The organism is Deinococcus wulumuqiensis R12 (assembly GCF_011067105.1).
In the GTDB taxonomy this organism is placed as follows: Bacteria; Deinococcota; Deinococci; order Deinococcales; family Deinococcaceae; genus Deinococcus; species Deinococcus wulumuqiensis.
Genome location: NZ_CP049357.1, coordinates 643563 through 700046, shown reverse-complemented (window position 1 = coordinate 700046; position 56484 = coordinate 643563). Strand labels below are relative to the sequence as shown.

The window sequence follows — 56484 nt, the reverse complement described above, 5'->3', positions numbered from 1 at the left end:
CCTCGCCCGCTTCCAGCGCCGCTTGCTCCAGTGCCAGGAACCGGCCTTCGAGGTTGACCGTCGTGCCGCGCTTTTCATAGTTCGTCACGGCAGGCAGCACCACGTCGGCCCGTTTCGCCGTTTCGGTCAGGTGGGTGTCGTGGACGACGGTAAAGCCGCGCGGCAGGCCCAGCCCCTGCCCCACCGGGTCCAGGCGGCTGAGGAAGGCGGCAGGCGCGTCACCCAGGCCCGCGTACCCGGCGGCTCCGTCACGTGGCAGCAGCCCCAGCGCGGCCAGCCCGGCGCTGTTGGCCCCCGCCGGAATCGCCAGCACCTTCGCCCCGGTGCGGCTCGCCAGTTCGCTGACCTGCGCGGCCAGCGCCTCCGTTCCGCTGCCCAGCACGTCGGCGCCGAGGATGACCACCGGCTGCTTGGCGCCTTCCAGCAACGCCAGCGCCGCGCGCAATTCGTCGGTGTCGGGCCGCAGCAGCCGGGCGACGGCGTTGTGACCGTTGGACGCGGCCCGAATCCCGGCGTGACGCCAGAGGCCCGACTCGCGCCCGATGACCGCCAGCTTTTCCGGCGTGCGGGCGGGACGCTCCGTGAGGCGCAGGTCGGCAATCGCCGTGCCGTGGTCGAACTCGGTGGGCAAAATGCCGCCGCGCAGGGCTTCGAGAATGCGCAACTCCACCACCGGCGCTTCTTCGCCCAGGTCGGCCCCGATGACCACCACCGCGTCGGCCTGGGCCACGTCGGTCAGCGTGGCGGTGGGCGCGGTGAGCTGCGCGGCGTAGCGCGGCCAATGGTCCACGTTGCCCGTCCCGAGCTGCGCGGCCAGCCGTTCGAGCGCCACGCCTTCTTCCAGGGTGGAATCGGCGGCGACGAACAGACCGAGGTGCGAGGGGTGAACGCCGGCCAGCCCACGGTTCATGGCCGCCATCGCCTCGTCCCAGTCGGCCTCGCGCAGCTTGCCGTCCTCCCGAATCAGCGGGCGGGTCAGGCGGCCTTCGCTGGCAAAGGAGTGCCCGAAGCGCCCGGCGTCACAAATCCACATCTCGTTCACGTCGCGGTTTTCGCGGCCCACGATGCGCTCCAGGCGTCCGTTGCGGGCGTCCACGGTAATCGCGCACCCGACGGGGCAGAGCGTGCAGGTGGTCGGCGTGTGGTCGTACTCCCAGTTGCGGCCCCGGAAGCGGGCCACGTTGTCGAGCAAGGCCCCCACCGGGCAGATGTCGGTGATGTTGCCCGAAAAGCCGGTGGGCAGCCCGCCTTCCTGGGTGTCGATGAAGGTGTGCCCGCCACGCTCGATAAAGTCGAGCACTTCCTGGCCCGGCACTTCCTCGAAGTAACGCACGCAGCGTTTGCAGTGAATGCAGCGCTCCTGGTCGAGAATCACGAAGTCCGAGAGCGGGTAGTGCTTGTCGGCGTGGCGGCGGTCGAAGCCGAAGCGACTCGCGCCGTAGCCGTACTCGAAGGCGCGGTCTTGCAACTCGCACGCGCCGCCCTTGTCGCAGGTGGGGCAGTCGAGCGGGTGGTTGATGAGCGTAAATTCCATCATGCCCGCCTGCGACTTGGCGACCACTTCACTCGTCGCGGCGGTCTTGATGTGCATCCCTTCGGTGGCCTGCATGGTGCAAGACGCCATCGGCTTGGGGAAGTAGAAAATCTTGACTTCGCCGTTCTCGTCCTTTTCCAGTTCGCCGTCCTTGCCCTTGCGCGGCGTTCCGGCCTCGACCAGACACATGCGGCACGCCCCGACGGGCGAGAGGTACGAGTGGGCGCAGAAATACGGCACGTCCCGCCCGGCGGCGAACACGGCGTCGATGCCGGAGGTGCCCGCCGGGAGGTCGAGGGGGATTCCGTCTACGGTAACTTTCACAGGGCCTCCCGTTGGTCGGCGCAAATGGCTGAAGGCTGAGGGCCAAAGGCCAAAGACGCTTCAGCCGCCGCGCTCTGCCCCCCGCCATCTGCCATCTGCCATCCGCCTTCTGCTCTCTGCCGCTTCATGCGTCCCTCCAGCGCCCCGCCAGCGTCCGGCGCACTTCACCGCGTTCGGCGGCGTCGTACTCCTCGCGGAAGAGCTTGATGCTGCTCAGCACCGGCCCCATGCAGGCGTCGGCCAGCGCGCAAAACGAGCGCCCGCCGATGTTGTCGGCCATGTCCAGAATCAATGCCGTGTCACCGGGTTGCCCGTGCCCGCGCACCAGTTTTTCGTACATCTTGACCATCCAGCCCGAAATTCCTTCGCGGCAGGGGGTGCATTTGCCGCACGACTCGTGCCCGTAAAAGCGCACCGCGTTCCAGGTCGTGTCCACGATGGACACCGACTCGGGAATCAGGGTCACGCCCCCGGTGCCCAGGGAGCTGCCCGCCGCCGCCAGCGATTCGTAGTCCATCGGGGTGTCCAAAATGGCCTCGGACCACTTCAGGAGCTGGCAGGAAATCCCGCCCGGAATAATCGCCTTGACGGGTTCGGCGGGGCCGCCCGCCCAGTCGTAGATCAGCTCACGAAACGGCGTGCCCAGCGGCAGTTCGTACACGCCGGGCCGAGCGACGGGGCCGGAAATCTGAAACAGCTTCATGCCCTTGCTGCGCTCGGTGCCCATGCCCGCGTGCCACTCGGCCCCGTACTTGAGGATGTGGGTCGCGGCGCAGAAGGTCTCGACGTTGTTGATGGTGGTCGGCAGGCCGTACAGCCCGGCGGCGGCGGGAAACGGCGGCTTGAGGCGGGGATTGGCCCGCAGGCCCTCCAGCGAGTTCATCAGCGCGGTTTCCTCCCCGCAGATGTACGCGCCCGCGCCCCGGTGAACCTGAATGTCGAAGTCGAAGCCGCTGCCGAGGATATTTTCCCCCAGCAGCCCCGCCGCCCTCGCTTCGTGAATGGCGGCCCAGAGGCGCTCGGCGGCCAGCACGTACTCGCCGCGAATGTAGACATAGCCCTGAGCCGCCCGCATCGCGTACCCGCCAATCATCATCCCTTCGATGAGCTGGTGGGGGTCTTCCGACATCAGGTAGCGGTCTTTGAAGGTGCCCGGCTCGGACTCGTCGGCGTTGCAGATGACGTAATGCGGTTTGCCGTCGTTCAGCGGCATGAATGACCACTTCAGCCCGGTGGCGAAGCCCGCACCGCCGCGTCCGCGCAGGCCGGACTTCTTGACTTCCTCGATGACGGCGTCGGGGCCGAGGGCAAAGGCCCGCTGCACGCCCTGGTAGCCCCCGCCCCGGCGGTAGGCGTCCAGCGTCCAGCTTTGTGGCTGCCCCACCTGCGCGTACAGCGTGGGCGCGAAGCGGTGGTCGAGCGCACTGGTAATCGGCTTTTCGGCAGTGGGCGCGGTTCCGGTGGGCGCGGTCATGGGGCGCCTCCACCGGAAGCGGCGAGCGGCGTCAGGTCACGCACCGAGCCGCCGACGGTCACGCCTTTCGCGGTACTTTGCCGTCCGCCCTCACCGATGGGCACCGGCACCGGGTGGTCGGTGGCGGGTTTGTGGTCCGTCCGCAGCGCCGCCAGCAGTTCGGCCAGCCGCGCCGGGCCGACGCGCTCGTAAAAGCCCTCGTCGTTCAGCTGCACGACGGGCGCGGTGCCGCAGCTCCCCAGGCATTCGACCTTCTGCACGCTGAAGCGTCCGTCGGGCGTTACCTCGCCGGGCTGCACGTCCAGCCGCGTGACCAGTTCGTCCCACAGCGCATCGGACCCGGCGAGCGCACACATCAGCGTGCTGCACACCTGAAGGTGATACTTGCCGGTCGGCACCGTGTGGTAGGTCGAGTAAAAGCTCATCACACTTCGGACCTCGGTGGCGGTGGTGCCGCACAGCCCAGCGATTTCGGCCATGCGCGGCGCCGACACGAAGCCCTCGGCGTCCTGCACCTCACGCAGCAGCGGCATCAGCGCCGAGCGTTTGCCCTGCGGCGTGTCGGGGTAGCGCGAAAAGATGTCGGCGACCAACTCTTGTTTGTCTGCGAAGTAACTCAAAGTGGCCTCGCTCCTTGATTTGAAAGGCACTGAGCTGACGGAAATCCGCTCACCGGTCCACATCCCCCAGCACCGGGTCGATGGTCGCCAGAATGGTGATCAGGTCGGCAAACTGCACGCCCACGCAGGCGTATTCCAGGGCTTGCAGGTTGACGAAACTCGGCGCACGAATCTTGACGCGGTAGGGCATCGAACCGCCGTCCGAAATCACGTAGTAGCCGACCTCGCCGCGTGCGGACTCGATAGGCACATACGTCTCGCCCAGCGGCGGGTGAAAGCCTTCCGTGACCAGCTTGAAGTGGTGAATGACCGCTTCCATGCTGGTTTCGAGTTCGTGGCGCGGCGGCAGGCTGATTTTGCGGTTGGGGTCTTTGACCGGCCCCGGCCTGAGCTTTTTCAGCGCCTGACGAATGATTTTGATGCTTTCGCCGAATTCCAGCAGGCGCATGTTGAAGCGGGCGAGGCTGTCGCCGTCCTGACTGGTGACCACGTTGAAGTCGTAGTCCTCGAAGCCGCAGTAGGGGTTGGCCTTGCGGTTGTCGAGCGGCACGCCCGAGGCCCGCAGGTTCGGCCCGGTCAGCCCCAGGTCGAGGGCGGCGTCCGCCGGAATGACCCCCACCCCTTTGGCCCGGTCCAGAAAAATCGGGTTGGCGGCGAAGAGGGTGGTGTACTCCTCCGCGCCGCGCTCCATTTGCACCAGGAATTTCTCGACGCGCGCAGGCCAGTCGTCGGGAATGTCGCGGGCCAGCCCCCCCACCCGGAAGTACCCCTGGTTCATGCGGTAGCCGCACACCGACTCGAACAGGTCCTGGCACGTTTCCTTCTCGCGGAAGGCATAGAAGAACGGCGTCAGCGCCCCGAGGTCGAGCAGGCCGGTCCCCACGAACACGAGGTGGCTGTGGATGCGCCCGAGTTCGTGCAGAATCACCCGGACCACGTTCGCCCGCTCGGGCACCTCGGCCCCCAGCAGTTTTTCCACGCTCAGCACGTAGGCCAGTTCGTGCGAGAACGAATGCAGGTAGTCGGTGCGCGGCGCGTAGGTGACGTTCTGCTGGTAGGTGCGGTGCTCCATCGTCTTCTCGAAGCCGGTGTGCAGGTAGCCCATGTGCGGCTCGACGCGGGTCACGTACTCGCCGTCCATGTCCACCACCAGCCGCAGCACGCCGTGGGTGGAGGGGTGCTGCGGGCCGACGTTGAGCGACATCATTTCGGTGTGCAGCAGGGTGCCCTCTGCGGGCTGAAGTTCCGCCGTCATTTCGGTCCCCCTTCCGGCATCAGCGGCGGCACGATGTCTTCACGCCTCCGCTCGCCCCGGCGCAGCTCACCCCGGTAGCCGGTCAGTCCGCGCTGCTGCCCGCTCAGGCCCGCACGGAAGGCGGCGGGGTCGAGGAAACGCCCGTCACGAAACAGCGTCGGCGTCTCGCCCAGCGGAAAATCCTTGCGCAGCGGGTGGCCTTCGAGGTCGTCGGGCGTCAGGACTTTCCGCAGGTCGGGGTGCCCGGTGAACTCGACGCCCAGCAGGTCGTACACCTCGCGCTCCAGGTAGTTGGCGGCCTTCCACACGGAAAAGAGGCTGTCCACCTCCTGACCTTCCGCCAGCCACACCCGCAGGAACAGGCGGCGGTGGTCGCCGGGGTGCGCGACGCTGTAGAGCACCGCGAGTGGCGCGGGCCGGGGAGTGGGATAGCGCGTGTAGTCCACCCCCACGATGTCGAGCAGCATGAACCCGCGTGCCCGGAGCTGCCGCGCGGTGTCGAGCAGGCGCCCCGCCTCGACCGTGGCGGTGGGTTCCAGTCCCCCCTCGGCCTGCAAGCCCAGTTCGCCCAGCAGCGGGGTCACGTCGCGGCTCTCGGCCAAGCGGCGGGTCGAGCGGGCCGCCAGGTCTTTCAGGCTCGCTTCGGGTTTGCTCTCAGGCCCGGTCATCGCAGCTCCCGGGTCCAGGCGTCCACCATCGGGAGTTGCTGCCCGAGCTGGTCGAACGCCTCACCGCGCACTTTCTTCTGAAGCTGCATCACGGCGTAGATCAGGGCTTCGGGGCGGGGCGGGCAGCCGGGCACGAAGATGTCCACCGGCACCACGCTATCCACGTTCTGCACGATGGCGTAGTTGTTGAACATGCCGCCCGAACTCGCGCACGCGCCCATGCTGATGACCCATTTGGGGTCGGGCATCTGGTCGTAGACGCGGCGCATGACCGGGGCCATCTTCTTGCTCAGGCGCCCCGCCACAATCATCACGTCGGCCTGCCGGGGAGACGCCCGGAACACCTCGGACCCGAAGCGGCTCATGTCGTTGCGGGCGTTGGTGCTGCTCATCATCTCGATGGCGCAGCACGCCAGCCCGAAGGTCGCGGGCCACAGGCTGTTGGAGCGGCCCCACGCCACCAGCTTTTCCAGACTGGAAAACAGCACGCCCTCGGACTCCAGCTCCTGCCAGTCGCGGTCGATGAGTTCCTTCAGCGGCATGGGGGGGCCTCCGGCGTGGGTTGATGGTTGATGGTTGATGGTCGATGGAGGCTGATTTCCCTATCAACCATCAACCATCGACTATCTACATTTTTCACGCCCATTCCAGCACCTTCTTTTTCAGCACGTAGACGTAGCCCACGAGCAGCAGCAGCACGAAGGTGATGGCCTCGAAAAAGGCGAACTGCGGCAGTTTCTGGTAAGCCACCGCCAGCGGGTAAAAGAACGCCGTTTCGATGTCGAAGACGATAAACAGCATGGCGACGAGGTAGAAATGCACCGGAAAGCGCTGCCCCGTGCCCACGCCGCCGCGCTCGGGGTCGTTGCCGGACTCGTAGGCCATCAACTTGGCGCGGGTGGCCTTCTTGGGACCGAGCAGGCCGCTGACCACCACGGCCAGGATGCCGATACCCAGCCCGACCAGCAGCATAATCAGGAAATTGGCGTACTGTACGATGCTTTTCCCTCCTCCTGACCCCGGCCCCCGGACGGGTGTTCGTGGGCTTGTGAAAAGAGGCACGAGGCACCGCAAAAAAAGAGGGGCGGGTGAAGTCAGCTTGATTTGTAGAACACCTCTGTTTTAGCACGGCGGCGGGGGAACTGGGCCGGAAGGGGAACTGGGCCGGAAGGCGCGGCCACGACAACGCCGCCGACCAGCGAAGGCCAGCGGCGGCAGTGAAAGCCGTACGAACTCTGTTTTTCAAAGCCGCGTCAGAAAAACCGGCTCACGTCGCGCACCACCACGAACAGGGTCAGCAGCATCACGAAGGCGAAGCCCCCGAAGTTGATGGCCTGCTCCTGCTGAAAGCTCAGCGGGCGGCCCCGGAGTGCCCCCACCAGCACGAGCAGAATGCGCCCGCCGTCCAGCCCCGGAATCGGCAGGAGGTTGAAGAAGGCGAGCGAGAGGTTGAGCAGGGTCGCCACCTGCACCAGTGCCCAGGGACTCAGGGCGGCGGCGCGGCTGATGACTTCGGCCGTCCCGATGGGGCCGCTCACGTTCTGGTCCTGCGAGATGTCGAGGGTGAAGAACTTCTTGAACAGGCCGGTAAAGGCCCCCACGAGCTGCGGCACCGCCCGCACGGTGGTGTCCACCGAGGTGGCGAACGCCTGCCCCACACCGACGCGGCGCACGTCGGGGCCGTAGCGGATGCCGAGCAGTTGCCGCTTTCCGTTCACGGTGGGCTGCCAGTCGAAAGCGACCTGACGCTGCTGCACCTGTCCGCCCGCTGCGGCCCGCTCCACGGTGAAGGTGTGGCGCCCGGCCTGCCGCAGCGCGTCGCGCACGCCCTCGTAGCCGGCCACGTCCTGACCGCTGACCCGGCGGGTTTCGGGCAGGTCCTGACCGTCGATGGCGACAATCACGTCGCCCGCCCGGAGGCCCAGCGTCTGCGCCCGTGACCCCGCCTCCACACTCTCGATGCGGGCGCGGTCCAGGGCCGGAACCCCCTGCGCGGCGAAGGTGGTCGTCATCAGCGCCAGCGCGAGCAGCAGGTTGGTCAGCGGCCCGGCGAGCAGCACCGCCACTTTGCCCCAGGCCGGCAGGGCCGCAAAGCCCCGCGTGGGCTGGCGCAACTTGCCCTGCGCGTCCTCCTCGGGCGCCATACCGTCGATTTCCACGTAACCGCCGAGTGGAAGGAGAGAAACGCGCCACTCGGTGCCTTTCCAGTGTTTCCTGAACAGCACCGGCCCCATGCCCACCGAAAACGAGTTGACCTTGACGCCCTGAACGCGGGCGAGCGCGTAGTGCGCCAGTTCGTGCAGAAAGACCGAAACCCCGAAGATGATGGCGGTCCACACCAGCCCCAGCGGAGTCAGCGCCGCCGCGATGCCCTGCACGACGTTCATGCCCGCACCCCCGCGCCGCACAGTTCCTGCGCCCGCGCCCGCGCCCAGGTGTCGGTCTGGCTCAGGCTGTCCCAGGTCAGGGCGCCGCCCGGGGTTTCGTCCAGGACTCGCTCGATCAGCCGGGGAATGTCCGTGAAGCCGATTCGCCCGTTCAGGAAGGCATCTACCGCCACCTCGTCCGCCGCGTTGAGCGCCACCGGCAGCAGCCCGCCCGCCTCGCCCGCACGGTAGGCGAGTGCCAGGCAGGGAAAACGCTCCAGGTCCGGCGCCCGGAACTCCCAGGTGCCCAGCAGCGGCCAGCCCAGGTGCGTTCCGACCTCTCCCCCACGCCGCGCCCCGCGCACGTCGCCGGGGGTGCGCATTCCGGTGGGCGCGGCGTCGATGGCGTAGGCAATCGGCAGGCGCATGTCTGCCGGGCCGAACTGGGCTTTGAGGCTGCCGTCGCGCAGGCGCACCGCCGCGTGAACGATGCTCTGCGGGTGAACGACCACGCCCACCTGCGAGAGCGGCAACCCGTAGAGGCTGGCGCACTCCATCACTTCCAGCCCCTTGTTCATCAGGGTGGCCGAGTCGATGGTGACTTTGGGTCCCATGCTCCACGAGGGATGCTTCAGCGCCTGTTCGGGCGTCACGCGGCTCAGGTCGGCGGGACCGTCGCGAAACGGCCCGCCCGACGCCGTGAGAATCAGCTCGGCCACGTCGCCGATGTCCTCACCGGTGAGGCACTGGTAGACCCCGGTGTGCTCGGAATCCACCGGAACCACCCGGCCGCCGCCCGCTGCCGCCGCGTCCCACATCAGCCAGCCTGCCGTGACCATCGCTTCCTTCGTCGCCAGCGCCACTGCCTGCCCGGCTTCCAGCGCGGCGCGGGTGGGGGGCAACCCGATCAGGCCGCTCATGGCGTTGACGACCACGTCGGCCCGCGCTACCGCCGCCTCGGACGGGTCGGCAATCACGCGAACGCCGCTCAGCCGCTCTCTGGCCTGCGCCAGCACGGAGGCGTCCACGCTGACCAGGTCGGGCCGGAACTCGCGCACCTGCTCGGCCAGCAGTTCCAGGTTGCGCCCGGCGGCCAACGTCCCCACCGCGTACCCGCGTTGCCGCGCCACCTCCAGCGTCTGTGTGCCAATGCTGCCTGTACTGCCCAGAACGGTGAGTCTCACGCCCGACATGCTACGTGGGGCCGGGGGGCGGGTCTGTGGGACAAAGGGGAAAGCTTGCCCGTCTTCCCTGCCCGCCCGCATTCGTATCCATCTGCATTCCGCATTCCATATAAAAAGTTATTTCCTCCCTTGCACAGAGAAGGCCAGCTCGCTTCGGCTGGCCCTCGTGGGTACGACCCTGAACACCCTTGCAAAGCGGTGTCGCTCAGAGCCGCGTCAATTCGTGAAAGCGCTGATGTTGAGAAACAGGTAGGTGGCCGGAACCGCGAACATCAGGCTGTCGAGGCGGTCGAGAAAGCCGCCGTGCCCCGGCAGGCTGTTGCCGCTGTCTTTGGTCCGCAGGGCGCGTTTGATCAGGCTTTCCGAGAGGTCCCCGAGTTGCGAGGCGCTCGCCACCAGAATCGAGTACAGGAACGCCTCCAGCGGGGTCCAGATGCCTGCCGACTGGCTGACCACCAGCACGACCACGAAACTGAACACCAGCCCGCCCACAGCGCCTTCCACCGTCTTGCCGGGGCTGACCTCGGGTGCCAGTTTGCGACGCCCGAAAAAGTGCCCGGCGAAAAACCCACCGATGTCGGCGGCGAAGGTCGCCAGCAGTGGCAGAGTGAAATACAGTAGGCCCTGTTCCCCGTCGGGCGAGTAGCGCAGCAGCAGGAAATAGCCCAGCAACCAGGGAATGTAGAGCAGCCCGAACAGCGAGTACACCACGCGTTCCAGCGGGCGCTCGCCGGGGCGAATCACTTCCAGCACCAGCAGGGCGCCCACGGCGATGGTGAGCACCACTTCGCGCCACGACCCGCCGGGCCAGGGGGTGAACTGCGTGAACAGCGGCAGGCTCGCCACGATCAGCGCCGTTCCGAAGATCGCCACGCTCAGGCGCCGCACGTCGAGGTCGTTGCGGTCGAGCATCCGGAAATACTCGTGCAGGCCGAAAAACGACACCGCGATCAGCGCGGGCAGCATCGCCCACCAGCCGATCCAGACGACGGCGCTCACGATCACGAAGCCGACCACACTGGTGAGCACGCGGGTGCTCAGGGTTTCCAAGGCTGCCCCCCCTCCGGGCACCGGGGCCGCGCCATCAACCTAGGATTTCCTGCTCTTTCTTCTGGAAGACCGAGTCCACCTTGGCGACGAACTCGTCGGTGATCTTCTGCACGTCGGCTTCGCCACGCTTGATCTCGTCTTCGCCCAGGCCCTCGACCTTCTTGACCTCGTCGAGCGCGTGCTTGCGCAGGTTGCGCACGGCGATGCGGGCGTCCTCGGCGTAGTTCTTGGCGTTTTTCACGAGGTCCTTGCGGCGCTCCTCGGTGAGCATCGGCAGGGAAATGAAGATGGTGTCGCCCTTGTTGTTAGGGTTCAGGCCCAGGTCCGAGTCACGGATGGCCTTTTCGATGGGGTTGAGTGCGCCCCGGTCCCAGGGCGTAATCACCAGCGTGCGGGCGTCGGGCGTGGTGATGCTGGCGACCTGATCGATGGGCATCTGCGAGCCGTAGTAGTCCACCACGATCTTTTTCAGGATGCCGGGGTTGGCGCGGCCCGTGCGGAGTACGCTGAGGTTGTTCTCGAAGGCCTCAATCGCCTTGTTCATCTTTTCGCGGGCGTCGGCCTGGATGGATTTCATGTCTGCCATGACGGATTCTCCTTGGGGGTTGAGATGGAAATCAGCCGGATTCTAAAGCAGCCAGCCCCGAGGCTCAGCTCTGACTCTGAATCAGCGTGCCGACGCGCTCGCCCCGGAACAGCCGGGCGAGGTTGCCTTCCTCGAAGATGTCGAACACCACGATGGGCAGCCCCTTGTCCATGCACAGGGTCAGCGCGGTGGCGTCCATGACTTCCAGCCGACGCTCGACCACGTCCATGTGGGTGAGCTGGTCGTACTTTTTGGCGTCCGGGTTCTTGCGCGGGTCGGAGTCGTACACGCCGTCCACCGCGTTTTTCGCCATCAAGACCACGTCGGCGCCGATTTCCAGGGCGCGGAGGGTCGAGGTCGTGTCGGTGGTGAAAAAGGGCGCGCCGTTGCCGCCACCGAAAATCACCACGCGGCCTTTTTCGAGGTGGCGCATGGCGCGGCGGCGGATGTACGGCTCGGCCACCTGCTGCATGTGAATCGCGCTCATGATGCGGGTCGGTTTGCCGGCGGCTTCCATTGCGTCTTGCAGCGCCATCGCGTTCATGACGGTGCCCAGCATCCCGATGTAGTCGGCGGTGGCGGGGTCCATGCCCTGGCCGTTGCGGGCGCCGCGCCACAGGTTGCCGCCGCCGATCACCACCGCCAGTTCGACGTCGGTGCCGTCCAGCGCCCCGATGATGCGCCGCGCCAGCCCCGCCGTCGTTTCGGGGCTGATGCCGAAACCGTTCTCGCCGGCCAGAAATTCACCCGACAGCTTGAGCAGAACTCGTTTGAACATACCTTGTCCTCTCCTTTGCGGCCTTCTGTGCCCGCCACTGCTGCGGCCTGCCCGCCTCAGCAAAACTCCGGCCAGCCCCGCAGGGGGAGCCGCCGGAGCTGCCAGGCACGCGGCCCGAAAAAAGGGGGAACCGTGTCCCCCTCCTTTCTTACGCGCCGATTTCGAAACGGATGAACTTGCTGACCGAAGCGTCGCCCAGGTACTTGGCGACGGTCAGGGAGTTGTCCTTGACGAAGGTCTGCTCGGGGAGCACGCGCTCCTGGTAGAACTTGCCGATCTGACCTTCGACGATCTTCTCGACGATCTGCTGGGGCTTGCCTTCGGCGAGGGCCTTGTTGGTCAGGATTTCGCGCTCTTTTTCGATGTCGCCCGACTCCACTTCTTCGCGGGTCAGGAACTGCGGGCGCTCGGCGGCCACGTGCAGCGCCACGTCCTTGGCCTTGGCTTCGTCACCGCCCGCGAGATCGACCAGCACGCCGATCTTGCCGTTGGAGTGGACGTAGCCCGCCACGTTGCCGCCTTCGAGGTAAGCCACGCGGTTCAGGACGATGTTTTCACCGATCTTGCCGGCGGTCGCGGCCACCATGTCGCCCACGGTTTCGCCGTCCACGGTGAAGTTCTTGAACTCTTCCACGTCGCTGGTCTTGGCCTGGAGGGCGGCCTGCGCGAGCTTCTCGACGGTGGCCTGGAAGTCGCTGTTGCGGGCCACGAAGTCGGTTTCGCTGTTCACTTCGACGATGGCGGCGCGGTTGCCTTCCACGGCGAAGCGCACGATGCCTTCCTTGGCTTCGCGGTCACCCTTTTTCACGGCCTTGGCGATGCCGCGCTCGCGCAGCAGGGCGATGGCCTTGTCCTCGTTGCCCTCGGCGTCGGCCAGGGCCTTTTTCACGTCCATCATGCCCGCGCCGGTCATTTCGCGCAGCTTCTTGATCGATTCCATCATGGTGCGTTCCTCCTGAAGTTGGACTTGAGCGACTTATAAAGGGGGGGCGTTCGCCCGGTGTCAGACGCGCCCCCCGGATCAGGTCAGATTCAGCTGCGGCCCTGGCTGCTGGTGAGCTGGACGTTTTCGCCCTCGTCACCGGCTTCGGCGGCCTGGGCTTCGTCGCTCTGCTCTTCCACGCTGCCCGCGCTCACGTCTTCCTGACCGCCACGCGCTTCGACCAGCAGGTCGCCGACGCGGTGGGTGATCAGCTGGATGGAGCGGATGGCGTCGTCGTTGCCGGGCACGATGTAGTCGATCACGTCGGGGTCACTGTCGGTGTCGGCCAGCGCGATGACGGGAATGCCCAGCTTGTTGGCTTCCTGCACGGCGATGACTTCCTTGGTAGGGTCGACGACGAAGATGGCGTCGGGCAGGCGGTTCATCTTGCGGATGCCGCCCACGAAGCGCAGCAGGCGCTCGCGCTCGGAGGCCAGCTGGATGCGCTCGGCCTTGGGACGGTCGTTGATGCGCTCGGACTCGAACAGGTCGTCGAGTTCGTTGAGGCGGTCGATGCGGGTGCGCATGGTCTTGAAGTTGGTGAGCATGCCGCCCAGCCAGCGGCTGGTCACGTAGGGCATCCCGGTGCGGCGCGCTTCGAGTTCCACGATTTCCTGCGCCTGCTTCTTGGTGCCGACGAACAGGATGACGCCGCCGCGCTCGGCGAGGTCCTTGATGTAGTCGAAGCTGCGGTCCACCTGCTTGAGGGTCTTTTGCAGGTCGATGATGAAAATGCCGTTGCGCTCGGCGAAGATGAACTTCTTGAACTTGGGGTTCCAGCGCTTGGTCTCGTGGCCGAAGTGAACTCCGGCTTCGAGAAGCTGCTTCATGCTGATGTACGACATGCTCGCTCCTGAACGTTAGGTGGGAAAAGTTTGCCTTTCGCCGTGCCAACCCCCCACACACTTCGGGGTCAGGCCGCGTGCGACGTTCCAGCGCACGGGGCGGGTCACGGGGGGCACCCAAACGGAAATTGTAGCAGATTCCTGCCGAGTTGCGGATGCCTGCCGAGTTGCGTGCCAGGTGCAACCTGGGCGCCTTTCCCCCCGGCTGTGTTCCCCCCCGGCTGTGTTCCCCCCGGCTGGGTGTTCTGGGGGGAAGTTTGCTCCTGTGCCCCCCACAACGGCTAGACTTCGGCTCCCGTTCGAGCCTGAAGCGTAGCCGTAACCCTGCCCACCTCTTCCCCCTTCACCCTCTCCCCTTCACTCTTCCCCCTGTCCCCTCTGCCCCTGGAGTCCCCCATGCCCACCTCCGCCTTCAGCATCGGTACGTCCGGCCAAGCCTCGCCTTTTAGCCGGGGACTGGTGGCCGAGTCGCTGATGAACGCGGGCACCACGACGGAGCAAGCGATTTCGCTGGCGCGGCGCATCGAGCAGGAGCTGCGGGCAGGGCGGCGCACGCTGTTTTCACCCCTTGAGGTGCAGCGGCTGATGGCCGAGGTGACGCGGGAAACGATGGGCGAGGACGTTGCCGAGCAGGTGATGAAGCAGACCCCGGCCTTCGTGGACATCATGGTGCGGGCCAAGCGCGGCGACCTGCCGTTTAGCCGGGGGGTGCTGGCCCGCACGTTGGAAGACGCCGGTCTGAGCGGGCGCGAAGCCTACTCGGTGGCGAGCGCGGTGGACCTCGAACTGCGGCGGTGCGGCCTGCGGGAAATCGGGGTGCAGGAACTCGACGACCTGACCGAGCACACCCTGGCCAAGATCCACGGCGAGCACCTGCGCCTGACCTACCGCTACCTGCAACAGAACCGGGGCAAGCTGGGGGTGGTCAGCGAGGAAGACCGCATGCCCGCGCCCTTTTCCAAGGGGTTGCTGGTGCAGTCGCTGCTCGCTGCCGGAGTCGCGCCCGACGTGGCCCGCAAGGTGGCGCGGGTCACGCAGCGCGACCTGCGCGGCTCGGAAGACCGGGTGGTGCGCCGCAGCCAGATTCGGGAAAAGGTGGAGGCACTGCTGCGCGACGAGGTGGGGCCGGATGTCAGCGCCCGTTACCGCCTGCTGCGGGTGATTCGCACCCCGCCGAGGCCCCTGATCGTCCTGCTCGGCGGGGTCAGCGGCACCGGCAAGAGCCTGCTGGCCGCCGAAATCGCTTACCGCCTGGGCATTTCGCGGGTGGTCAGCACCGATTCGATTCGGGAGGTGATGCGGGCGATGGTGCCTCCCGCGCTGCTGCCCACCCTGCACGCCAGCACCTTCAACGCCTGGGAAGCGCTGGTGCCGCCCGGCCAGACGATGCCGCCGCATCCCACGCGGGAAGAGTTGCTGGCGGGCTTTCGCGACCAGGTGCAGCAGGTCAGCGTGGGTCTGAGCGCGGTGGTGGGCCGCTCGATTCAGGAGGGCACCAGTCTGGTGCTCGAGGGCGTGCATCTGGTGCCGGGCTACCTCGAACCCGCCGCGTTTCAGGGGGCGCTGCTGGTGCCGATGCTGGTGGGCCTGCCGGACGCCGAGGAGCACCGCAGGCACTTCGAATCGCGCGACACCGAGACGGCGGCGAGCCGCCCGCTGCACCGCTACATGCGCTACTTCGACGAAATCCGCATCATGCACGACGAACTCGGGCAACTCGCCCAGCAGTACGGCGTGCCGATGCTCGACAGCCAGACGCTCGACGAGAGCGCGGACCGGGCGGTCGAGGTGGTGCTGCGTCAGGTGATGGTCTCGCTGACCCCCGAGGAACGCGAAGCCGCACTGGGCGAGGACATAGCCGCGCAACTGCTGCCCTGAGTGCCGCAGCCCCCCCTACCGGGAGCTTCAAGCGGAATCGGTTAAGAGCCTCGCCGCGTTCTCATCTGCCTTCATCTGTGGCCCCTAGCCTGAATCATGACCCGAATGACTTTTCGCTCCGCCCTCCTGTTCGCTTTGCTGCTGGCTCCGGCTGCGGCCACCTCCGTGCAGGACCCCTGGCCGACCTCGGAAGTGCTGACGCGGCTGTTCGTGGTTCGCCCGGCAGACGGCGCCCGGCTGGTGCGCGAGCTGGGGTTGACCCCCGCGCAGGCCGCCGAACTGCGGCGCATGGCGGGCAGCGAACGCCGCTACGGACAGGCCGGGCGGCAGGTGCTGGGCCGCGCCGAGGCGCAACACCTCAACGTCAAACTCGCCGAGATGCGCACCGAAAAGGACCGCAAGACCCGGCTGGCCCTCGCCGCCCGCTACCCCGCCTTCCGCGACTGGGTGCGCGGCTGGTGGGCAGGCGAGGTGAGCCGCAGCAGGCAGTGACCCTATCTAGACGCGCCGGCCCGGACGCGACGGTTGAACGCAGTACAGTAAACCCATGAGCGCTGCAATCGTGATCGTAATTCTTAGCCACGGGGGACACCGAGGCTAAGCGTTGTCGAGCCGGTTTCAGTCGCACCCCCCGCCCAAACCAAGGAGGCGGGGGGTTTTCAGTAGCCAGGAGGAACGTTGTGGAGCAGACAGGCAAGCAAGGCCAGCAGGACTGGCAACGCGGCGAGATGACCGGTGCCAAGGCGCTGTGGGCCACCCTGGCAGGACACGGCATCAGCACAGTGTTCGGCTATCCCGGCGGGGCCATCATGCCGGTGTACGACGCGCTGACCTTTTACCCGGAAGTGCGGCACGTCCTGGGACGGCACGAACAGGGCGCCATCCACGCCGCCGAGGGCTGGGCCAAGGCGACGGGCGAACTCGGCGTGTGTATCGCCACCTCCGGCCCCGGCGCGACCAACCTGGTCACGGGGCTGGCCGACGCCATGCTCGACAGCGTGCCGCTGCTGGCGATCACCGGCAACGTGGCGCAGCACCTGATGGGCACCGACGCCTTTCAGGAGGCCGACATCACCGGCATCACCATGCCCGTGACCAAGCACAACTACGTGGTGCGCGACGTGGAGGAGTTGCCCCGCGTGCTGGCCGAGGCCATTCGCATCGCCCGCTCGGGGCGGCCCGGGCCGGTGCTGGTGGACATCCCCAAGGACGTGCAGCTCGCCGCCTTCGCGGGCGACATTCCCACGCCCCACGCCCGCCCGCAGGCCCCCGACCCCAGCCCGGAAAGCATTGAGGCGGCCAGGGAGCTGCTCCGGAACGCGAAAAAGCCGGTGCTCGTGGCGGGCGGCGGTTCGCTCGACGCCTCGGAGGAAATCACGGCGCTGGCGCACGCCTGGGGCCTGCCGGTCATCACCACCCTGATGGGGCTGGGCGTCTACCCCGCGTCCGACCCGCGCTGGCTGGGGATGCCGGGGATGCACGGCTCGGTGGCGGCCAACCGCGCCATTTCCGAATGTGACGTGTTGCTCGCGGTCGGGATGCGCTTCGATGACCGGGTGACGGGCCGGGTCAGCGGCTTCGCGCCGCACGCCAAAATCATTCACGTCGAACTCGACGCCGCCGAAATCGGCAAAATCGTGCGCACCCACCTGCCCGTGCGCAGCGACGCGAAAACCGCCGCCCGCCTGCTGACGCAGGGCGCGCAGAAGCTGGAGCTGAGCGAGTGGCTGACGCAGATTGAGGAGTGGAAAGGCCGCACCGTGCCCCCGCAGCACTGGGGCGCGGCCTACGCGGTGGGGCAGGTCACGGCCCGGCTGCGTCCCGACGACATTCTGTCGAGCGACGTGGGGCAGCACCAGATGCTCGCCGCGCAGCTCGCCCGCTTCGAAAAGCCCCGCAAGTGGCTCAACTCCGGCGGGCTGGGCACCATGGGCTTCGGCTTTCCGGCGGCCATCGGCGCGGCGCTCGCCCGGCCCGACGTGGTCAGCATGGTGGTCGCGGGCGACGGCGGTTTTCAGATGACGGCGCAGGAACTCGCCACGCTGAAGATGTACGACATCCGCAACGTCAAAATCTGCATCGTCAACAACTCGTACCTCGGCATGGTGCGGCAGTGGCAGGAACTGTTTCACGAGAAGCGCTATTCCGAAGTCTGGCTGGGCGACTCCAACCCCGATTTCCTGAAGCTGGCGGGCGCCTACGACGTGCCGGGCTACCGGGCGAGCAGCGCCGAGGAACTGCCCGCCGCCATCGACGCGTGGCTGCGTGACCCCAAATCCGCCCTGCTGGAAGTCGTGGTGCCGCACGAACACGGCGTGTTCCCGATGGTTCCGGCGGGCGCGGCGCTGAGCGAGATGATGGAAACAGAGCCGGTGCGCACAGACATCAGCGCGGAGGCCGCCGAGGTCAACGAAGCCGCCTGGCAGGAGATGACCGAGCAGGAAGCCGAGGAGATGAATCAGGCATGACCGATTTCACCCAGTACGACACCCGTGACCACCTGCTGAGCATTCTGGTGCTCGACGAACCCCGCGTGTTGACCCGCATCACCGCGCTGTTCGGACGCCGGGGCTACAACATCAAGAGCCTGTCGGTGGGCCAGACCGAACACCCTGGCGTGTCGCGCATGACCATCGTGGTTCACGGTGACCGGGGCGTGGTGCAGCAGGCCACGCACCAGCTCGCCAAGCTGCACGACGTGGTCAAGGTCGTGGACCACAGCCTGGAAAAGTTCGTGGACCGCGAACTGGTCATGGTCAAGGTCGCCATCACGCCCGAGTCGCGGGTGGAGGTGCGCCAGATTGCCGAAGATTTCCGCGCCCGCATCGTGGACGTGGGCCGGCACGCCCTGACCTTCGAGGTGACGGGCGACGAGGGCAAAATCACCGCCTTCATCGAGCAGATGCGCCCCTTCGGGATTCTGGAAACCATGCGGACCGGGCGCATTGCCCTGACGCGCGGCAGCAACGCCGACATCCCGAGCCAGGTGTTCCACGGCGGCGAAAGCGAAACGCTGCGGCCCATGACCCAGGGCGTCGAGGCGCGGGAAGAGCGGGCACGGCGGGTGCCGAACCTGTTTTAGACTGACCCATGACCTCCGCCCTCAAAAAGCTGACCGAGGCCGAGTACCTCCGCACCGAGGAAAGCAGCCCGTTCAAGCGGGAGTACGTGGACGGCTTCGTTTATCCGCTGCACGCTCAGGCGGGCACCAAGGGAAAGCATGGCGTCATCGTGTCCAACTTGGTCGCTCTTTTGCATCATCCGGCACGTCGGAAAGGCTGCCAAATCTACGCCAGCGACCTGCGTGTCCGACTTCACGGGGGCCTGCGTTACTACTATCCCGACGTTCTGGTGACCTGCGAGAACGTGCCCGACGACGCCCTTTACGCCGAAGCGCCCTGCCTGCTGGTCGAAGTCCTCAGTGAGAGCACCCGCGCCACCGACCTGGGCGACAAGGTTCGCGCCTATCAGGAGTTGCCCAGTCTGCAAGGCTATCTGCTCATAGACACCGAGCACCGCGCCGTGCGGCTCCACAGGCGGGAAGCGGGCGGAGACTGGAGCGAACACTACTGGGAAGGGCAGGGCGAAGTGGAGTTGCCCTGTGTCGGCGTACAGCTTTCGCTCGACGACCTTTATGAAGGCACGCGGGTGCCCCCCCTCCCCTAGCCTGACCCACCCACCATTCTCACCGAATACAGGAGAATCCCCCCATGAGCGCAAAAATGTACTACGACAAGGACGTTGACACCTCCATCCTGGAAGGCAAGCTGGTCGCCATCATCGGCTACGGCAGCCAGGCCCACGCCCACGCCCAGAACCTGCGCGACTCGGGCTTCAACGTGGTGGTCGGCCTGCGCGAAGGCAGCGCCAGCCGCGCCAAGGCGGAGCAGGCGGGCCTGCGTGTCGCCAGCATCGAGGACGCCACCAAAGAAGCCGACGTGGTCATGCTGCTGATTCCCGACGAGCAGCAGCCCGCCACCTACGAAAAGAGCATCGCCCCCCACCTGACGGCAGGCAAGGCGCTCGCCTTCGGTCACGGCTTCAACGTGCATTTCGGGCGCATCAAGCCCCCCCAGGATGTGGACGTGTTCCTGGTCGCGCCCAAAGGCCCCGGCCACATGCTGCGCCGCGTCTATACCGACGGCGCGGGGATGCCCGGCATCTTTGCCGTGCAGCAGGACGCCAGCGGCAAGGCGCGTGACATCGCGCTGGCCTACGCACGCGGCATCGGCTGCGCCCGCGCGGGCGTGCTGGAAACGACCTTCAAGGAAGAAACCGAAACCGACCTCTTCGGCGAGCAGAGCGTGCTGTGCGGCGGCGTGACCCACCTGATTCAGGCGGGCTTCGAGACGCTGGTCGAGGCTGGCTACCAGCCCGAAATCGCCTACTTCGAGACGCTGCACGAAGTCAAGCTGATCGTTGACCTGATCTACGAAAAGGGCTTCGAGGGCATGCGCCACTCCATTTCCAACACCGCCGAGTTCGGGGACTACGTGACCGGCCCGCGCATCATCACCGCCGAGACGAAGGCCGAGATGGGCCGCGTGCTGAAAGACATTCAGGACGGCACCTTCGCCAAGCGCTTTATTCAGGATGCCGAGAGCGGCTTCCCCTACATGGAGGAGCAGCGCGGCAAGATGCGCGGCCACACCGTCGAGAAGGTCGGCAAGGAACTGCGTGACCAGATGCCCTTCATCAACAAGAAGGCGCTGGAAGTTTAAGCGGTCTTCCGCCTGCCGCTCCCTGGTGATGCGGGGGGCGGTTTTTTGCTTTAGTGAAAGCTTCGGCTTCAGCTTTCGGCCCCAACCCCAAACCCCTATCCCCAGGGGGGACAGGGGCTTTTACGCTGGCGCTATGCACATGGCGGTGAGTTCGCTGTACGGGCAGTGTTTTTCAGTTGCACGGGGACTGGACGCCACTGTTTTTCCGATTCGTGTGCGGCCCGTGCGCTTCGCGCCCGACGGCCCTGGAATTCTGCGTTTCCTAATCTTTTGAACCCTCTCCCCTCGTGGGAGAGGGCCTCGCGTAGCGAGGGGTGATACGGATTCCGCTTAATTCCTGCACAGTCGGGAAAGCGCCGCCTGTGCATCCATATCGCGGAATCCGTATTTTTTCCTACTCGCATCCGCTCGGATTGAATCTGAAACTACCAGATTCAATCGGAATCCCTATGAGGGGGCGTCCAGACCCGTCAAATGCTCTAAACCCCCGTCGCCGCTATCGCCCCCAGGAGCGCCAGGGGAGCCGTCTCGGCCCGCAGAATGCGCGGCCCCAGCGTAATAGCTTCGGCGCCGCGCCCCCGCAGCAGGGCCACTTCCGACTCCGAAAAGCCGCCTTCCGGCCCGCTGAGCAGCGTGAGGGGGGTTTGCCAGTCCAGCAGGTCGGTCACTCTGGCGGCGCTGCCGGGGTGGGCCAGGAGGCCCCGTCCTTCCCAGGTCAACTGGCCCAGCGGCACCGGCTCCAGCACCTCCGGAATCACGCGGCGTTCGGACTGCCGGGCCGCCTCGGACGCGATGCGCCGCAGCCGCACCAGCTTCTGCGCCCCGATGTCGCGGGCTTCGGCGTGGGCGGTGACGAGCAGTTGAATGTGTGAAACGCCCAGCTCGGTGGCCGCCCGCACCACGTCGGCCAGTTTGTCGCCCTTGAGCAGCGCAATCGCCAGCGTGATGGGTTGCGGTGTCTCGGCCCCGCGTGAGTGGGCCTCCGCCCCAGTGTCCAGGTGCAGCAGCGCGTGCCCCGCGTCCACTTCGGTCAGCACCGCGACGGCTTCGGCCCCGCGCCCGTCGAAGACCTGCAGGCGTTCACCGGGGCGCAGCCGCAGCACCTGCAAGTGCCGGGTTTCCTGCGGCCCCAGGCGCATCTCCGGGGCAATCTCGCTCACCTGAAGGCGGCGCACGGCTCAGTGTTCCCGGCGAGCCGTGACCAGCACCCACTCGCCGTCGGTGCGCACCTGCACGTCCTCAAAGCCTTCGCGGGCCAGCGCCGCCTGCACCAGTTCCAGTTTGCTCGTCAGGATTCCGGTCAGCACGAGCGGCGCTCCCGGCACCGTCACGGCGGCGTATTCGCCCGCCAGCAGGTCGTGCAGCTCGGCGTAGAGGTTGGCGACCAGCACGTCGTAGGCTTCCCCGAACAGCTCGGCGTCGTCGTCCAGGCCCCCATTTGCCAGGCCTAGCGTGCCTTCCTCGAAGCGGATGCCGGAGGTCAGCCCGTTGTCCCGCGCATTGTCCCGCGCAATCGGAATGGTGATGGGGTCGATGTCCACCCCCAGCGTGTAGGCCGCGCCGAGTTTGGCCGCCGCCATCGCCAGCACGCCGCTGCCGGTGCCCACGTCCAGCACCCGCTTGCCGCCCAGGTCGAGGTCGCCCAGCGCCTCCACCGCCATGCGGGTGGTCGCGTGGTGGCCGGTGCCGAAGGCCATACCGGGTTCGATGACCAGCGGAATCTGTCCGGCGGGCACCTCGTCCCGCTGCCAGGGGGCCACGATGGTGACGCGCCCCGCCTGCACGGGCCGGAGGTTCTTCTTGAACTCGGCCTGCCAGTCCTGCTCGGTTTCCTCGTGCCACTCGCCGTCCGCGACCTCGGCAGGCAGCGTCACGCGCTCGTCGAAATAGACGCGAATGCCGGGGCCGCGCTCCTCCAGGCCCGTCGCGCCCGCTTCCCAGAGCAGGTCGAGGTGGGCTTCACGGGTGTCGAAGGTGCCGGGGAGCAGGTAAACGAGCATGGCAAGAAGTGTAGCGGGCGGGCCGCCGCCGACCCTGCGGCAGACATCTGCCCCGGCACAGGGGAGGTACGCACCTATACTCGCCCCCATGCAACTTGCCATCGTCGGAGTCGGAAAACTGGGGCTGTCGCTGCTGACGGGAGTGATTGCCAGAGGGGTCATGCCCCCCCAGGACATCGGGATTCTGGACACCAACGCGGCGCGGACGAGCGACATCGCCGCGCAGACCGGCGTGCGGGTCCTTACGCCGGGCGACCTCGGGCAGGCCGGGCGCATCGTGGTGAGCGTGCAGCCGCGCGTGTTTCCCGAAATCGCGCCCTGGCTGGCGCAGGAAAACGCGGGCTACATCTCCACGATGGCCGGGGTCAGCGCCGGGACCATCGGGCGGCGGCTGGGCACCCGGCGCGTGGTGCGGGTGATGCCCAACCTCGCCGCCACCATCGGGCGTTCGCAGACCGCTGTCACCGGGCCGCGTGAGGCGCACGACGCCGGAGACATCGACTTCGCCCGGCAACTGTTCGGGGCCGTGGGGCAGGTGTACGAGCTTCCCGAGCACCTGTTCAACGCCTTTACCGGCATGAGCGCGTCGGGACCGGCCTACGTCGCCGTCGTCGCCGAAGCCCTCGCCGACGGAGCCGTGCGCATGGGCCTGCCGCGCCCCCTCGCCAACGAACTCGCGGCGCGGCTGCTCTCCTCCACCGGCGAACTGCTGCTGGAACGGGCGCATCCGGGCATGCTCAAGGACGAGGTGGCGAGTCCGGGCGGCACCACGATTGCCGGACTGGAAGAACTGGAAGCGGCAGGCGTGCGCGGCGGCGTAATGAAAGCCGTGATTGCCGCGACGCGGCGGGGGACGGAGCTGGGGAAAGACCAGGAAGATTGAGGAGGGCAGAGAGTAGAGAGTAGAGGGTTGGGGGGAGAAACCACGCTTCTCAACCCTCTACCCTCTACCCTTCACTCTCACCACAGCGCGATGTGCCCGTCCGTCCGGCTCTCCGTGCCGCCTTCCAGCACGCCCGTTTCGGGGTCGCGGCGAATCATCTGCCCGCGTCCGAACGCGCCGGAGTCGAGCTGCACGCGCACGTCATGGCCGCGTGAGGCCAGCGCACGGGTGAGCTGCTCGCCCAGACCGTGCTCGACCTCCACGGTACGGCCCTGGAGCCACTGCCAGCGCGGGGCGTCGAGCGCCTGCTGCGGGTTCATGCCGTAGCGCACGGTGTTGACGACGACCTGAAGGTGGCCCTGCGGCTGCATGAAGCCTCCCATGACGCCGAACGGCCCGACCGGGGTGCCGTCGGCGCGGCCCAGAAAGCCGGGGATGATGGTGTGGTAAGGCCGCTTGCCCGGCGCGAGGGCGTTGGGGTGCGCGGGGTCGGTGTGGAAGTTGTGGCCCCGGTTGTGCAGACCGATGCCGGTGCCGGGCACCACCACGCCGGAGCCGAAGCCCATGTAGTTGCTCTGAATCATGCTGACCATGCCGCCCTCGTCGTCTGCCGCCGCGAGGTAGACGGTGCCGCCGGTGCTGGGGGCGCGGGTGGCGGGGTCGTGGGCCTCGTCGCCGAGGTGGGCGCGGTGGCGCTCGGTGTTGGCCGCGCCCAGCAGCCCCGCCACGTCCACGGGCACGTGGCGGGGGTCGGCCACATAGCTGTGGGCGTCGTGAAAGCCGCGTTTCATCGCCTCGATTTGCAGGTGCAGCCCGGCGGGGTCGTCACGGCGTTCGGGCAGCCGCCCGGCGTCCAGCACGTTCAGCGCCACCAGCGCGGCGATGCCCTGGCCGTTGGGCGGAATCTCGTAGACGCGGTGGTCCAGCCAGTCGGTGTGAATCGGCGTGACCCACTCCGACCGGTGCGCCGCGAGGTCACTGCCGCGCAGCAGCCCGCCGCTCACCCCGGCATGGGCGTCTATCTGCCCGGCAAGTTCGCCCTCGTAAAAGGCCGCGCCGCCCGTCTGCGCGATGAGTTCCAGGGTGCGGGCGTGGGCCTCGCTGCGCCACAGGGCACCGGGACGCGGAACGAAGCCTTCCGGCGCGAAGGTGCGGAACCATTCCTCGAAGACAGGAAGGTTCAGCGCCCGGTAACTGCGAGTCGCCCGCGCCCAGTTCACGGCCAGCACCGGCGAGAGCGGAAAGCCTTCGCGGGCGTAGCGGATGGCCGGGGCGAGGAGTTGCGCGAAGTCCAGCCGCCCGAAGCGCTGGTGCAGGTCGGCCCAGCCGCGCACCGCGCCGGGCACGGTCACGGGGAGCCAGCCGTGCTTGGGCATTTCGCCCCCCGGCAGGGCACCGAGGTGCAGGCCCGCCGGAGCCGCGCCGCTGGCGTTCAGGCCGTGCAGCTCGCCGCCCGCCCACACCAGCGCGAAGGCGTCCCCGCCGATGCCGTTGCTGGTCGGCTCGACCACCGTCAGCGCCGCCGCCGTCGCAATCGCCGCGTCTACCGCGTTGCCGCCCGCTTGCAGGATGCTCAGGCCCGCCTGCGCGGCGAGCGGCTGACTGGTGGCGACCATGCCGCGCCGGGCATAGGCAGGGCGGCGAACGACGGGAAACTCCGGGCTGTGGGTCATGCGCCGCAGAATATCGCCCGCAGGGGAAGGGCCGGGCGACACGGAAAGACCGGAGCGGCTGTCACCCTCCGGTCTTTTCTCTGTGTCTTTTTGGTCTGATAGGGCTTGCGCGTCACCGGGAACTTCTTACTTGGTCTGCGCCACCCGTTCCAGGTCCCCGGCCAGAATCGGCTTGCTCTGCGCCCCGACGGCGGTGGCGGCCAGCGCCCCGGCCGCGTTGGCGACCCGCGCCGCCTGCGCCAGCGGCAGCCCGCTGAGCACCGCGTGGGCAAACGCCGCCGTGAAGGTGTCGCCCGCCCCGGTGGAGTCCACCACCGTCCCTTCGGGCGGCACGGCGTCCACCAGTTCGGTTTCCTCGGGGGTCCAGACCACGCTGCCCATCTTGCCGACCTTGACGGCGACGCGCTCCACGCCCGCCTCGGCGAGTTTGGCGAGGCCTGCGCTGAGGCTGCGGGTGCCGGTCAGGGCGAGCAGCTCGTGCTGGTTGAGGGTGAGGTAGTCGGCCCCGCGCACCTCGGCCACCAGTCCGGTGCCGACCTTTTCCACCGCGCCGGTCCCGAGGTCGATAAAGACAGGGACAGGCTTTTTCGCGGTGCGGGCGATTTCGATGGCCCCCCGCGCATACTCGCGCTGCGGTCCCTCGGTCAGGCTGTAGGCGCTGATGATGAGGGCGTCGGCGCTTTCCACGTCCCGCTTCTTGAGCTTGGCGGGGTCGAGTTGCCGGTTGGCGGCCCCGTCGCTGATCATGGCCCGCTGCCCGCCGGGGGTCTGCATCACCGTGATGGTGCTGGTGAGGTGCTCGGGGTCTTTCTGAATGGCGCCCAGACTCACGCCGCTCGCCTTGATTTCGGCCAGCGCATACTCGGCGAAGGGGTCGTTACCCACGCGGGCCGCCAGCGTGACGGTGTGCCCCAGGCGCGCCAGCGTCACGCTGATGGTGCCGCCCGAGCCGCCCGGCTGCATGGTGGAGCGTTTGGGGGTCACCTCCCTGCCGGGCGCAGGCAAGCGGTCGAGATGGTACAGATGGTCAACAGTCACGTCGCCGATGACGTAGAACTTCACAGCAAAAACCTCCGGTGCACTTCCAACCCGCACGCGGCGGGAGAGTCTTCTTTTGAGGGCCGACCTGACAGGCAAGCTCTGCGGGCAAAGAAAAACGGAACCCCGCTCAGGCGGACGGCGCCCGCAAAAGCTCTGGTTGGCCGTTGAGAATCAGACGGGCTTACCGTACCACGCCCAGCGCGACGGCGACGGCCCGCAGTCCACTCAACGGCACGTCCTCGGCCCGGACATCGGGGCGCAGGCCGAGGCTTGCGAGCGCCGCGTCAATCGCCTCGCCTCCGTGCCCCATCATCCGCAGGTTGTTGCGTAGGGTCTTGCGGCGGTACCTCAGCGCGTTGTCCACGAACGACACGAACGCCGGGTCCGGCTGCGCCCGCGTGCGGTCGAAATCCAGCCGCACCACACTGCTCGTGACGTCAGGTGCCGGGAAAAAGGCGCCCTTGGGCACGTCGCGCACGTGTTTGACACTGCCGTAGAGGGACGTGACCGCACTCAGGAACCCGTAGTTGTCCTGCCCCGGTTTCGCGGCCAGCCGCTGCGCGACTTCCTTTTGCACCAGCACGGTGGCCGACACCACGCCGGGGGCCTGCATGAAACGGGTCAGCAGCAGCCCGGTGATGTAGTAGGGCAGGTTGGCAATCACGCGGGTTCCGGCGGGCAGGGCCGCGTAGTCGAAGTCCAGGGCGTCACCCCAGACCACGTTCACGTCCAGCCCGGCCAGCGTCTCGGCCAGCACGGGCCGCAGCCGCTCGTCCTTTTCCAGCGCCGTGACCCGTGCGCCCCGGCTCGCCACCTCACGGGTCAGCACGCCCAGGCCGGGGCCGATTTCCAGCACGTTTTCCCCCGGCGCGGCGCCCCCCGCCTCGGCAATCGAGCGCAGGATGTTGCCGTCGATCAGGAAGTTCTGCCCGAGGCTCTTGGTGGGCTTCAGGCCATGCGCGGCGAGCAGTTCGCGCACGCGGGCCGGAGAGTACAGCGGCGCGGTGTCGGAAGCGGGGGCAGCGGACGTGGGAGCGGGGGCGGGCGGTTCGTTGGTCATAGGGTCGGGTCCATAGGGTAGCGGGTCCAGAGGTTGACGGGTCAGGAGGTGGGCAGGTCACGGGGCTGGCCCACCCTTCCCGCCTGAGCACGGGAAGAGGAAGGGGGGAAGGGCCGAGGGAAAGTCAAGGCGGCGCGGCAGACAGCGCGGGCCGGGATTCGGCCTCTAAAATACACGGCATGACCGATTCAGCCCGTCCGGGCAGCGAAGTGGCTCTGCCCGGCGAGTCCGGCGTGCCCGACTGGAAGACGTTTGCCCGCAGCGGCGAGTGGCGGCGTGCCCAGGCCGCCGCCACCCTGACGAACGCCGACCCCGACGTGGTGGCGGCCCTGAGCGCCCTGAGCGCCCTGCAAGGCGACGTGCGGGCACGGAAATACCCGGCGGCCCGGCGCGGCCTGAGCGCCTACGCCGCCGCCCTGAGCGAACTGGACACCCGCGCCCAGGGCGAGGCGGCGCTGCTGCGCTCGCTGGCGGCGCCGGAAGTGCTGACCCCGGCGGTGGACGCCCTGGACCGCGCCAGCGGCGAGGCCGACCCCGGCGAGTTGCAGGCCAAGCTCGCGCCCGCGCACGCCCACGCGCTGACCCGCGCCGAGGCCATGAACGCGCTCGGCGTGCTGCACGCGCTGCGGGGCGAAGGCGAGGCCGCCCGCGCCCGTTTCGAGGAAGCGCTCGCCCACGACGCCGAGCACTACCGCGCCCGCATGAACGTGGGCAACCTCGACCTGGAAGCCGGGCAGCTGCCCGAAGCCGAGGCCGCCTACCGCGAGGTGCTCAAACTCGCCCCCGAGTACGACGGCGCCCACCACAACCTCGGGGTGGCGCTGCGGCGACAGGGCAAGCTGTACGAGTCGGTCGGGTCCATTCGCAAGGCGCAGCGCCTGGGCGTGCGTGGTGCCCAGGCCGCCGCCAAGGAGGACATGCAGGAGCAGCTGCGTCTCAACCCCCGGCTGCGCTGGATTCGTGCGGGCGTGTTCGTCGGCGTGGCCCTGCTGCTGGGGCTGCTGGCGTGGCTGGGCCGGGGCGGGACGTGAAGGGCCGGGGCAGGGCGTGAGCGAGGCGGTCCTCTCCCCCGCTGACGTGCGGGCGCTGGACGCCGAGCTGGACCGGGCCGGACTGCTCGAACTGGCGATGGAAGAAGCGGGCCGGGCGGTGGCCGACGCCGCGCACGCCTGCGCCCCGGCAGGCCGAATCCTCCTGCTCGCCGGAAACGGGGCCAACGGCGGCGACGCGCTGGTGGCGGCCCGGCATCTGCTGGCGCTGGGGCGCGAGGTGCGGGTGCTGGCGCTGCCGTCCAAGCATCCCCTGACCCGCCGCAATCGCAGGCGACTGGGCAAAGTGGGCGTTGCCGCCACGCCGCTGACCCCTGCCCATCTGCGACGTGAACTGCGGGACGCCGCGCTGGTGGTGGACGGGCTGCTGGGCACGGGGTTGACCCCGCCGCTGCGTCCGGCGCTGGCCGAAGTGGTGGCCGGGGTGAACGCCGCCAGCGTCCCCGTGCTCGCCATTGACCTGCCCACCGGCCTGGACGCCCTGAGCAGCGAAGTGACGGGCGAACCCCTGCGCGCCGACTGGACGGTCACGCTGTCGGGGTTCAAGCCCGCGCTGCTGTTCGGCCCGGCGGCGCACCTCGCCGGAGAGGTCACGCTGGCCGACCTGCGTCTGCCCCCCGGCTGGGCGGGTCGGCACGCGCTGGCGACCCGCCCCACGCCCGCCGAGGTCGCGCCGCTGCTGCCCGTGCGATACGCCGACGCGCACAAGGGCACAGCGGGGCGGGTGTGGGTGTTGGGCGGGCACCCCGGCACGGCAGGCGCGGCGGCTCTGGCCGGGGTCGGGGCGCTGCGGGCCGGGGCCGGACTGGTCACGGTCCACTCGGCGGCAGAGGTGCCGCTGGTCATGCCCGAACTGATGATTCGGCGGCACACCGACCTGCACGGCTTTTTGCAGGCGACGGACGAACGCCCGGACGCCCTGTGCGTGGGCATGGGCCTGGGACCGGACGCGCCCGCGCTGGCCCGGCAGGTGCTCGGCTGGCGGCTTCCCACTGTGCTCGACGCCGACGCCCTGCAACCCGAACTCGCGGGCGCGGGCCACGACGCCTGCCTCTGGACACCCCACCCCGGCGAGGCGGCGCGGCTGCTGGGCGTTTCTACCCCGGACGTGACCCGTGACCCCATCGCGGCAGCAAAGGCACTCCAGGAGCGTTTCGGCGGCGTGGTCGTCCTCAAAGGTGGCCCCTCCACCATTGCGCACGCGGGCGGCATCTGGGTCAGTCGGGGCGGGCATCCCGGCATGGCGAGCGCAGGCATGGGCGACACGCTTTCGGGCCTGCTGGCGGCGCTGCTCGGGCAGGGGCTGAGTGCGCCGGACGCCGCGCTCGCCGGGGTCACGCTGCACGCCCGTGCCGGGGAACTCGCCGGGGCGAAACATGGCTACGGGCTGACGGCGACGGACGTGAGCGCAGAACTCGGGGCGGCGTGGCTGACACTACTCCGAAAAATAGATCGCGCATCCAATCCATTTTTCAAAGTGGTATGATACGGATTCCGATTGAATCTGGTAGTTTCAGATTCAATCCGACTTGCAAAGCTGCGCAGCAGAGCGAATGCGAGTAGGAAAAAATACGGTTTTAAGGAGATGGACGGGCATCCGGCGCCTTTCCGGATGTTCGAGAATCGGATTAAAACCGTATGAGACTGCGCCGACACGCCCCGGCCTGAAGCCGCGACCCGTGAGCCTTACAGTCTCGGAGCCGCCCAGCGGTCAGACTGACCCATGCCACACCTCTACCCCTCACTCCCGCACCGGCCACGCCCTTCCCTGTCACGTCTTCGCCTGGCGCTGGCCCTCGGGGCGGCCCTGCTGGGTTCGCCGGTGACTGCGCAGAACGCTCCGGCGGTGAAGTTCGTTCCCTACGCCAGCGGGCTGAAAAGTGTCACGACCATCACCCCGGCGGGCGACGGCTCGGGGCGGCTGTACGTGACGTTGCAGGCGGGGCAGGTGCGGGTCATCGACCGCGGCAAGCTGCGGCCTGAGCCGTTTCTCGATGTCAGCCGCCTGACCAGCGCGGGCGGTGAGCGCGGCCTGCTGGGCCTGACCTTCGACCCCCGCTACAAGCAAAACCGCCGCCTCTACATCCACTACACCGACCGGAGCGGCGACACGGTGCTGGCCCGTTACCTCGCCAGCGCGGACTTCTCGCGGGCCGACCCGGCGAGTGGGCGCGTTCTCTTTACTGCCAAGCAGCCCTATGCCAATCACAACGGCGGGCAAATCGAGTTCGGCCCTGACGGCTTTCTCTACCTGGGCCTGGGCGACGGGGGCAGCGGCGGCGACCCGCAGAACAACGGGCAGAACCTGTCCTCGCCGCTGGGCAAGCTGCTGCGGTTCGACGTCAGCGGCGACCGCGCCAAACCTGCGGCGGGCAACCCGTTTGTCAACCGCTCCGGCGCCAACCCCAACATCTGGGCGTATGGCCTGCGCAATCCGTGGCGCTTTTCCTTCGACCGCACGACCGGCGACCTGGTCATCGCCGACGTGGGCCAGAACACCTTCGAGGAAGTCAACCGCCAGCCCCGTGCCAGCAAGGGCGGCGAAAACTACGGCTGGCGCCTGCGCGAAGGCCGGGCATGCTACGAACCCGCCCAGGGCTGCCCCTCTCAGGGCCTGACCGGGCCGGTGCTGACCTACGGCCGCAGCGAAGGGCAAAGTGTCACGGGCGGCTACGTGTACCGGGGAAACGCCATTCCCGCGCTTAAGGGTCGATATGTCTTCGGGGACTTCGGCAGCGGCAACGTCTGGGCCGCTCGCATGACCGGCGGCACCTGGAGCAAGGCCCTGCTGGGCACCGTCAAAGGCCCTTCCGCCTTCGGGCAGGACGAAGCGGGCGAGCTGTACGTGGCCGAGTATTTCACTGGCCGCATTCTGAAGCTGGGACGCTGATACGGTTTTAATCCGATTCCCGAACATCCGGAAAGGAGCCGGATGCCCGTCCATCTCCTTAAAACCGTATTTCTTCCATGCGCTCCGCGCAAAATTGCGCCCGGACATGTCCGGGACTCAATTTGAAACCGTATGATACGGATTCCGATTGAATCTGGTAGTTTCAGATTCAATCCGAATTGCAAAGCTGCGCAGCAGAGCGGATGCGAGTAGGAAAAAATACGGATTCTGCGATATGGATGCACAGGCGGCGCTTTCCCGACTGTGCAGGAATTAAGCGGAATCCGTATGAGTCGCACGGGACGGCTTCCCTTCCAAGACAGGTCGGAACACCGCCGACCTGTTTTTCCATCGTCGCTCTCCTGGAGTAGGGGTCGCCCCAGCTCACCCAAAGTACCCCAGCACCTCAATCAGCAGCCGGGCGTACTCATCGGGCTTGATGCCGCGCTTGTCGATTTTCACCGAGGGCGGGAAGGTCACCACTTCGGTCTTGTGCGGGAACTTCTTCAGGCCCGGCGCGTCGTAGTCCAGCGCCTTGTAGGCGAAGGTGATTTGCAGTTGCGTCATCGTCTCGCCGATGCCCAGCACGCGTTTGGCGAGGGCCGTCAGCCGCAGCTTGGCGAGGTCGATGAAGTTCTGCACTTCCGGGGTGGGCGGGCCGTATTTCTTGCGCAGGTCGCGCTCGACGCGGGAGATGGCCTGGAGGGTGCGGGCGTCGCTGAGGCGGCCATAGGTGGCGATGCGCTCGCCCTCGTCGGGCTGCCCGTCGGCGTCCACAAAGTACTCGGGCGTCAGGCGGGCGTTCACCGGCAGGTCGATGGACACGCTCGGCGCGGCCTCCACCTTCTCGCCCTTGAGCTTGGCGACAGCTTCGGCCAGCAGCTCGGTGTACACGTCAATGCTCACCGCCTGCACGTGCCCGTGCTGCTCCTCGCCCAGGATGTTGCCCACGCCGCGAATTTCCATGTCCTTTTCGGCCAGCAGGTGCCCGCTGCCGAGGTCTTGCAAATCCGCGATGGCCCACAGCCGCCGCTGCGCGTTCTCGGTCAGGCGTGGGGGGTAAAAGAGGTAGGCGTAAGCGGTCTGCGAACGCCGTCCCACACGGCCCCGAAGCTGATAGAGCTGCGCGAGGCCCAGGCGGTCACTGCGCTCGATCAGGATGGTGTTGGCCTCGGGGATGTCCAGGCCCGTTTCCACAATCGTGGTCGCCAGCAGCACGTCGAACGCGCCCTGCTCGAAGCCCAGCATGATTTCTTCGAGTTCTTCCTCGTTCATGCGCCCGTGCGCCACGCCGATGCGGGCTTCCGGCACCAGATTGCGCAGGTACAGGCTGCGTGCGCCGATGCTCGCCACGCGGTCGTGGATGTAAAAGACTTTGCCGCCACGCTCGATTTCCGACACGATGGCGTCACGCACGGTCATGGGGTCGAAGGGCGCGAGGATGGTCTGGATGGGTTTGCGGCCCTTGGGCGGCGTCTGGATGCTGCTCATGTCGCGCAGGCCCACCATGCTCATGTACAGCGTGCGCGGAATCGGCGTGGCCGACAGGGCCAGCGTATCCACCGCCTTTTCGTCGCCCTGCATGGTCAGTTTGCCGTCCACCATCTCGGGCAGGCCGCGCAGTTGCCGCAACTTTTCCTTCTGGCCCACACCGAAGCGGTGCTCCTCGTCCACGATAATCAGGCCGAGGTCTTTGAACTCGATGTCGCCCGAGAGCAGGCGGTGCGTGCCGATGAGGATGTCCACCTTGCCCGCTTTCAGGTCGGCCAGAATCTGCCGCGACTGGGCGGGCGTGGTAAAGCGCGATAAGCCCTCCACGCGCACCGGCAGCCCCTTCATGCGCTCGACGAAGGTGGAGGTGTGCTGCTCGGCCAGCAGCGTGGTCGGCACCAGAATGGCGACCTGTTTGCCGTGCCCGACGACGCGGTGCGCGGCCCGCAGCGCGACTTCGGTTTTGCCGAACCCCACGTCGCCCGAAATCAGGCGGTCGGCGGGGTTGGGTTTTTCGAGGTCGCGCATGGTTTCCTTGAGCGCCCGCACCTGGTCGGCGGTGAGTTCAAAGGCGAAGTTTTTCTCGACCTGCTCGTCCCACTCGGGCTGCGGGGCAAAGGTGTTGCCGGGCGTGACCTGCCGGGCGGCGTACTGCACCAGCAGTTTGGCGGCCACCGCTTCGGCGTTCTTGCGGGCCTTTTCCTTGGCCTTGCTCCAGTCCTTTTTGTCGAAGCTCGACAGTTGCGGCGGGTCGTCGGTGGTGCCGGGGTGACGGCGCAGCACGGGCAGTTGCTCGATGGGCACGCTCAGGCGCGAGCCGCCCCGGTACTCGATGTTGAGGTAATCGCGGGTGACGCCCAGCACCTTGCGCGTTTCCAGGCCCAGAAACTGCCCGATGCCGTGTTCGGGGTGAATCAGGAAGTCGCCCACGCTCAGGCCCAGCGCGTCGGTGACAGGCCGCCCCGCCATCTTCTTGCCGCGCAGGGCACTGCCGCCCTGAAACCCGTAAATCAGGTCTTCGGTGATGACCACCGTCTTGTGTTCGGGGATGACAAAGCCGCCCTCGCCCGCCGAGCGCAGGAAGCCCAGTTCGCCGGGGGCCAGACGCGGAATGCCGAGCCAGGGAATCTCCTGCGAATTCAGCAGTTTGTCGGCCAGATACGCCGCCGTGCGGTCGTGGCGCACCAGAATAAAGACGCGGTAGCCGCTCCCGCGCCACTCGGCAATGTCGCGCTCCAAATCCGAGAGGCGGGCGCGGTAAAAGGGCAGCGTTTGCAGGCCGGTGTGCAGGTCGGGGAGTTCCAGCGGCGAACGCCCGAAGCTGGTGACGGTGCGCCCCGCGAGTTTGGGCCAGAGCGTGTCGGTCAGCACCCCCAGCGCGGAAGCGTAGAACTCGGGCGAGTCCAGAAAGACGTGCCCCGGCAAAAGCTCCAGCCGCGTGGCGTCCCACCTGGTTTCGGTGAGGTAGTCATTGGTGGGTTCCAGGGTAAAGCTCTGGATTTTCTCGCCGCCCACGCCGCCCACGGGCAACTGGCGCAGGGTGTCCAGTTCGTCGCCAAAGAACTCGGCCCGAATCCACACGCCTTCTTCCGCGTCGGCGGGCAACCCCACACCGGGCGCGAGGCGCAATTCCAGCGTGTCGCCCTTGATTTCAAAGCCCGGTTCTTCCCCCCGCTCGTAGCCGAATTTTTCCAGCCGTTCCAGCAGCGCCTCACGCGGGTAGCTGGCCCCCACCTTCAGGCTCAGGGCATGGTCTTCGGGGTGGCGGGGGAACAAATCCAGCGCCGTGTTCACGTCCAGCACCACATGCTCGGCCCGCGTTTCCCAGTCGCGCAGGCCAGGGTTTACGCTGACCGGCACGCCAAACGCCCCCGCCGTGGCGTAGCTGGGCAGGCGGTCGGGGGTGGTCAGCAGGACGGCGGGGCCAGGGTAGGCGGCAAACAGCGCGGCGCGGGCGATTTGCGGGAGCAGCAGCAGGTTGCCGTAGGGCGCGGGGTCGAGCAATTTGGTGAGGTTGGGCGTGGAGGCGGAAGGCACCTGGGGATTTTACGCCTGTGGGGGAATAGGCATGGGTGCTTACTTCCAGTGCAGATAACGGCTGCGGTGATACTCCAGATGCGCCGGGTTCAGGTGATGCTGCGGGTGAACCTGCAAGTGGCCGGGAAGACCGAGAAGTTGCAGGTCATCCCCGATGCCGAAAGCCCCGAAATCGAACAGGACGTGATGGTTGGGGCAGAGGCACAACAGATTGTCGGCGGTGTCCGGGCCATGATGCGGCGCCCCGAGCGGGCGGATGTGGGCCGCCTCCGCGTAGGCTCCCGCCGCCGTTTCCAGTCGCTCGCCGCAAACCTGACAGCGGTGGTCGTACATGGCTTTGACCGCGCGGGCAGCGGCGGTATCGCGCACAATTCGCTGAATCAGAGTCGGCTTCCGCTCCGGCCCCTGCCCCGGTTGGGCAGACTCCAGCTTGACCAGCCGGAAACGCCAGATGCGAAAGCCCGACCTTCCCAGTTCGCGCCAGTGGTCGTCTACCCGGTACAGCCCGGCGTATTCGTAGCCTCCACGTTTGAGCTTGCGAGCTACACGAACAGGCAAACCGTCGCGGTGGCTGACCGCCAGAGCGAGGTTGCCGCGCACGAGCTGCTGATGCTTGACTTGTCGGCCCGTCACCGGGTCACGTCCGCCTTCGCCGGTGTAGACGATGACTACGCCCTCGTCGTGGTCGTCCTCGTAGCCGCCCGACAGCACGATGGAGTCGGCCCCTTCCACCGCCGAGCCGCTGATGCCTGCCTGGGTGGGGAGGTGCACGCCCGCGTCACGCAGTTCCTGCCGGTTGACGAATGTCGCACCCTCTCCAACGCCGGGAACCGCGCCGAAATGCCGTGCCATGTCGCCATTGTTTCACTCTCGGCCCGGCCCCCTCACGTGGCCCCCTCACGTCCCGTCAGGCCCGCTGCGGCATTCTGTGAGGCCATGAAACAGCGTCCCTTCCTCGCGGCCCTGACCCTGCTGCTGACCGCCTGTGGACAGCTTGACACCCAGCCCGCCGGTCTGCCCGACCGCGACGTTGCCCTGGGCCAGCAGCTCAGCACCGAAGTCAGCGAGCCGTGGCGCGGGCGCTGGGAGGTCAGCCGGGTTCCCGAGTGGCTCGAAGTGTCGGGCGCAGACGGCGCCAAAAGTGGAGAGGGGGCCGTGCGGCTGACCGTCACTGCCCGCCGCCACGCCGCCACGCCGGTGGCCGCCGACCAGCCGCAGCTCAGGGGCGAAATCGAGGTGAACTGGACCGGCGAGAACGAGCAGCGGGGCACCGCCCGCTGGACCGTGACCGCCGACCAGTACCGCCTGACCGGGCGCGTGACCGAACGCCCCTCGGTGGCCGGGCAGGACCTGCGCCCGGGCCAGCCGTCCGCCCCAGCCCCGCAGCGCGAGGTGCGCGGACTCATCGTGACCTACCGCAGTGCGGCGAGCCGGGACGCGGCGGTTTCGCCCGCGCTGAGTGCTCAGGCGGCCCTCCCCGCCGAGGCGCGGCAGGCGCGGGCCACCCTGGACGCGCTCGGGGTGCCCGCTTCCGCACGGCAGGCCCTGAGCGAGCGCAGCGTGGTGCTGCGGGTAAGCGGCGCGGCGGCGGCCCAGGCCCAGAGCGTGCTCTCTGCCGACCCCGCCGTGCTCTCGGTCACGCCCAACGTGGTCCTGCACGCGCTGGCGACGCCCGCCGCGTCCTCCCCCGCGTCCCCGGTCGTGCCCACCGACCAGTACGCGCCTTTCCAGTGGGCCTACCCGCTGATGGGCTACGGCGCGGTGTGGCGAGACATGGAAGCGGGCGGCTACGCCAAACCCGTCACGGTGGCGGTGGCCGACTCGGGCGTGCGCTACGACCACCCCGACCTCGACGGGCGGCTGTGGACCCCGCAGGAAGGTGCCCTCGACGTGCTGACCGGCACCGACAACGGCGACGGCGACGGCCCCGACAGCGACCCCACCGACCCGAGCTTCGCCGGGCGCAGGTCCGAGAGCCACGGCACCCACGTCACCGGTATCGTCGTGGCCCGCTGGGGTCAGAATGCGCCGGGTTGCGCGGGGTGCAGCCCCACGGGTGTGGTCGGCGCCAGCTACAGGGCGCCGGTCAAGGTGCTGCCCATCCGGGTGCTCGACGCTCAGGGCCGCACCGACATCGCCGACGTGGTGGCCGCCGTGCGCTACGCCGCCGGGCTGCCGGTCACGCTGGCGGGCAAAACCTACACCGCCCCCCACCCGGCGCAGGTGCTCAACCTGAGTCTGGGCGGCGAAGGCATCGCCCCCGCCGAGGCGCAGCCGATGTGCGACGCGATTGCCCAGGCCCGTGAGCGTGGCGTGCTGACCTTCGCGGCGGCGGGCAACTCCGGCACCGACCAGCCGTACTACCCGGCGGCCTGCCCGGCAGCGGTGGCGGTGAGCAGCGTCACGCTGACGGCGGCAGGCACCCCCACCCACGCGAGCTACAGCAACCACTATGCCCAGGTGCAGCTCAGTGCGCCGGGCGGCAGCTCGGTGGCGGCGCCCACCTATTACTCGGGCGGCACCTTCGGCGGTCAGCCGTTTCCCGACGACATCGTGTCCACCGGCTGGGACTACACCAAGAACCAGCCCAACTACGTCGTCATGGCGGGCACCTCGCAGGCCACGCCACAGGTGGCCGCCGTCGCTGCGCTGCTGCTCAGCAAGGGCGTGACCAGCGGGCCGCAGGACACCCTCGCCCGGCTGGTCGCCACCAGCACCGACCTCGGCCCGGCTGGGCGCGACGAGTTCTACGGCTCCGGCATGGTCAACGCGGCGGCGGCCCTCGGCGCTCCGGCGGTCAGCGACGCGCTGGGGGTCCTGCTCGACGACGGTCAGGGCCACGTCTACCGCCCGGCCATGAATGCCCTCGGCGGCTTTACCGCTTACCTCGGTGAAGGCAGCTACCGCGTCCGCGCAGGCCGCGACCAGGACGCCAACGGTCTGTACGGCGAAACGCACGAGCCGCACTCGCAGCCGGCGCAGGCGTCCCTCTCTCCCCAGCAGCCGCAGCAGGACGTGGGAGAATTGAACATCGTGCCCTGAACCGGGAGCACCCGGCCTTCAGCCTGCCGTGCGCTCTCCCAGCCAGTCCAGAATCAGCTGGCGCACCTCGTCACGCGGCTCGTCGTTGAGCAGTTCGTGGTAGCCGCCCTCAACAATCCGCAGGGTCTTGTCCGGCGCAGGAATCGTCTCGAAAAAGCGCCGGGTGCCGCGCACGTCGGTCAGGCGGTCCTGGTCGCCGTGCAGCAGCAGCGTGGGCAGGCGCCAGCGCGGATAGTCGGCCCACAGCTCGCCGCTGAGCCTGAGCATGGTCCAGGCGGTGCGGGCGCTGACCTTGCCGTGATAGATGCTCTCGTCGGCTTCGTAGGCGCTCACCTCGTCGCTCAGGCGGGACAGGCCGGACGTGCCCAGGTCGGTCACGGGCAGCGCGGGGGCGAGGCGGGCCAGCAGCGGGGCCAGACGCTTGGTCAGCGGCGGCTGCCCTTCCCCGATCAGCAGGGCGGGGCTGCTCAGAATCACCCCGCTCAGGCCACGCGGGTCACGGGCCACACTCGCCGCCGTAATCAGCCCGCCGAGGCTGTGGCCGAAGGCGTAGACGGGAAGGGGCTGACCACGCAGGGCTTCACGTGCCCGGAAGTGGTCGTCCAGCAGCGCCGCCGTGTCCACCAGTCCGCGTGCGCCGGGCGAGTCGCCGTGTCCGCGCTGGTCGTAGGCGTACACCGTGTACCCGGCCCGCACCAGTTCCGGCACCAGCGCGTGATACCGGTCCACGTAGCGCCGGGCGTACTCCCCCAGACCGTGCGTGAGCAGCACGGCGGCGCGGGGAGCCGCAGCAGTCCAGACGTAACCCGTGACCGGCGCCTGCGGGATATTCCACGTTTCGCTCTGCATTCCGGCAGTGTAGCGAGTGTAGCGGGCGTTCGCGTTCGCCCGGTACTCTCAGCCCGGTACTCTCAGCCCGGCATCCGCACATCGGCGGGCAGCAGGCAGCATGGTCGGGCAGCATCGGCGGACAGCATAAAGGCGGCTTGGCCGTTTTCTGAGGTGCCGTGAGGACAGGCGCCCTCACACTGGGCTTATGGCAGACATTGCACGCAAGGCTTCGGCCCACTGGGAAGGCGACCTCAAGTCCGGCAACGGCACTGTGAGCACCGAAAGCGGGGTGCTGTCGCAGGCGCAGTATTCCTTCCGGACCCGCTTCGAAAACGGCCAGGGCACCAACCCCGAGGAACTGCTCGCCAGCGCCCATGCCGGGTGCTTCACCATGCAGCTCTCGGCGCTGATTTCCGCGCACGGCCACGAGATTCAGGCGCTCGACACCGACGCCACCTGCGAGATGGTCAAGGACGGCGCGGGCTTCAAAATCAGCCGCATGCACCTCACCGTGCGCGGCAAGCTGACCGGCTCCGACCAGGCCGACTTCGAGGCGCACGTCAAGGACGCCGCCGAGAAATGCCCCCTGAGCCGCATCATGCAGGGCAACGTGGAAGTCACCCACGAAGCGATTCTGGAAGGCTGATACGGATTCCGATTGAATCTGGCAGTTTCAGATTCAATCCGACTTGCAAAGCTGCGCAGCAGAGCGGATGCGAGTAGGAAAAAATACGGATTCTGCGATATGGATGCACAGGCGGCGCTTTCCCGACTGTGCAGGAATTAAGCGGAATCCGTATGACGCCTCAAGGAGCGCAGCGCCCCGGCTTAGGCTGGGGCGTTGTTCGTTGGCCGCACGGCAAACCGGCCCCCGGAGTGGGAACCGTTCTTCAGGAAGGAGGAAAACCCGGTGGCCGTCGCCCGCTTCGCGCTTGCCCCTGGTCTCCTGGGCACAGGCTTGGGCGCTGCGGCGTGAAAATGTGCGGCCCAAGAATGGGGGAACTGAAATGTAGGGCAGGTCACGTCCCGGTAGACCGGGTTCAGTCGTGGGGGACAACCGAGAACAGCGTCTGCCGAAATCCCAGTGTTGGGGTAAAGTAAGCAGGCATGGACAAGCACATCAAGGTGCCCGAACAGGGCGAAAAGATCACGATGCAGAACGGCAAGCTGACCGTTCCCAACCACCCCATCATTCCCTTCGTGGAAGGCGACGGCACCGGCCCCGACATCTGGCGGGCCAGCGTGCGGGTCTTCGACGCGGCGGTGGAACAGGCCTACGGCAGCGAGCGCAAGCTGGAGTGGATGGAAGTCTACGCCGGTGAAAAGGCGCTGGAGGTCTACGGCGAGAACCAGTGGCTGCCCGAAAGCACCCTGGTGGCCTTCCGCGAGTACCTGTTCGGCATCAAGGGACCGCTGACCACCCCGGTCGGCACCGGCATCCGCTCCATCAACGTGGCGCTGCGTCAGGAACTCGACCTGTACGCCTGCGTGCGTCCGGTGCAGTACTTCGACGGCGTGCCCAGCCCCGTCAAGCGCCCCCAGGACGTGAACATGGTGATCTTCCGTGAAAACACCGAAGACATCTACGCCGGGATCGAGTGGAAGGCCGGGACCGACGAGGCCGAGAAGGTGCGCGGCTTCCTGACCCGCGAAATGAAGGTCACCAAGATTCGTTTCCCCGAGACCTCCTCCTTCGGGGTCAAGCCCGTCAGCAAGGAAGGCACCGAGCGCCTGGTCCGCGCCGCCATCCAGTTCGCCATCGACAACGGGCGCAAGAGTGTGAGCCTGGTCCACAAGGGCAACATCATGAAGTTCACCGAGGGCGGCTTCCGCGACTGGGGCTATGAACTCGCCAAGCGCGAATTCGGCGCGGTGGAAATCGACGGCGGCCCCTGGTGCCAGCTTCCGAACGGCATCGTGATCAAGGACGTGATCGCGGATAACTTCCTCCAGCAGATCCTGCTGCGTCCCACCGAGTACGACGTGATCGCCACCCTGAACCTCAACGGCGACTATGTCTCCGACGCGCTCGCTGCGCAGGTCGGCGGCATCGGCATCGCCCCCGGCGCGAACATCAACTACGTGACCGGGCACGCCATCTTCGAGGCGACCCACGGCACCGCGCCCAAGTACGCGGGCAAGGACGTCATCAACCCCTCCAGCGTGATTCTCAGCGGTGAGATGATGCTGCGTTACATGGGCTGGACCGAAGCCGCCGACCTGATTCTGAAGGGTCTGGACGCCACCATCCAGCAGAAAGTCGTGACCTACGACTTCGCACGTGGCATGGAAGGTGCGGCCGAGGTCAAGACCAGCGAGTTCGCCGACAAGATTATCGAGCACATCCGCAACGCCTGAAAACGGCGTAAGAACAAGGGCTGGGGCCGCTGCTCCAGCTCTTTTTCTTTTGGCTTCTGCCCGTCGGTCTTCCAGGTCGTCACCCCTGGCGAGCGCCGTTCGCCCTATGGTGGGCTGGGCTGGGACGCGTTCCCCGCCTGTGCCGCCCTACCGCCCGAAGTCGCCGCGCCCTCCGAGGACTTACCCATGAACCGCCTTTATCTCCCCCTCGCCTTTGCCCTCGGTTATCTCCTGTCCTGGTTCGTCTGGGGCGTCCCGCTGCCCGCACTGCTGGCGCTGTGGCTGGGCGGCGCGGCGCTGTGGACGTTCGCGCCCAGACGGGGGCAAGGCGGCTGGACGTTCTCGCGCTCGTTTTTTACCGTGGCGCTGCTGGGGCTGGTGCTGTGGCTGGGCGGCGCGGGCGTGGTGGGGCTGCGAATGGTGCTTTCGCCTGACAACCCGCTGCCGCTGAGCCTCTGGGCGCTGTTGCCGACGCTGCTGCTCGGCGGAGCGGTCATCGCCGCAGCCCTGGCGCTGATCACGCAAATGGTCGGACGGGCGCGGCGGGAAAAGGGTCAACCCGTGCTGGTGCCCTGGCTGTGGCTGGCGGGCTGCGTGGCTTTCGCGCTGCTGCCAGCGGTGCGGGTGGACTGTCGTGGGCTGGGCAACGACAGTTTTCTCTCGTCCTCGTCGGGCTTTTCGGGCGCAGCGGGCAGGAACTACTGGGGCAATCACCCCGAACGCATCACCGGGCGGGCGCAGCTTCCTGCCGACCTCGGCGGGCTGGAAGTGAGGGGCGGCGCAGCTTTCTGCACGCGGGACGCGGCGGGGCGCTCACGGGTCCTTAGCTTCCGGGCCAGCCAACCGCAACTCTTGGTCAGGCTCTCGGAGTATGACGGGGCGCGGCGCAATTTCTACGCGCTGTTTTCTGTCGGTGGGCACCAGCAACTCACGCCCTGGAAGGCCGGAAAATGGGTGTCCATCGGGCCTGCCGACCTCACCGATTATCCGGCGTGGCGCGGGGTGAGCGTGGTGAAGGGGTGGCCTGCGGGCATTCCCACACGCTGAAAGGAGCCGCGACCCCCTCCCCAACCTAACGGGCGTTTGTTAGACTGCGGCCACACATGACAGCAACCGACGGCGCTTCGGCGCAAGCTCAACCTGTTTGGCAACGCGAACTACAGCGCCTCCGGGCCGACCAGCAACAAGTCCGCGCTGGCGGTGGCCCCAAGGCCCAGCAGCGCCAGCATGACAAGAACCGCCTGACCGCCCGCGAACGCATCGCGCGGCTGACCGACCCCGGCACCCCTTTCGACGAGCTGATGACCTTCGCCGGGTACGGCATGTACGAGGACGTGGGCGGCTGCCCCAGCGGGGGCACCGTGGCGGGCATCGGCACCATCGGGGGTCGCCCCTGGATGATTGTCGCCAACGACGCCACCGTGAAAGCGGGCGCGTTTTTCCCCATCACCGCCAAAAAGGTCATCCGGGCGCAGACGATTGCGCTGGAAAACCACCTGCCCGTGGTGTATCTGGTGGACTCGGCGGGCGTGTACCTGCCCATGCAGGACGAGATTTTCCCTGACCAGGACGACTTCGGGCGGGTCTTTTACCTCAACGCCCGCATGTCGGCGCGGGGCATTCCGCAGATTGCCGCGATTATGGGCAACTGTGTGGCGGGCGGCGCGTACCTCCCGGTGATGTGCGACACCCTCATCATGACCGAGGGCAGCGGCCTGTATCTGGCTGGCCCCGCGCTGGTCAAGGCCGCGATTGGGCAGGTCGTGGAGTCCGAGGAGCTGGGCGGCGCGAGCATGCACGCCTCCATTGCGGGCACGGTGGACTACAAGGAAAAGGACGACGAGGCCGCCATTGCCCGCATCCGCGCCCTGGCCGACCTGTACGCCCAGGGCGACCCCGCCCCGTTCGCCCGCCGCCGCAAGGAAACGCGCCCCGCCCCCGAGCGGGATTTGACCGAGTTGGTCGGCTTCGACGGCTCCAAGACCTACGACGTGCGCGACCTCATCACCAGCATCGTGGACGGGGGCGAGTTCAACGAATTCAAGCCCGAATACGGCGAGACGCTGGTCTGCGGCTTTGCGCGAATGGGCGGCTACCCGGTGGCGTTCGTGGCGAATCAGCGCACCGTCATCAAGAAGAAATTGAAGTCGGGCGGCGAACCCGGCCTGCGCACCCGCATCGAGGTCGGCGGCGTCATCTACGGCGACAGCGCGGACAAGGCCGCCCGCTTCATCCTCGACGCGAACCAGGCGGGCGTGCCGCTGGTGTTCCTGAGCGACGTGACGGGCTTCATGGTGGGCCGCGACAGTGAGCAAGAAGGCATCATCCGGCGCGGGGCCAAGCTGGTGAATGCCGTGAGCAACAGTGTCGTGCCCAAAATCACCATCATCACGGGCGGCAGTTTCGGGGCCGGAAACTACGCCATGAACGGCAAAGCCTACGGCCCGCGTTTCATCTTCGCGTGGCCCAGCGCCAAATACGCCGTGATGAGCGGCAACGCGGCGGCCAAGACGTTGCTGGACATTCAACTGGCAGCCCTGAAACGCGCTGGTCACGACCCCGACGACGAGGAGTTGCAGCGCCTTTACGACGAGGTGAAATCCAAATACGACACCGAACTCGACCCCCGCTACGCCGCCGCCCGCCTGTGGGTGGACGAAATCATCGAACCGCAAGACACCCGCGAGCGGCTGATTCGGGCGCTGGAAGCCTGTGCCCAGAACCCGAAGCAGGAAGAATTCCGGGTGGGCGTGTTTCAAGTATGACTGAGCCGATGCCACCGCTGCTCCGCGAACTGTCCGAGAAGCTGGATGCTTTGGACATCGAAACTGCTTTTGAAGCTGAAGTGCTTTTTGCCATTGTCAGGGGTGGCCCCTCGCTGCCTGATGATGGCGTAGAAGTTGTCCTGGATACGCTGGAGCTTGGGCCGAGAGCTATAGCTGTGCGAGCGATGCACTTTGCACCGATTGACCCGCGTGAGTTACCAGATATGGGAAAGGTGCCAGAGCTTCTGGCCGAAGTGCGCGACGAGTGCGTTTTTGCTCGCAGTGTTCTCAGCAGCGACGAGGACGGCACCCTCAATCTGATGATTGACGCCTCCTTCCTGCTGTCCGACCTACGTCCGGCACAAATCCAAACCTTGCTCACGGGCCTGACCCTTTTCGCCGAGGAAGTCCTACTTACCATCGGCACTCTCTATTACAGCGACGAACCGATTATTGACAAGGAGAAGAACTAAGATGCAAAACCCCAACCTCACCCCCCTGAACGACGACCAGCGCACCATCATTTCCAGCCTCAAGACCTTCCTGAAAAACAAGGTGGAACCCGGAGCCGCCGAACGCGACCAGACGGGCGAATTTCCCTTCGACATCGTGAAGGAACTGGGCGAAATGGGCATCATGGGGGCGCAGACCCCCGAGGAGTACGGCGGCGCGGGCCTGGACACGGCGACCTTTGCCCAGATCATCGAGGAAATCGCGGCGGTGGACGGCTCGCTGTGCCTGACGGTGGCTTCCCACAACAGCCTGTGCCAGGGCCACATCCTGATTGGCGGCACCGAGGAGCAGAAACGGAAGTACCTGCCTGCCCTCGCCAGCGCCGAGAAACTGGGCGCGTGGGGCCTGACCGAACCCGGCAGCGGCTCGGACAGCGGCGGGATGCTCAGCAACGCCAAAGAGCAGCCCGACGGCTCTTGGATTCTGAACGGCTCCAAGAACTTCATCACCCAGGGCAGCGTGGCGGGCACCTACGTGGTGCTGGCCCGCACCGACCCCGCCCGCGAAGGCAAGGGCAAGAACGACGGCATCAGCGCCTTCGTGTTCAACCGCGACGAGGTAAAGGGCTTTAGCATTGGCCGCAAGGAAGACAAACTGGGCCTGCGCTCGTCCGACACCGCCCAACTGATCTTCGAGGACATTCACCTGCCCGCCGACGCCCTGCTGGGCGAACGCGGCAACGCCTTCAAGGACGTGATGAAGGTGCTGGACGGCGGGCGCGTGGGCATTGCCGCGATGGGCCTGGGCCTGGGGCGCGGCGCTTACGAGTACGCCGCCCGCTACACGCTGGAGCGCAAACAGTTCGGCAAACCGATTGCCTACAACCAGAACATCGCCTTCCGCCTGGCCGACATGGACACCAAACTGGAAGCCGCCCGGTTGCTGATTCGCAAGGCCGCCGACCTCAAGGACGCGGGCCAGAACTTCACCGTGTCCGTCGCCCGCGCCAAGCTGTACGCCACCACCGTGGGCGTGGAAGCCTGCGACGAGGCCATTCAGATGCTCGGCGGCTACGGCTACATCAAGGAATACCCCGTCGAGCGCATGTGGCGCGACAACCGCCTGACCCGCATCGGCGAAGGCACGGACGAGGTGCAGCGGCTGGTGATTAGCCGGGACGTGATTCGGCGGTTTGAGCAGGAATAAAATCGGCCTCATACGGATTCCGATTGAATCTGGTAGTTTCAGATTCAATCCGAGCGGATGCGAGTAGGAAAAAATACGGATTCTGCGATATGGATGCACAGGCGGCGCTTTCCCGACTGTGCAGGAATTAAGCGGAATCCGTATCATGAGCCGAGTCATCTTCATGTGCGGCCCCGCCGGTTCGGGGAAATCCACCTACGCCCGGCAACTGGAAGCCCAGGGGATGACCCGGCTTTCCACCGACGTAGTGGCGTGGGAACGGGGCATCAAGACCATGCCGCTGCCGCCGGAAATCCGCGCCGCAATCCAGGCCGAACTGCAAACGCGTCTGCTGACGCTAGTGCGGGAAGGGCGGGACGTGGTGCTGGACTTCTCCTTCCACTCGCGGCAGATGCGCGACGAGTACCGGGCGCTGCTGGCCCCGCTGGGTATTGTGCCGGGAACAATTTATCTGGCGACGCCCCGCAAAACGGTGCTGGAGCGTGTGCGCGCGCGGCAGGGCGGGCATTCTGATGACTTCAGGCTGACAGAGGAACTGGCCGCCCAGTATTTTGACGGCTTTGAGGTGCCGACGCGGAAGGAAGGGCCGCTGATGATTGTTGGGGAGTAAATCCGTCCGCTCAATCCTCTAGCTCGTCGTCCTCATCGTCGTCGTGCAGGCCCCGAAAAACGTCATATTCGTAGGGAATCCCGTCCAGACCAACGTTGTAAGCCCGTTTAGCAATGGCCTGAAAGCGGTCATGCGGCAAGGCGTCGTCCGGCAGCTTCTTGGCCCGCTTCAGCAAGCCTTCCCAGACCTTCTCGGTGCTGCTGTAGTTGTTGTCGGGCCAGCCGCCGTAAGTGCCCAGGCAGTCCATCGCCGCCTCCACGTACCGCAGTTCGGCGTCCAGGGCGTCTAGCGGGGCAGCGACCTTTACATAGTCGGCCAGCGCATTTTTCGCTCCACTGACGCGGAAAGTAGCAGTGCGCTCTGGCGTTCCAAAGGCTTTCTTCAGTTCGCTCTCCAGCTTGGCCCGCAGTTCGCTGTTGTCGCCTTGCAGCTTGGCAGTGAGCAGGCGCTTATTGGCGGCGCTGGCTCTATACAGGTCTTCCAGCAGGGCGCGGAGTTCGGGGGCGTCCATGTCCGCGAGGGTACGGCGCAGGCCAGTGAGGGTGAGGGGCATAGCTCAGTTAATGGCCTGCAACACGCCGCACAGTTCGCGCCCGCCGCTGCCGCCTGCGGGGTCGGTCTGGTAGTCGTCGGCCCCGGCATGGATGACGACGCTGCGGCCCAGAATGCTGGTCTGGCCGCTCATCTTCAGGCGGTTGGTGTCAAAGTTGAGTTTCCCCTTGCCGTCTTCCCCGACCTCGATCATCGGCAGGTCGCCGCCGTGACCCCTGTCGTTGGTCGTATGCGGCGAGTCGTGGTTTTTGCTCGCGCCGGGGTCGAAGTGGCCGCCCGCCGCGCCAAAGGGGATGATTTTGCCCTCGGCGTCGGGGCCGGATTCACACCTGGGATGTTCGTGGATATGCAGGGCGTGCGGCCCCGGCTGGAGGCCGCTGACCTCCACGCTGGCGCGGGTGCCGATGGGTTCGGGGCGGAAGGTGGCCTGGCCCACGACCTGGCCCTCGGCATTTTTCAGCTCGGCGCGGACGGTGGGTTGGCCGAGGTCGGCGCAGGCGGACAGCGACAGGCCCAGGGCCAGCAGCGGCACAACGGTCAGGATTCGGAACATGGGGGCGGCCTCCTCGGCAACAGAGCGAATGGCGAACAGTTCGCCTCCCATTCAAACACGCCCCGCCCCCACCCGCACCTTCTCGCAAGGGCAGCGCAAGCCGCCGCTGGTCAAAGCAGCCCTGAAGACCCGCAGAAAAATGTGCATTTCATGACTTACTTTTGCTAGAAAGTTCACATGGTTTTGAGAAAACCCGCTTCGTCACAGCTTTTTATCTGAATGAGAGATGAGGACAGAATCCTCATGGCTTGAGGGAAAACTTAATTTCTAATAAGCCATGCCCAAAAGCAAAGCGTGGCTCGCCCTCACCCCCGCCCTGCTGCTGAGTCTGGTGGCCTGCGGTCAACAGAAGCTGCCGGACTTTTCCGCCCACCCAGGCGGCCAGGCCGTCGGAGACGCCACGACCGAAACAGGTCAGCCTGCGGGCACGCCGCCGAGCCCCATAGCGGCCCAGGGGGTGCCCGGCAGCTCCTTTGCTCAGCAGGTCTTCGATCTGACGAATGCGGCGCGGGCCCAGGCGCGGAGCTGCGGGACGGTCGCCTACGCCGCCGCGCCCGCCCTGACCTACAACAGCTTGCTGGAACGGGCCGCGCAGGACCACGCCGCCGACCTGGCGAGCAGAAACTACTTCAGCCATACCAGCCTCGACGGACGCAGCTTCTCGCAGCGCATCACGGCGGCGGGGTACTCCTGGCGCACGGCGGGAGAAAACATCGCCGCCGGGCAGCCCACCCCTGAGGCCGTGGTGCAGGGCTGGCTGCAAAGCCCCGGCCACTGCGCCAACATCATGAACCCGGCGTTCAAGGACATCGGCGTGGGCTACGGCACCAGCGCCGCGAGCACCTACCGGCATTACTGGGTGCAGAACTTCGGCGCAGGCTGGTAAGGATAGGAGCAGGCCGGGGAGCGGAGGACAGCGTGCCTCCGCTCCCCGGCCTGCTTGAGGGACATTCGGGGCTGGGCTTTCCTCCACACATCCGAGGAAAGCGCCCGAATGTGCTCGGCTTCTCAGCTTTGCAATACGGGTTTGAACTATACTACGCGCATCCAGGAAAAGCGCCTGAATGCGCTCCGCTTCGCTCAAACCCGTATCTTCTTCTGCTCGCCCCGCTCGGAAAAATAGATTTTATGGGAAATCTATTTTTCAAAGTGATATAATACGGATTCCGCTTAATTCCTGCACAGTCGGGAAAGCGCCGCCTGTGCATCCATATCGCGTAACCCGTATTTTTTCCTACTCGCATCCGCTCGGATTGAATCTGAAACTACCAGATTCAATCGGAATCCGTATAAGTCCGCGTCGCCCAGCCCCGTACTTTCTTCTCCTCCCCGCGCTGAAAGCGGGCTAGAGCATTTGACAAAAAGACGTTACGTCTTTTTGGCGAGCGGAGCGAGTGCAAAACACTCAGCAGGGCGGAGAATGGAGTGATGCGGGGTGCCGTTCCGCGCATCACGTAATTCGGAGAACTGCTCTAGGGAGCGCTTCTATCGGCCCTGCGCCGCTTCGCTCTGCTCGGAAAAACATTTTGGATCCCCAAACTCTTTTTCGAAGCCGTATCAGAACGGTGGAGCCACCGGCGTTTCCCCGTTGCGGACCTGAAAGGCCATGCGGTCCGGGCCGAAGATATGGCTGCCGCCCGTGGTTCCCAGCGGCGTGCCGCGCTCGACCCGTTGCCCGACTTCGACCAGGGTGTCCTGAAGGCCGAAATAACCCGTGATGACGTTGTTGCCGTGGTCGAGCAGAATCACCCAGCCCAGCGCCGCGTAGTACGCCGAGGCGATGACGTGACCGGTCTGCGCGGCCACCGCCCGGTCTCCTGCCGGCCCGCTGATGACCGCCCACTGCGCCCCCGAGGTGCCGTAGGGCGCCGCCACCTTGCCGCCCGGCAGCGGAAACCCGAGGTCGTGGCTGCTGCTCGCGGGCAGCGGGGCCAGCTCGGCCGCCAGTTGCCGTTCCTGCTGCTCGGCCTGTGCCCGCTGCGCCTGCAGGTCGCGCTGCTCGCGGGCCACGGCCTGCTCACGGACCTTCTGGGCGGCCTGGGCCTGCTGCTGCGCCTGCCGGGCGGCGCGGGCCTGCACTTCGGCGCGGGCAGCGGCGGCGGCCTGCGCCGAGGCCTGGGCACGGGCCGCTGCTTCGGCCTGGGCTGCCGCTCTGGCCTGCGCCTGGGCACGCGCCTGCGCTTCGGCACGGGCCTGGGCCTGCGCTCTGGCCTGGGCCTCAGCACGTGCTCTGGCTTCAGCGCGGGCACGGGCTTCGGCGGCGGCGCGGGCCTGGGCCAGAGCCTTCTGGCGGGCGGCTTCGGCGGCTTCGCGGGCCTTGCGCTCCTGCTCGGCGCGAATGCGGGCCAGGCGCTCGGCCTCCTTGCGGGCGCGTTCCTGGGCCTCACGAATGCGGCGGGCCTCGGCCTCACGGCGCTGGCGCTCCTCTTCCAGGCGGCGGCGGCGCTCCTCTTCCAGACGGGTACGTTCCCGGACCACGCCCCCCACCAGCGCGTCGATGGTCTGGGCGGTCAGCGCCTGCTGCGCCTGGGTGCGCACCGCCACCGCCTGCTGCCCCTGCTGGGATTGCCGCAGTTCGGTCAGAAGCCCGGCCTGACGGGTACGGCGGTCACGCAGCTCGGCCAGTTTGGTCTGCTGCTCGCCTTGCAATTCCCGCAGCGCGTCGGTCTGCTGGCGCTGACGGAGCTGCTGGGTGGTCAGCTCGGCGGCGGCCTCGCGCAGCCGGGTCATCACCTCCACGTTGCGTTGCCCGGCCATGTTGGCGTAGTCCAGCCGAATCAGCATGTCCGACACGCTGCTCGACTGCGAGAGCAGCCGCATGTACTGGGTGTCACGGGCGCGGTAGAGCGCCTTCATGACGGCGCGGGCGTCGATTTTGAGGGCCTCGACCTGCGAACGGGTCACGCGAATCTGGGCCTCGGTTTCACGCAGGGCGCGGGTGGCCGCCGACACCCGGGACAGCACGTCGGCCAGCTCGTTTTCCAGGGTCGTGACCTCGCTGGTCAGGGCGTCGAGTCGGTCGAGGGCCTCGCGCTGCCGGGCGCTGAGCTGCCGCAGCCGGGCACGGACTTCGGTCAGTTGCCGCTTTTGCTGCGCGCTCAGGCGGCGCTGCTCGATGAGCTGGCGCTGAAGCTGCTCCAGGCGGCGGCTGGTCAGTTCGGTGCCCCCGGCGAGGTTGGCGGGCGCGTTCTGCGCGCGGGCCAGCCCCTCCAGCGGCCCGGCCACGGCCCCCAGCAGCGCCGCCGTGAGCAGTGCCCCGGCGGGCCAGGACACCCGCCAGCCTCCGCGCGGCGAGCTTTTCACTCCAGCTCCCGCAGGTAGCGGCGGGTCGCGAAGAGGCTGCCGATCAGCCCGAGCAGCACGCCCAGCAGTCCGACCCCGATCAGCAGCGGCCACAGCACGTCCCAGTCGGTCACCACCGGAAAAATCGGGGCAAAGAGCGCCAGCCGCTCGGCCAGCACCCGGTAGCCCCACGCGAGGGCCATCACCGCCAGCACCGCCGCCACGCCGCCGACCAGCAGCCCCTCGATCAGGTGCGGCATCCGGATAAAGGACCGGGTGGCGCCCAGCAGCCGCATCACGCTGATTTCGTCGCGCCGGGCGAACATGGCGACGCGCACCGCGTTGAGAATGCTCAGCAGGGTGCCCACCAGCAGCAGCGCGACCATGCCGTAGCCCACCGCCCGCACCGCCGTGAGTGCGCGCACCGCCGAGTCCACGTAGTTTTCGCCGTACTCCACGCTTTCCACGCCGGGCAGGGCCTCGACCGCCGCCGCCACCCGGCGCGAGTCTTCCAGCTTGCCCACCCGCAGCCGCAGCGTGTCGGGAAAAGGGTTGCCGGTCAGCGCGGTGGCCTCACGGGTGTAGGGATAATCGCGGGTCATTTCCTTGAGCACTTCCTCGCTGCTCACCAGCCGCGCCTGCAAGACCTGCGGGTAGGCCCGAGTGACCTCCAGCAGCGCCTGTTCGTCGGCGGCGGGGGTCAGGTAGGCGGCCACTTCCACCTGCGATTCCAGCCGTTCCAGCGTGCGGTTGACATTCAGCGTCAGCAGCAGCACCCCGCCCAGGGTCAGCAGGGTCAGGGTCATGGTGGTCAGGGTGGACAGGGTGGCGGTCAGGTTGGCCCGCATGGCGAGCAACGCCTGACGGAGATGGTAGTTCACAGGGCGTAGCCCCCCAGATGTTCGTCGCGCACCAGTTTGCCCCGGCGCAGGGTGAGGGTGCGGGAGCGGTAGGTTTCGACGAGGTCGCGGGCGTGGGTCGCCACCACCACCGTCGTGCCGCGCAGATGCACGCCCTGAAGCACCCGCAGCACCTCGCGGCTGTGGTCGGGGTCGAGGTTGCCGGTGGGTTCGTCGGCCAGGAGCAGCGGCGGGTCCGACACGATGGCGCGGGCGATGGCGACGCGCTGCTGCTCGCCCAGCGAAAGCTGCATGGGCAGGGCGTGGGTCTTGTGTTCCAGCCCCACCGTTCGCAGCGCCGCCGACACCCGGCCCGGCCACTCGCGCTGCGGCACGCCGATGACCCGCAGCGCGAAGGCCACGTTGTCGTAGGCGTTGAGGTGCCCCAGCAGCAGGTTGTCCTGAAAGACGGTGCCCATGCGGCGGCGCAGCAGCGGGGTGCGGCGGCCCCGGTAGTGCGAAAGCGGTTGCCCCGCCACCCGCACTTCGCCCCGGGTGGGCAGCGCCCGCTTGAGAATCAGGTTCATGAAACTGCTTTTGCCCGCCCCCGAGTGCCCGACAAGGTAGACGAACTCTCCCTTGCCGATCTTGACCGTCAGGTTATCCAGGGCCAGGGTCCGGGTGGCGGGGTATTCCAGCGTGACCTGCTCGAACTCGATCACCCGGCGCTCCGGACTGGTTGCCACGCCTGAGAGCCGCACGCCACAGCCTCCCAGGCCAGGGGTTCCCACGCCAGGCCAGACGGAGAACCGGAGAGCAGAGGACAGGGGAGCGGCAAAAGTGATGGTGGCAACATGCTCGCGTGCCAGCATAGCCCACCCCCCCGGGGCAACCATGAAGGGCAAATGGGGGCGCTTCTCATGTCGGCCAGGGCGCGACTGCGCTGGGGCGAGGGGCTGGGGGCGAGGGCAGATGGGCGGCACTCAAACAGACTTCATGCCGCTGTCAGGCGCCGGGCCTATGCTGGAAAGATGAACCGCAACCGCATTGCTCTGGTGGCTGGCACCCTCGCCGTGACCGCCGCTGTCGCCGCCGCACAGATGAGCGGCTACACCACCCAGACGCTCGCCAGCACGCCCGAGGGCAAGAGCCTGGTGCAGGTGCTCAACGACCTCAATCGCTACTACCTCTACCCCGTGGACCAGGAAAAGGTGCTGCGCGGCGCGATCACCGGCGCCCTCGCCAGCCTGGAAGACGAATTCACCTACTACACCGAACCCGAGGACAACGCCGTGTCGCAGCAGGACCTCTCGGGGTCGTTCGGGGGCATCGGGGTCACGCTGCTTTCGGCCAACAGCGACGGCACCGGCGGCAAGGTGGACAACGTCTACAAGGACAACCCCGCCTTCAAGGGCGGCGTGCAGATCGGTGACGTGTTTCTCAAGATCGGTGACAAGGACGTGAGCACCGCCAAACTCACCGACATCGTCAAACTGGTGCGCGGCCCGGTCGGGTCCGAGGTGGACGTGACCTTCGCCCGCGCGGGCAAGCCCTACACCGTCAAGCTCACCCGCCAGAAGGTCACCATCATCAGCGTCGAAAAGACCGTCCTGCCCGGCAACGTCGGTTACGTGGCACTGAACACCTTCTACAACGAGCAGGCGAGTGCGCAGTTTCGCGCCGCGATTGCCGACATGAAAAAGCGCGGCGTGCAGAAGCTGATTCTGGACCTGCGCGACAACGGCGGCGGCCTGCTGACTGCCGGGGTGGACGTGGCCGACCAGTTCCTGCAAAGCGGCCCCATCGTCAGCCTGCGCGAGCGCGACGCCCAGCCCGAGGTGTACGGCAGCGCCCGCAAACAGGCCAGCGATTACACGGGCAAACTGGTGGTGCTGGTCAACAAAAACAGCGCCAGCGCCAGCGAAGTGGTCGGCGGCGCCCTGCAGGACAGCAAGCGGGCCACCATCATCGGCGAGCAGACCTTCGGCAAGGGCGTGGCGCAGATTCCGATCACGCTGCCCGACGGCGGCAAGGTCGCCATCGTCAACAGCGCCTGGGTCACGCCCGCAGGCCGCGAAATTCAGAAAAAGGGCATCACCCCCGACATCATCGTGAAGGACACCCGTTTCCCGGTCCCGCTGAACTTCAGCGGCAGCGGCGTGGCGCCCGGCACCACCGTCACCCTCACGGTCGGCGGGCAGCCGGTCAAGGTCACCGCCGACAAGGACGGCAAATTCACCTACGTGGGCGAAATCAAGCGCCGGGACCGCAGCGCCGTGCAGGGCGAAGCGGTGGTGGACGTGGAACAGGACGCCATTCTGAAAAAGGCGCTGGAAACGCTGAAGTAAGCCTGGATTGGGAACAGACAGAACGAAAGAGCCGCCCGCAAGTCACATGCGGGCGGCTTTTCCGTTGTCCCTTTGCCCCTGCCCTCAGCCGATGACTTTTCTCACCGTCGCTTCCAGTTGCGGCGGGTACATCACCGCGAACTGCCCGCGCTGCCCCTCCCACACCCGGTCGAAATCGGCAAAGCCCAGCGCCACGTAGCCGAGCAGGGGGTCCATCAGGTAGACCAGCCGCGCCGCGTCGTCGTAGCCCACGACCACGCGCCAGTGGGGAATCACCTTGCCCGGCTGCGGAATGTGCGACTGGAGGGCGATCAGGGGAAGGCCGTGCTTGATGGCGGCCCGCACGGTCTGGAGGCTGCCGCCCGAATACAGCCGCGCCCCCAGGCCGACCTGCGGCGCAAAGTCCACGATGGCCTGCGCGGTCATGTACGAGCGGTCGCTGGCGCGGGTCTGACGGCTGATCTCCTGCTGGCTCAGGCTCAGGCCATAGTACCCCAGCACCTGCGCGATGCTGGCCGGACCGCAGGCGTTGTAGGTCTGCCGGACCAGCGGAACCCCGTCCAGAACGTAGCCGCTGACCGGGACCGCCAGCGCCGGAGAAACGCTCAGGGCAAGGGTGAGTAGAAGGGAAACAAGGAGACGCACGGGGAAGGATTGTGCTGCGCCGGGCGTCACAAGACCCTTTCAGGGGCGGAGGGCAGAGGGGGAAGGGGGAAGGGTTGTGACACTTCACCCTCTCCCCTTCCCCCTCCACGACCTCATACGGATTCCGATTGAATCTGGTAGTTTCAGATTCAATCCGAGCGGATGCGAGTAGGAAAAAATACGGATTCTGCGATATGGATGCACAGGCGGCGCCTTCCCAACTGTACAGGCCCGACTGTGCAGGAATTAAGCGGAATCCGTATCACACCCGCGTGAGGTCCTTGGGCAGCGGCAGGAACTCGATTTCCGGGTGCTGCTCGGCGGTGTATTCGAGGTCGTACTTGGAGCGGAACAGCATCACCGGGCGGCCCTGGTCGTCTTCCACATGGCGGGCAAAGCGGGCCACGTTCGTCGGGTCGCCCGCCAGCCAGCGCACGAGCTGATAACTGGTCACGTTCATCTCGACTTCCACGCCGTATTCCTCGCTGAGGCGGGCCTGGAACACCTCGAACTGCAGCGGCCCCACCGCGCCCAGATACGGGTCACGCGCCCCGTCGGTGGGGTAAAAGACCTGCACCACGCCTTCTTCGGCGAGCTGGGTCAGGCCCTTCATGAACGCCTTGCGCTTGCCCACGTCCCTCAGGGCGATGGTGGCGAAGGTTTCGGGCGTAAAGCGCGGGAAGCTGGGCAGCGTCACCTTGCCGTCCACGCTGACCACGTCGCCAATCTGGAACACGCCGGGGTTCACGAGGCCCACGATGTCGCCGGGGAAGGCTTCTTCGACCTTTTCACGGTCCTGCGCGAACAGCGTATGCGCCTGCGAGAGCCGCAGCTTGCGCCCGGTGCGGGTGTGAATCACGTCCATGCCCCGGTCGAACTCGCCCGACATCACCCGCATGTAGGCGGTGCGGTCACGGTGCTGCTTGCTCATGTTGGCCTGCAACTTGAAGATGAAGCCCGCGAATCCGGCGGTGGGTTCGCGCTCACCGAGGTTGGTCTCGACAGCACCGGGCGGCGGCGCGAGGTCCACGAAGTTGCTCAGGAAGTGCTCCACCCCGAAGTTGTTCATGGCCGAGCCGAAGAACACCGGGGTCAGTTCGCCATTCAGGAACTGCTCCTGGTCGAATTCCGCCATCGCGCCCTGAATCAGTTCCACGTCCTCGCGCAGCTTGGCGGCGAGGTCTTGGCCCACCAGCGCGTCGAGTTGCGGGTCGTCCAGGCCAGCGGTCTGCACCGGGGCGCGGTGTTTGCCGCCCGACGTGCGCTCGAAGGCGAGTACCTGCCCGGTCTGGAGGTCGTACACGCCCTTGAAATCGGGGCCGTCGCCAATCGGCCAGGTCAGCGGCACGGCGGTGATTTTCAGCGTTTCTTCGACCTGTGCGATGAGTTCAAAGGGATCCTGCGCGGGCCTGTCCATCTTGTTCACGAAGGTCAGAATCGGAATGCCCCGGTTGCGGCACACGGCGAACAGTTTTTCGGTCTGCGCCTGCACGCCACGCGCCGCGTCGAGCACCATCAGCGCGGAGTCGGCGGCGGTGAGCGTGCGGTAGGTGTCCTCACTGAAGTCCTGGTGTCCGGGGGTGTCGAGCAGGTTGATGTGGCGGCCCCGGTACTCGAAGGTCAGCGCCGAACTCGAAATCGAAATCCCGCGCTGCTGCTCGATGCTCATCCAGTCGGACTTGGTGTGCGAGCGGCCTTCCTTGGCGGTCACCGACCCGGCTTCCTGAATCGCGCCTCCGTAGAGCAGCAGCTTTTCGGTGATGGTGGTTTTGCCCGCGTCGGGGTGGGAGATGATGGCAAAAGTCCGGCGGCGATTAATTTCGCGCTCCAGGGCGGCGGGGTTGTGTTCTTGGGCAGTCATGGGTACTCCGGCAGGCCGACAGTGGGGGCCTGAAAAATTGTCAACTCTGGAAACGGCGTCCTCGACCTGCGCTCAGGGTGGCGGAAGGAGAACGGTCATGCCGGACATGATACCCGCTGCACACGCCGGGCAGGCAACTTCCGCCCAGCGCGTGGGGCCAGCAGGACGGGCGCTTTGGCAGGCCAGGGGACGGTCACGTTTTGCCCGGTCCACCTATACTTCGCGGCGATGAGCCTGTTCTCCTGTCCGCCGCTGCCTGACGCCAGCAGCACCGCGCCCAAGATTGCGGTGCTGTGTCACACCGGGGCGGGCGGCTCCGGTGTGGTCGCCACCGAACTCGGCCTGAAGGTGGCCGCCGCCGGGCACGAGGTCCACTTCGTCGGCGCCGCCATGCCGTTTCGCCTCACCGGGTGTCAGGGCCTGCGCGGGCCGTACTTTCACCAGGTCGGGGGCTTCGCCTACGCGCTGTTCGAGCAGCCGTTTCCCGAACTCAGCGCCGCCAACACGCTCAGCGAAGTGATTCTGGAACACGGCGTGGACCTCACCCACGCGCACTACGCCATTCCGCACGCCAGCGCCGCTCTGCACGCCCGGTCCATCACCGGCAAGACGCGGGTGATGACCACGCTGCACGGCACCGACGTGACGCTGGTGGGCACCGAACCGGCCTTTCGCCACACCACCCGCCACGCCATCGAGCGCAGCGACCACGTGACGGCGGTGTCGCACTCGCTCGCCGCCGAAACGCGC

At 67.1% G+C, this 56484-nt stretch carries 50 protein-coding genes (2 of these 50 running past the window's edge); 21 read left to right on the top strand and 29 right to left on the bottom strand.

The genetic code is table 11. The features are described 5' to 3' along the window. The 14 genes from nuoG to rpsB all read right to left on the bottom strand — a co-directional run. On the bottom strand, window positions 1-1858 hold the 5' portion of the coding sequence (gene nuoG, locus G6R31_RS03430) for an NADH-quinone oxidoreductase subunit NuoG (RefSeq protein ID WP_017869274.1). 332 nt of this gene lie to the left of the window's left edge; 1858 of the gene's 2190 nt are visible here — the first part of the coding sequence; it begins with the start codon at window positions 1856-1858; its stop codon lies beyond the left edge, outside the window. A gap of 124 nt (window positions 1859-1982) precedes the next feature. Further along, a complete protein-coding gene (gene nuoF / locus G6R31_RS03425; RefSeq protein ID WP_017869273.1) occupies window positions 1983-3332 on the bottom strand; it encodes an NADH-quinone oxidoreductase subunit NuoF in 1350 nt (449 codons plus the stop codon). Next, complete coding sequence (nuoE, locus tag G6R31_RS03420; protein WP_017869272.1) at window positions 3329-3952, bottom strand: NADH-quinone oxidoreductase subunit NuoE; 624 nt, start codon at window positions 3950-3952, stop codon at window positions 3329-3331. Before nuoE ends, nuoF begins: the two co-directional genes overlap by 4 nt. 49 nt (window positions 3953-4001) lie before the next feature. Further along, complete coding sequence (gene nuoD / locus G6R31_RS03415; protein WP_017869271.1) at window positions 4002-5207, bottom strand: NADH dehydrogenase (quinone) subunit D; 1206 nt, start codon at window positions 5205-5207, stop codon at window positions 4002-4004. Then, window positions 5204-5875, bottom strand: a complete 672-nt coding sequence (locus tag G6R31_RS03410) for an NADH-quinone oxidoreductase subunit C (protein WP_017869270.1) — start codon at window positions 5873-5875, stop codon at window positions 5204-5206. The genes nuoD and G6R31_RS03410 overlap by 4 nt, the downstream gene beginning before the upstream one ends. After that, complete coding sequence (locus G6R31_RS03405) at window positions 5872-6417, bottom strand: NuoB/complex I 20 kDa subunit family protein (RefSeq protein ID WP_017869269.1); 546 nt, start codon at window positions 6415-6417, stop codon at window positions 5872-5874. The genes G6R31_RS03410 and G6R31_RS03405 overlap by 4 nt, the downstream gene beginning before the upstream one ends. A gap of 94 nt (window positions 6418-6511) precedes the next feature. Next, window positions 6512-6847, bottom strand: coding sequence for an NADH-quinone oxidoreductase subunit A (locus tag G6R31_RS03400; RefSeq protein ID WP_017869268.1), 336 nt, complete (start codon window positions 6845-6847; stop codon window positions 6512-6514). A 281-nt stretch (window positions 6848-7128) separates the two neighbouring features. After that, window positions 7129-8262 (bottom strand): M50 family metallopeptidase, encoded by a 1134-nt coding sequence (locus G6R31_RS03395; RefSeq protein ID WP_025566948.1) that lies wholly within the window; start codon window positions 8260-8262, stop codon window positions 7129-7131. Beyond that, complete coding sequence (dxr, locus tag G6R31_RS03390) at window positions 8259-9434, bottom strand: 1-deoxy-D-xylulose-5-phosphate reductoisomerase (RefSeq protein ID WP_017869266.1); 1176 nt, start codon at window positions 9432-9434, stop codon at window positions 8259-8261. The genes G6R31_RS03395 and dxr overlap by 4 nt, the downstream gene beginning before the upstream one ends. A 207-nt stretch (window positions 9435-9641) precedes the next feature. Then, complete coding sequence (locus G6R31_RS03385; protein ID WP_017869265.1) at window positions 9642-10475, bottom strand: phosphatidate cytidylyltransferase; 834 nt, start codon at window positions 10473-10475, stop codon at window positions 9642-9644. Window positions 10476-10509: 34 nt separating this feature from the next. Then, a complete protein-coding gene (gene frr, locus G6R31_RS03380) occupies window positions 10510-11061 on the bottom strand; it encodes a ribosome recycling factor (protein WP_017869264.1) in 552 nt (183 codons plus the stop codon). A gap of 64 nt (window positions 11062-11125) precedes the next feature. Next, entirely contained in the window at window positions 11126-11839 is a 714-nt protein-coding gene (gene pyrH / locus G6R31_RS03375) for a UMP kinase (RefSeq protein ID WP_017869263.1), read from the bottom strand. Window positions 11840-11987: 148 nt separating this feature from the next. After that, window positions 11988-12782 (bottom strand): translation elongation factor Ts, encoded by a 795-nt coding sequence (gene tsf, locus G6R31_RS03370; RefSeq protein WP_017869262.1) that lies wholly within the window; start codon window positions 12780-12782, stop codon window positions 11988-11990. Window positions 12783-12871: 89 nt separating this feature from the next. Continuing rightward, on the bottom strand, window positions 12872-13666 hold the full coding sequence (rpsB, locus tag G6R31_RS03365; protein ID WP_017869261.1) for a 30S ribosomal protein S2: 795 nt from the start codon (window positions 13664-13666) through the stop codon (window positions 12872-12874). A gap of 396 nt (window positions 13667-14062) precedes the next feature. On the opposite strand from rpsB, the gene G6R31_RS03360 reads away from it, so the two are divergent. From G6R31_RS03360 to ilvC, 6 genes are all read left to right on the top strand, one after another. Then, window positions 14063-15544: an ATP cone domain-containing protein gene (locus G6R31_RS03360; protein ID WP_025566943.1), complete on the top strand. Its 1482-nt coding sequence runs from the start codon at window positions 14063-14065 to the stop codon at window positions 15542-15544. 96 nt (window positions 15545-15640) lie between these two features. Continuing rightward, window positions 15641-16036 carry a hypothetical protein gene (locus G6R31_RS03355; protein ID WP_114671401.1) on the top strand — a complete coding sequence of 132 codons (396 nt, stop codon included), beginning with the start codon at window positions 15641-15643 and terminating at the stop codon, window positions 16034-16036. Between the two features lie 236 nt (window positions 16037-16272). Next, window positions 16273-18012, top strand: coding sequence for a biosynthetic-type acetolactate synthase large subunit (ilvB, locus tag G6R31_RS03350; protein ID WP_025566941.1), 1740 nt, complete (start codon window positions 16273-16275; stop codon window positions 18010-18012). Beyond that, on the top strand, window positions 18009-18626 hold the full coding sequence (gene ilvN / locus G6R31_RS03345) for an acetolactate synthase small subunit (protein WP_017869256.1): 618 nt from the start codon (window positions 18009-18011) through the stop codon (window positions 18624-18626). Before ilvB ends, ilvN begins: the two co-directional genes overlap by 4 nt. An 8-nt stretch (window positions 18627-18634) precedes the next feature. Further along, on the top strand, window positions 18635-19210 hold the full coding sequence (locus tag G6R31_RS03340; protein ID WP_017869255.1) for a Uma2 family endonuclease: 576 nt from the start codon (window positions 18635-18637) through the stop codon (window positions 19208-19210). 44 nt (window positions 19211-19254) lie between these two features. After that, on the top strand, window positions 19255-20265 hold the full coding sequence (gene ilvC, locus G6R31_RS03335; protein WP_025566939.1) for a ketol-acid reductoisomerase: 1011 nt from the start codon (window positions 19255-19257) through the stop codon (window positions 20263-20265). A gap of 479 nt (window positions 20266-20744) precedes the next feature. Here the strand turns inward: ilvC and G6R31_RS03330 are convergent, their stop codons facing one another. Then, on the bottom strand, window positions 20745-21440 hold the full coding sequence (locus tag G6R31_RS03330) for a 16S rRNA (uracil(1498)-N(3))-methyltransferase (protein WP_017869253.1): 696 nt from the start codon (window positions 21438-21440) through the stop codon (window positions 20745-20747). A gap of 3 nt (window positions 21441-21443) precedes the next feature. Next, complete coding sequence (locus G6R31_RS03325; protein WP_017869252.1) at window positions 21444-22265, bottom strand: 50S ribosomal protein L11 methyltransferase; 822 nt, start codon at window positions 22263-22265, stop codon at window positions 21444-21446. 88 nt (window positions 22266-22353) lie between these two features. Here G6R31_RS03325 and proC point away from each other — a divergent pair, with 88 nt between their 5' ends. Next, window positions 22354-23148: a pyrroline-5-carboxylate reductase gene (gene proC, locus G6R31_RS03320; RefSeq protein ID WP_017869251.1), complete on the top strand. Its 795-nt coding sequence runs from the start codon at window positions 22354-22356 to the stop codon at window positions 23146-23148. A gap of 77 nt (window positions 23149-23225) precedes the next feature. On the opposite strand, the gene G6R31_RS03315 is transcribed toward proC, so the two are convergent. The 3 genes from G6R31_RS03315 to rsmA form a co-directional block, all read right to left on the bottom strand. Beyond that, a complete protein-coding gene (locus G6R31_RS03315) occupies window positions 23226-24821 on the bottom strand; it encodes a gamma-glutamyltransferase family protein (RefSeq protein ID WP_017869250.1) in 1596 nt (531 codons plus the stop codon). A gap of 126 nt (window positions 24822-24947) precedes the next feature. Next, window positions 24948-25883 (bottom strand): carbohydrate kinase family protein, encoded by a 936-nt coding sequence (locus G6R31_RS03310; protein WP_017869249.1) that lies wholly within the window; start codon window positions 25881-25883, stop codon window positions 24948-24950. 160 nt (window positions 25884-26043) lie between these two features. Beyond that, window positions 26044-26922, bottom strand: a complete 879-nt coding sequence (gene rsmA, locus G6R31_RS03305; protein ID WP_017869248.1) for a 16S rRNA (adenine(1518)-N(6)/adenine(1519)-N(6))-dimethyltransferase RsmA — start codon at window positions 26920-26922, stop codon at window positions 26044-26046. A gap of 179 nt (window positions 26923-27101) precedes the next feature. Between rsmA and G6R31_RS03300 the strand changes: the two genes are divergently transcribed. From G6R31_RS03300 to G6R31_RS03290, 3 genes are all read left to right on the top strand, one after another. Further along, window positions 27102-27953: a tetratricopeptide repeat protein gene (locus G6R31_RS03300; protein ID WP_017869247.1), complete on the top strand. Its 852-nt coding sequence runs from the start codon at window positions 27102-27104 to the stop codon at window positions 27951-27953. A 16-nt stretch (window positions 27954-27969) separates the two neighbouring features. After that, a complete protein-coding gene (locus tag G6R31_RS03295; RefSeq protein WP_017869246.1) occupies window positions 27970-29457 on the top strand; it encodes a bifunctional ADP-dependent NAD(P)H-hydrate dehydratase/NAD(P)H-hydrate epimerase in 1488 nt (495 codons plus the stop codon). 336 nt (window positions 29458-29793) lie between these two features. Beyond that, a complete protein-coding gene (locus G6R31_RS03290) occupies window positions 29794-30861 on the top strand; it encodes a PQQ-dependent sugar dehydrogenase (protein ID WP_235044831.1) in 1068 nt (355 codons plus the stop codon). Between the two features lie 384 nt (window positions 30862-31245). On the opposite strand, the gene G6R31_RS03285 is transcribed toward G6R31_RS03290, so the two are convergent. After that, on the bottom strand, window positions 31246-34389 hold the full coding sequence (locus G6R31_RS03285) for a DEAD/DEAH box helicase (RefSeq protein ID WP_017871609.1): 3144 nt from the start codon (window positions 34387-34389) through the stop codon (window positions 31246-31248). 39 nt (window positions 34390-34428) lie between these two features. Next, a complete protein-coding gene (locus G6R31_RS03280) occupies window positions 34429-35241 on the bottom strand; it encodes a YDG/SRA domain-containing protein (protein ID WP_017871608.1) in 813 nt (270 codons plus the stop codon). An 84-nt stretch (window positions 35242-35325) separates the two neighbouring features. Here G6R31_RS03280 and G6R31_RS03275 point away from each other — a divergent pair, with 84 nt between their 5' ends. Continuing rightward, window positions 35326-37431, top strand: a complete 2106-nt coding sequence (locus G6R31_RS03275; protein ID WP_017871607.1) for a S8 family serine peptidase — start codon at window positions 35326-35328, stop codon at window positions 37429-37431. Window positions 37432-37449: 18 nt separating this feature from the next. Here the strand turns inward: G6R31_RS03275 and G6R31_RS03270 are convergent, their stop codons facing one another. Continuing rightward, window positions 37450-38280: an alpha/beta hydrolase gene (locus tag G6R31_RS03270; protein ID WP_017871606.1), complete on the bottom strand. Its 831-nt coding sequence runs from the start codon at window positions 38278-38280 to the stop codon at window positions 37450-37452. 187 nt (window positions 38281-38467) lie between these two features. Here G6R31_RS03270 and G6R31_RS03265 point away from each other — a divergent pair, with 187 nt between their 5' ends. The 7 genes from G6R31_RS03265 (at window position 38468) to G6R31_RS03235 (ending at window position 45654) form a co-directional block, all read left to right on the top strand. Then, window positions 38468-38908 carry an OsmC family protein gene (locus G6R31_RS03265; RefSeq protein WP_017871605.1) on the top strand — a complete coding sequence of 147 codons (441 nt, stop codon included), beginning with the start codon at window positions 38468-38470 and terminating at the stop codon, window positions 38906-38908. Window positions 38909-39369: 461 nt separating this feature from the next. Continuing rightward, window positions 39370-40620 (top strand): NADP-dependent isocitrate dehydrogenase, encoded by a 1251-nt coding sequence (icd, locus tag G6R31_RS03260; protein WP_017871604.1) that lies wholly within the window; start codon window positions 39370-39372, stop codon window positions 40618-40620. A 186-nt stretch (window positions 40621-40806) separates the two neighbouring features. After that, window positions 40807-41667, top strand: a complete 861-nt coding sequence (locus tag G6R31_RS03255; RefSeq protein WP_017871603.1) for a hypothetical protein — start codon at window positions 40807-40809, stop codon at window positions 41665-41667. A gap of 56 nt (window positions 41668-41723) precedes the next feature. Beyond that, window positions 41724-43385, top strand: a complete 1662-nt coding sequence (locus G6R31_RS03250; RefSeq protein WP_017871602.1) for an acyl-CoA carboxylase subunit beta — start codon at window positions 41724-41726, stop codon at window positions 43383-43385. Continuing rightward, window positions 43382-43858 (top strand): hypothetical protein, encoded by a 477-nt coding sequence (locus tag G6R31_RS03245; RefSeq protein WP_017871601.1) that lies wholly within the window; start codon window positions 43382-43384, stop codon window positions 43856-43858. The genes G6R31_RS03250 and G6R31_RS03245 overlap by 4 nt, the downstream gene beginning before the upstream one ends. Window position 43859: 1 nt before the next feature. Continuing rightward, window positions 43860-45044, top strand: coding sequence for an acyl-CoA dehydrogenase family protein (locus G6R31_RS03240; RefSeq protein ID WP_017871600.1), 1185 nt, complete (start codon window positions 43860-43862; stop codon window positions 45042-45044). Window positions 45045-45189: 145 nt separating this feature from the next. Then, window positions 45190-45654 carry a P-loop nucleotide/nucleoside kinase family protein gene (locus G6R31_RS03235; protein ID WP_040384630.1) on the top strand — a complete coding sequence of 155 codons (465 nt, stop codon included), beginning with the start codon at window positions 45190-45192 and terminating at the stop codon, window positions 45652-45654. A gap of 10 nt (window positions 45655-45664) precedes the next feature. Here G6R31_RS03235 and G6R31_RS03230 read toward each other — a convergent pair whose 3' ends face one another. Next, window positions 45665-46207 carry a hypothetical protein gene (locus tag G6R31_RS03230; RefSeq protein ID WP_017871598.1) on the bottom strand — a complete coding sequence of 181 codons (543 nt, stop codon included), beginning with the start codon at window positions 46205-46207 and terminating at the stop codon, window positions 45665-45667. Between the two features lie 3 nt (window positions 46208-46210). Then, window positions 46211-46810 (bottom strand): superoxide dismutase family protein, encoded by a 600-nt coding sequence (locus tag G6R31_RS03225; protein ID WP_017871597.1) that lies wholly within the window; start codon window positions 46808-46810, stop codon window positions 46211-46213. 226 nt (window positions 46811-47036) lie between these two features. Here G6R31_RS03225 and G6R31_RS03220 point away from each other — a divergent pair, with 226 nt between their 5' ends. Beyond that, entirely contained in the window at window positions 47037-47645 is a 609-nt protein-coding gene (locus tag G6R31_RS03220; RefSeq protein WP_017871596.1) for a CAP domain-containing protein, read from the top strand. A gap of 671 nt (window positions 47646-48316) precedes the next feature. Here the strand turns inward: G6R31_RS03220 and G6R31_RS03215 are convergent. From G6R31_RS03215 to ftsE, 3 genes are read right to left on the bottom strand one after another with little or no spacing between them, the layout of a single operon-like run. Continuing rightward, window positions 48317-50032: a M23 family metallopeptidase gene (locus tag G6R31_RS03215; protein ID WP_017871533.1), complete on the bottom strand. Its 1716-nt coding sequence runs from the start codon at window positions 50030-50032 to the stop codon at window positions 48317-48319. A gap of 26 nt (window positions 50033-50058) precedes the next feature. Next, a complete protein-coding gene (locus tag G6R31_RS03210) occupies window positions 50059-50922 on the bottom strand; it encodes a cell division protein FtsX (protein WP_025568076.1) in 864 nt (287 codons plus the stop codon). Further along, window positions 50919-51602, bottom strand: coding sequence for a cell division ATP-binding protein FtsE (gene ftsE / locus G6R31_RS03205; protein ID WP_017871531.1), 684 nt, complete (start codon window positions 51600-51602; stop codon window positions 50919-50921). The genes G6R31_RS03210 and ftsE overlap by 4 nt, the downstream gene beginning before the upstream one ends. A 309-nt stretch (window positions 51603-51911) precedes the next feature. On the opposite strand from ftsE, the gene G6R31_RS03200 reads away from it, so the two are divergent. Then, complete coding sequence (locus tag G6R31_RS03200) at window positions 51912-53228, top strand: S41 family peptidase (protein ID WP_017871530.1); 1317 nt, start codon at window positions 51912-51914, stop codon at window positions 53226-53228. An 84-nt stretch (window positions 53229-53312) separates the two neighbouring features. On the opposite strand, the gene G6R31_RS03195 is transcribed toward G6R31_RS03200, so the two are convergent. Further along, window positions 53313-53873 carry a C39 family peptidase gene (locus G6R31_RS03195; protein WP_017871529.1) on the bottom strand — a complete coding sequence of 187 codons (561 nt, stop codon included), beginning with the start codon at window positions 53871-53873 and terminating at the stop codon, window positions 53313-53315. Window positions 53874-54135: 262 nt separating this feature from the next. Further along, complete coding sequence (locus tag G6R31_RS03190; protein WP_017871528.1) at window positions 54136-55734, bottom strand: peptide chain release factor 3; 1599 nt, start codon at window positions 55732-55734, stop codon at window positions 54136-54138. Between the two features lie 228 nt (window positions 55735-55962). Here G6R31_RS03190 and bshA point away from each other — a divergent pair, with 228 nt between their 5' ends. Further along, window positions 55963-56484, top strand: the 5' portion of a protein-coding gene (gene bshA, locus G6R31_RS03185) for an N-acetyl-alpha-D-glucosaminyl L-malate synthase BshA (protein ID WP_017871527.1). 648 nt of this gene lie beyond the right edge of the window; 522 of the gene's 1170 nt are visible here — the first part of the coding sequence; it begins with the start codon at window positions 55963-55965; the stop codon falls past the right edge of the window.

Bases quoted from the DNA above. Each gene is read 5' to 3' on its own strand.
- nuoF (WP_017869273.1), bottom strand. From the start codon at position 3,332: ATGACCGCGCCCACCGGAACCGCGCCCACTGCCGAAAAGCCGATTACC.
- nuoD (WP_017869271.1), bottom strand. From the start codon at position 5,207: ATGACGGCGGAACTTCAGCCCGCAGAGGGCACCCTGCTGCACACCGAA.
- G6R31_RS03410 (WP_017869270.1), bottom strand. From the start codon at position 5,875: ATGACCGGGCCTGAGAGCAAACCCGAAGCGAGCCTGAAAGACCTGGCG.
- G6R31_RS03405 (WP_017869269.1), bottom strand. From the start codon at position 6,417: ATGCCGCTGAAGGAACTCATCGACCGCGACTGGCAGGAGCTGGAGTCC.
- G6R31_RS03400 (WP_017869268.1), bottom strand. From the start codon at position 6,847: ATGCTGCTGGTCGGGCTGGGTATCGGCATCCTGGCCGTGGTGGTCAGC.
- G6R31_RS03395 (WP_025566948.1), bottom strand. From the start codon at position 8,262: ATGAACGTCGTGCAGGGCATCGCGGCGGCGCTGACTCCGCTGGGGCTG.
- dxr (WP_017869266.1), bottom strand. From the start codon at position 9,434: ATGTCGGGCGTGAGACTCACCGTTCTGGGCAGTACAGGCAGCATTGGC.
- frr (WP_017869264.1), bottom strand. From the start codon at position 11,061: ATGGCAGACATGAAATCCATCCAGGCCGACGCCCGCGAAAAGATGAAC.
- pyrH (WP_017869263.1), bottom strand. From the start codon at position 11,839: ATGTTCAAACGAGTTCTGCTCAAGCTGTCGGGTGAATTTCTGGCCGGC.
- tsf (WP_017869262.1), bottom strand. From the start codon at position 12,782: ATGATGGAATCGATCAAGAAGCTGCGCGAAATGACCGGCGCGGGCATG.
- rpsB (WP_017869261.1), bottom strand. From the start codon at position 13,666: ATGTCGTACATCAGCATGAAGCAGCTTCTCGAAGCCGGAGTTCACTTC.
- G6R31_RS03360 (WP_025566943.1), top strand. From the start codon at position 14,063: ATGCCCACCTCCGCCTTCAGCATCGGTACGTCCGGCCAAGCCTCGCCT.
- G6R31_RS03355 (WP_114671401.1), top strand. From the start codon at position 15,641: ATGACCCGAATGACTTTTCGCTCCGCCCTCCTGTTCGCTTTGCTGCTG.
- ilvB (WP_025566941.1), top strand. From the start codon at position 16,273: ATGACCGGTGCCAAGGCGCTGTGGGCCACCCTGGCAGGACACGGCATC.
- ilvN (WP_017869256.1), top strand. From the start codon at position 18,009: ATGACCGATTTCACCCAGTACGACACCCGTGACCACCTGCTGAGCATT.
- G6R31_RS03340 (WP_017869255.1), top strand. From the start codon at position 18,635: ATGACCTCCGCCCTCAAAAAGCTGACCGAGGCCGAGTACCTCCGCACC.
- ilvC (WP_025566939.1), top strand. From the start codon at position 19,255: ATGAGCGCAAAAATGTACTACGACAAGGACGTTGACACCTCCATCCTG.
- G6R31_RS03325 (WP_017869252.1), bottom strand. From the start codon at position 22,265: ATGCTCGTTTACCTGCTCCCCGGCACCTTCGACACCCGTGAAGCCCAC.
- proC (WP_017869251.1), top strand. From the start codon at position 22,354: ATGCAACTTGCCATCGTCGGAGTCGGAAAACTGGGGCTGTCGCTGCTG.
- G6R31_RS03315 (WP_017869250.1), bottom strand. From the start codon at position 24,821: ATGACCCACAGCCCGGAGTTTCCCGTCGTTCGCCGCCCTGCCTATGCC.
- rsmA (WP_017869248.1), bottom strand. From the start codon at position 26,922: ATGACCAACGAACCGCCCGCCCCCGCTCCCACGTCCGCTGCCCCCGCT.
- G6R31_RS03300 (WP_017869247.1), top strand. From the start codon at position 27,102: ATGACCGATTCAGCCCGTCCGGGCAGCGAAGTGGCTCTGCCCGGCGAG.
- G6R31_RS03280 (WP_017871608.1), bottom strand. From the start codon at position 35,241: ATGGCACGGCATTTCGGCGCGGTTCCCGGCGTTGGAGAGGGTGCGACA.
- G6R31_RS03275 (WP_017871607.1), top strand. From the start codon at position 35,326: ATGAAACAGCGTCCCTTCCTCGCGGCCCTGACCCTGCTGCTGACCGCC.
- G6R31_RS03270 (WP_017871606.1), bottom strand. From the start codon at position 38,280: ATGCAGAGCGAAACGTGGAATATCCCGCAGGCGCCGGTCACGGGTTAC.
- G6R31_RS03265 (WP_017871605.1), top strand. From the start codon at position 38,468: ATGGCAGACATTGCACGCAAGGCTTCGGCCCACTGGGAAGGCGACCTC.
- icd (WP_017871604.1), top strand. From the start codon at position 39,370: ATGGACAAGCACATCAAGGTGCCCGAACAGGGCGAAAAGATCACGATG.
- G6R31_RS03255 (WP_017871603.1), top strand. From the start codon at position 40,807: ATGAACCGCCTTTATCTCCCCCTCGCCTTTGCCCTCGGTTATCTCCTG.
- G6R31_RS03250 (WP_017871602.1), top strand. From the start codon at position 41,724: ATGACAGCAACCGACGGCGCTTCGGCGCAAGCTCAACCTGTTTGGCAA.
- G6R31_RS03245 (WP_017871601.1), top strand. From the start codon at position 43,382: ATGACTGAGCCGATGCCACCGCTGCTCCGCGAACTGTCCGAGAAGCTG.
- G6R31_RS03240 (WP_017871600.1), top strand. From the start codon at position 43,860: ATGCAAAACCCCAACCTCACCCCCCTGAACGACGACCAGCGCACCATC.
- G6R31_RS03235 (WP_040384630.1), top strand. From the start codon at position 45,190: ATGAGCCGAGTCATCTTCATGTGCGGCCCCGCCGGTTCGGGGAAATCC.
- G6R31_RS03230 (WP_017871598.1), bottom strand. From the start codon at position 46,207: ATGCCCCTCACCCTCACTGGCCTGCGCCGTACCCTCGCGGACATGGAC.
- G6R31_RS03225 (WP_017871597.1), bottom strand. From the start codon at position 46,810: ATGGGAGGCGAACTGTTCGCCATTCGCTCTGTTGCCGAGGAGGCCGCC.
- G6R31_RS03220 (WP_017871596.1), top strand. From the start codon at position 47,037: ATGCCCAAAAGCAAAGCGTGGCTCGCCCTCACCCCCGCCCTGCTGCTG.
- G6R31_RS03200 (WP_017871530.1), top strand. From the start codon at position 51,912: ATGAACCGCAACCGCATTGCTCTGGTGGCTGGCACCCTCGCCGTGACC.
- G6R31_RS03190 (WP_017871528.1), bottom strand. From the start codon at position 55,734: ATGACTGCCCAAGAACACAACCCCGCCGCCCTGGAGCGCGAAATTAAT.